This window comes from Paenibacillus psychroresistens (assembly GCF_009728935.1).
GTDB classification, from domain to species: Bacteria; Bacillota; Bacilli; order Paenibacillales; family NBRC-103111; genus Paenibacillus_AC; species Paenibacillus_AC psychroresistens.
Genome location: NZ_CP034235.1, coordinates 5,108,957 through 5,166,627, shown reverse-complemented (window position 1 = coordinate 5,166,627; position 57,671 = coordinate 5,108,957). Strand labels below are relative to the sequence as shown.

The following is a 57,671-nucleotide window of genomic DNA, read 5'->3' as shown; positions in this document are numbered from 1 at the left end:
TTGAATCTGCCAGCTTGAAGCTTCTGAAGACACTGGATCAACGAAACTTTCAGACTTTACAATTGACAGGCTATTATAATGCGGATGGGATTTGTGCGATGTCGGGATGGCGCCATGAGGAGCAGCTTATCAATCTGGCAGGCTATGAGATGCACAATGGAGAATTGGAAATCGCAGAAATTCCGTTTAATGTTGATAAGTGTGGGACTGAAGCGGAAAGTGTAAGGATGGTGCTGCTGGAGTATGCAAACTCACATCCATATACAGGAGTAACCATCCCGTCTGAAAAGTCCCATCAAGTTCGTATTGAATTGAATCAAAATGCTAAAGCGATCGCTTTGCTTTACGCAAGTGAATGCCAGAGCCGTCAAACCGGAATTGATGTCGGGAAAATTATAGTTCATTATATCCAGGGCGAAGTTGACACCTTGCTTTTGAATGTCGGCAAAAACATCGATACACTATTCTCTCATTTTGCAGCAGACACTTTGCCGATCGAAATACGAAGCGGGATTCAGGACCATCCGATACATCCAGGAACAGATTATTTAAATCTGCTTGTTATTCCATGTGATTCAGAACGAGTGATTAGCAGCGTGGAATTAATAATTGAACTGCCTGATGTTCAACTAGGATTGATTGGGATGAGCTACTTGAAAACATTTAAAGGAGAAAGTCTATGAGAGCGAATACGAAGCGTATTCTCGGTGCCAAACTGGGAGAAGCTGAGCTACATCCCAATGGGAAAGGGGATGTCTGGGATACGGCTTGGACAAAAGATGGGCAGCTATACGTCATATCTGATGATTCCTATGGCTTTGATAATGCCTGTTTCAGTAATTTGGCTTTTCACCAGCTGGCAGGTGATGACCCATACAGGTTGGAGGGCAGAACGATTAACCCTATGCAGGAGTATGGACCGTTGTTTGGCATTTCGGAGATTGACCGCTGTTGTTGGAAAGCCCTAAGTGTTGCAAGTATTGACGGCACTCTATATATGACTGTTGCCAGGCACCGCTATGGCATGGAGGGTGTCGATCCGATGAAACGTCAACAATCGCATCATGCATCCATCATAAAATCGGACGATAATGGTCAAACCTGGACGCGCACCGTAGAGGAGAACCTGAAACAACCAACATTTTACGCGTATCGTTTTGGCGCACCTTGCTTTGTGAAATATGGCATGGATGGAGCAGCTGTAGTCGACAATGCCGACAGATATGTTTATGCAGTTTCCAACAATGGATATTGGGATAACGGAGATCATTATGTTTTAGGCCGTGTCTTGCGCACCGATTTGCCCAAGCTTGTAGGGGGTGATTGGGAGTTCTACACAGGTGGTGACGGAATGGACACCAAGAACTGGTCCAAGATCGTATACGATGCATTCCCGATTCTCAATGTTCCTGGCAAATGCAGCATGACCGGGATCCAGTATATAGAGCAACTTGACCGGTATGTCCTGATCCAGTGGTATTATACGACTGGCTCAGGGGAGACTGGCCACCAAGAAACGATTTGGGAGTTCTATGAATCGCCGACACCGTGGGGGCCTTGGAACAAATTTGCAGCGTATCTTTTTTACCCGCATGGATATTACAACCCGTATGTCGTTCCCAAGTTTACTAGTTCAGATGGCAAGAAATTGATCATTTTTACAACAGGCGATTTCATTACGAACCAAAGAAGTGAAGCAGAGAACCTCTATCGCTTAACGATTATTCCTTGCGAATTGCGGACGGAATAATAGGTGGACAAGGCTTTGATAGTAAAAATTGAGAGGGGGATTATGATGAATTCATTTTCAGTAGTTTCGAAGCCATCTATGGTAATTAAGTCTGTGCTGGCCTTTGTTTTTGTTATTCTTGTTGTTTTGATAGCGCTTTACAAGCCTGTTTTTGCTAATAACACAACCTATTATGTTAATAATTTGTCGGGGTCTAGCTGCAGCAATGCGGGAGCAGGCACTTCGACAGCGACACCATGGTGTGACTTCACACCAGTTAACAGCAGCTCGTTTCTGCCGGGAGATCAGATCCTTTTAGCCAGAGGAGCAACGTGGAACCAGCAGCTGACGTTTAACAGCTCGGGCACAACGAGTAGCTGGATTTCGATCAGTGCTTACGGTACAGGAGCCAAACCGAAGATCAGCCGTAATAGCGCTGCAACGGATCGCGGCATTTGGTTAAACAATGCTTCTTTTGTAAGCGTTAGCAATCTGGAGGTTTCGCATGCAGGCGCAGGCATTATTTTCTGGTATTCCACCAATCTGCATGATGGAATAACAGTTGATAATGTTTATGTACATGATATAAAGGGTATATTCGGATACTCGCCTGTACAAACTGATTTGCCGGGAATGTATCATTCAGCAGGCATTCTTATTACTGGGAATGTCCCAGTAACGACCTCGGACTATGCGGTGCAGAACGTTACTGTTTCGAATGTTGAAGGATATAATAATAATGACAATTTTGATATTTCCGGATTCAACCCAGGAGGGTTTATTGGATTCTTGAGTGATATCTTAGGTTATCATAGCGTCCAGAACGTTATTCTCAAAAACTCGTATTTCCATGACGGCGATGGCGGAGATAATTATGATAATTTGAGGAATATGAAAATTATTGATCACCGCATTGAAAATATGGCATCCAGATACCAAACGGTTGGCACGACCTCGCTCTTTTTCTGGCATGCCCAGAATGTGACAATTGTGAACAGTATCATCAAGGGTATTCCAGATACAGGTTCATATGATCAAGTAGGCAGCGATTTAGAAAAAGGGAATGACGGCATTCGTTTCCGCTCGAATTATATCGGGAATAATGCAGGTCCAGGCATTGAAATCCTTCAGGATCCGCTACAACCGAATCTTGAATTTTCTTCCAATGTGTTTGTCGGCAACGGAACAGCAGGAAACAGCAGTTTTCTCAGCGGAATTCAGAAAAGCTGGGGTGTTATATCTCCCACAGGCTCGATAAACGATAATCTATACTATGAGCCTACTGGATTTACGAATGGCCCGCTAAGCGCGATGACTTTCACGAATAATCAGGATGCACCGTCTGCTGCTACTCTCTTTCATGCAGCGAATGGTTACAGCAGCATTCAAACAACGAACAACTGGTCATATCAACTATATAATGGGTCAAGCTACTCGAATTTGAGCTATGATTCAGCTAATAGCTGGTGGGGAAGCTCCACCGGATATGTTTCTCGTCATGGGGCCTTGCCGAACAGCACTTCAAGCAACTGGCTAGCCAGAGCATGGAAAGCCCCAACTGCAGGTTATATCAACATCCGGGGAAGAGTCCTGAAGAATGATAGTGGTGGTGGAGATGGCGTCAAGGTTAGGATCACAAAGAACGGCAGTGTGATTTGGCCAACCAGCGGCACACCTCAAACGATTTCCTATAATGATGATAATGGCGTGAATACTACATTGAATGCAATTACGGTTGCAGCTAACGATGTAATCCGTTTCGAGGTTAATAATGGAGGAAGCGGTAATTCCGCGAACGATTTAATCAGCTGGTCGCCTTCAGTCGGCTATGATAATTATACTACCAAGCCAGACGATAGTGATGGGGATATTATTTACACTGGAACTTGGGGGATTGTCTCAGAACCAGGATATTATGGAGGCAGCGCGCATTGGACCCTGACAACAGGCGCATCCGCTGAGTACACGTTTACGGGTACTTCCATTAAAGTAATTGGTGCAAAAAACAATAACCATGGGAAAGCAGATGTATATATTGATGGTGTTTTCAGCCAAACTATTGACACCTATTCGGCGAGTACTGTCTATCAAATTGAAATTTACAGCAACACTAGCTTAAGTTCTGGGACACATACGATAAAAGTCGTGCAACGAAGCGATAAAAATGCAAGCTCAAGCAACTATTACACGGATATTGATGCATTTGATTCTTCTGGAACCACACCAACACCAACGCCAACGCCAACACCAACACCGACACCGACACCGAACTATGCTTCCGGTGCTTCGGTCACAGCAACAAGCTCTTTTGTTAATTCGGATTGGGGATTAAGCAGAACGAATGATAGCCAGCGCAGTTCAGTCACTGGGTCGTGGGGGTGGGCAACGACCAACACTCCGACAATCAACCACACGGAATCGATTACAATGGATATGTTGTCCAATCAAACGATCAGCCGGGTGGATATATATCCGCGAAATGATGCTGGACATATTGGAGAAGGATTCCCGATTAATTTTACAATTCAAGTGGCGACGTCTTCATCAGGTCCTTGGACGACTGTAGTAACTCAAACATCGTATCCTTTGCCAGGAAATGCTGTGCAGAGCTTCTCGTTTACTTCGCAAACTGCTCGCTATGTCAAAATAGAGGGTACTAGCTTGAGAGTAGTAAGTGGAGGCCAATATCAAATCCAGCTTGCCGAGATCGAGATTTACGGGACGGCATCCAGTTCAAACATTGCCCCGACTTCCACAGTTACTGCATCTTCACAATACAGTGGTGCTTATGCCAAGACATTGGCGGTAGATGGCATAAGTGGAATAGCCAACAGCAATGAATGGGCAGCATTGGCGGAAGCCAATCCATGGATTCAGTTGACATGGGGAAGCTCCCAGACGATTAATAAAATCCGGCTTTATGACAGAGTTAATTCCTCTGAGAATATTAATGGCGGGACATTGACCTTTAGTGATGGATCTTCAATTAGTGTATCGAGTATTTCCACAACGGGCGCTATGAAAGAAATAACCTTTGCTAACAAAACAGTGACTTGGGTCAAATTCCAAGCTGTCGGCGGAGTCGGCACGAATAATGGCTTGTCTGAATTTGAAGTATATAATTAACTTGGCTATGATGGACCGCTCTTTTCCAGTGATGGATAAAGAGCGGTTTTTTATTGTTGTCAGAAGAAAACCAGCTAATAGCTTGTCAACATTACTAATGAAACTTGTTTAATACGTATGTTATAGTTAAAAGTAAGCACACCAAATAACCTTCTATCGGGAATTAGATTTGAAAGGTAGGACAATATTATGAATGATAATTTACAAGAAGATTTTGTAATTTCAAAAATAGCTGGAGAGCTCGTCACCGAAACCTTCGAGTACGACGGTGGACGGCAGGTCACGGTGTACGTGCCGCCGAATCCGACCGAGGCAATCGTGTTCGCCGGTGACGGTCAGCTGATCTCGCAGTGGGGCGGGTACCTAGAGGCAGCCGACGTACCGCCAACGATGATCGTCGGTGTCTACCGGGCGGCCGATGAGGATGAGATGGTGCGCATCCATGAGTACTCACCGCTGTTCGATCAGGAGCGGTTCGCGGCACACGAGAGGTTCTTCGTCGAGGACGTCCGCCGATGGGTGTCGTCGCGCTTCGGTGTCGCGCTGCCCGCCGAGCGAACTGCGGTGTGCGGCGTGTCGGCGAGTGGAGAGTTCTCACTCGCCATGGGGCTTCGGCATCCTGACATCTTCGGTGCAGTCTTCTCCGCGTCGCCAGGCGGGGGCTACCGGCCGCCTACCATAATGCCAAGCCCGCTACCGCGCACCTACCTCGTCGCCGGCACACTGGAGCCGTTCTTCCTCGAGAACGCGACCCGGTGGGCGTCCGCACTGCGCGATGCGAGCGCGGACGTAGTGATGACGGAGCGGGTTGGGAATCACGGCGACCCGTTTTGGGCAAGCGAGTTCCCGCTGATGGTTGCTTGGGCGTTTGGACGCTGAAACATCGCGGACTATGGCCTTGGCGTTCACCGGGCATCTCGGACGTCAGGTTGCTAAGCCATAAGTGTCTTCTGCATTAATGCGTCGCGGCGTTCGGTTATCGCCGCTGTATCGACTGGGCTACCGTCCTCAGAGAACCGGGAAAGCCACGTAACTCGGTAAGTGCGTTGTCCTCGGCGATGGCATCCCAATAGCAGACCGATCCTGACCAAAGCTTTTATTCACTTCTTGATTCCTTGACCGGTTCATTTTAGACAACCTAGCTGCTTCAGGGTAAATAAAGTGATCCTCGAAATGTGAAAAGAATTAAAGACAATGGACAAAGCCCCCAAACTTTCGAGGCCGATGAAAGAGTCTCCATTGCGAAAAAGGTACAGACTCTCATGATCTTTGAGAGGGCTGTACCTTTATTGTTTCAGAGTTTAGGCAAATGTTTAATAGGTTAGTATTAGCAATTCGTTTGGCATTATTGTCTAGAAAAAATATTTAATTATACACACGGTAATATTTTCAGACTGGCTGTTTTTTCATGTCCAGAATTAATAAGGTGCTAAAAGCCATTCAGAGTATTATCTCCATATGTTAAAATGGTGTGAGGAATGTTTCTAACTAGCCGTGTAATACTTACATTAATATTATAAGCGGAGGGCGTATTATGATTAATGAAAGACAGGAACTTGAGGAATTCTTTGAAGAAGCTTTTACCTATGCGACTTATGGAATAGGGAAAGTATCATTGGATGGATCTTTTATAGCTGTTAATCCAGCAACATGTAATATTTTTGAATATAAACAGGACGAGCTGAGCAGCTTCAAATTTTTTCAGCTTTTACACCCGGATGAAGAAGTACTGAAGATTGAGGATATTTATGATCAAATAAATGTAACAAACACTGTCGCTAAACACCAAAATCGGTATATGCAAAAAGGTGGTAAAGTAGCTTGGTGTGAGGTCACCTTTACTTTAATTCGAGATGAAGTCGGCACACCTCTTCATTACCTCATACAAATTGTTGATATTACAGAGCGGAAGGAATCTGAAAACAAGCTGCAAGAGACCATTGAACGGTATACTTCTTTGAAAAAATACAATCATGATGCCATCCTATCACTAGATTTACAAGGTCAAGTGATGAATGGAAATAAAATGGCCGAAAAACTAACTGGTTATAAGTTAGATACAGAGCTGATTGGGATGGATATTGCAAACCTTATTGGACATGAAAATGTAAAAAGGATTCTTGAGGACGCTTTGCATGATAATACAGTTGAACAGGGGATTGAATCGATTATAACGAAAGAAGGCGAGGAGGTTGAAGTATTAACTAGCATTGCCCCCATTTTTATAAACAGTCATAACATTGGATTTTATCTGATAGCTAAAGATATTTCGGAACAAAAAAAGCTCTTGCTTGCCAAAGAGAGTGCAGAGAGTACAAATCAAGCGAAAAGCGAATTTTTAGCGATGATGAGTCACGAGATCCGGACACCTATGAATGGTGTGATTGGAATGACAGAGCTCTTATTGGAAACAACAATGCTTAATTCGGAACAAAGGGAGTATGTTGAGATTATACGAAAGAGCGGGGATTCTCTTCTTGCGATTATCAATGACATTTTGGATCTCTCGAAGATCGAGGCTGGAAAGAGCGAATTACAGGAAGATATTTTGGATGTTCGAAATTCCATTTCAGATACCTTGTCCATATTTTCATCAAAGGCAGCAGAAAAACAGCTGGAGCTGAACTATTTGGTTGGTCATGATGTCCCCGAATATATAATTAGTGATGCGGATCGGTTAAGACAAGTACTATTGAATCTTGTGGGTAACGCGGTCAAATTTACAGAAGGCGGCGAAGTGATCGTAAGGGTAAAAAAAGTCATAGTGGAACCGGATACGTCACACTTGGAATTTACCGTAAATGATACGGGTATCGGAATCCCAACTACAAGGTTAACTGATATATTTGAGCCATTCTCACAAGTCGATTCTTTTATGAACCGCACACATGAAGGAACAGGTTTAGGATTAGCGATCAGTAAAAAGATTGTTGAACTGATGGGAGGAACGATTAGGGCTGAAAGCGACGGTCAACAGGGGTCTTCTTTCATCTTTACTATCCGTTATACACCAAAAATCAGCGTTGAACACAAGACAAAACAGTCATTGTATCTTCCATCTGAACGACCTGGCAAGATTTTAATTGCGGAAGACAACAAAATCAATCAAATAGTATTAGCAAAAATGCTTGAAAAATTAGGGCACTCGGTGACAATTGCAGATGATGGAGATGCTGTTGTTAAAGCAGCAATGAATGAAGTGTATGACATTATCTTTATGGATCTTCACATGCCAGTTATGAATGGTTTTGAAGCGACAAAACGGATAAAGGAAACATCACCTCCTGATACTTGTCCCATTATCATTGCTGTGACTGCGAATGCTTTAAAGGGAGATCGAGAAAAATGCTTAGCTGCAGGTATGGATGATTATATAAGTAAACCTATCAAAAGAGATGTTGTAACCAGGCTCATCGATCAATTTATGAATAGCAAGGTTGGGAAATGATAGTATCTGAAAATACAAGTTTAACCCAAAGAAAAGGCTATGATATCTATCACTAATATATCAACTCTTACATACTATGAAAGTATGAAAGATTATTAATCTTTCTATATGACTAAATAGGAGAAGAGGGATAAAAAATGGCTGGTGTAAAAACATTTGTCAACCTCAGTCAGGCTGTTTTACAGATTACGCTTTTCGTACGGCAAGGAGCTGATCCAGTCAATCAAGACGGGACAGCAACATTTACGTTAAATCCAGAAGAATCACTGCTTGTTCAATATGGCAGCGATCTAAACCCATTTCTTAATGGCTTTACATTGTTTGCTATTCTAAATGGTGATCTGTATAGTAAAGTCCAATTTGTAACTGTAAGAGATAGTGAGTTTGATAAACTTCTCAATTATCATGAATTTATTTTTTTCTCTAAAATAATAACAGACTATGTGGTATCTGCAGCAAATCCTCCTGTTCAATTATAATGAGGCAAATCGATGCTATCAGAAAAACCCGCGGGCATCGCATAGTTTTCAGGCTCATCAAACATAAAATTTTGAAAAGTGTGTTAACAGTGTTTATAATAAAAAATGCAGCGACCTTTTAAGAGGTCGCTGCATTTTGTCTATTCCGTTTTATTATTCGTTTGTTCTAATACTTGATTATATAAGGATCTAAATGATCGCAACCTGTGATTGCATAGAGTTGCAACTAAATCTATCTTTACTTTTAGCATCAGATTTGGCAACAATGGAGTATAGATTGTAGAAAGGTAGTTGGGAAAACGAACTTTGGAGAGATGTTAAAAAGTGAGCGAATAAAATTTGGTCATTATTAAAGAGAAGATTAAAGCATTCTATTTTTCCAGCGCGTGGACAACAATAAAGGAAGGGAGGCTGTCATTCAGGTGAAAAGCTTAATAATGACTCTAAAAAAACAAGGGTTATCATTTTTTCAAACAGATATGCCACTGGTACTACTGGTAGTTCTGGCGGCAATTGGAATTCCTCAAGTGGTCGTAAAAGATTTGCAGTTATTCTCGTTCGAGTCAATTCTATATAAGGCGCTTACTATAGGACCGTTTCTGGTATACCTTGCCATTGCTTTGTTTCGAAAGAACAAAAGGCCGTTTTATGATTTTATAGTTTTGGGTGCGTTGCTTGGCCTGTTCGTGGCCGTAACCCATCAGATTACTATGGACAAGAATGTTCCTGAGCTTAAGGGTTATTTAAAAGACTTCTTCAGTCCGGCAGTCGAAGAGATTTCCATTCGGATCGTAATCTTTGTAAGGATACTTGTGACACGCCTCATAGCAGGGGCAGTTTTTGGCTTGATCGCCAGTGCTGTATACCGGATTCGACAGAGAGAGACGAAGAATCCTGATGGGAATTCTTCCTTATCTTCAGCTCCGCTCCAACGCTTTGCTCCTGCGCTGGGCTTGCTTCTTCTTGCGCCATGGGTGGGTGAATTTTTACTGGGAGTCAGTCCACTCAGGAATATTCTTGGGTATCCGCTTATTGTGCCATTGTATGGTGGAGGCGCCTTGCTCATTCGAGAGCTGGTCCGTCGTACTGGTCGAAGTTGGCCATCACTATTCCTTTTGGCTGCGGCATATGGCGTCATTGAAGCAGGCTTAATAGACCAATCTCTTTTTAACCAAGCTTTCTTAGGCCTTGAATCACAGAAGGTTACACCTATTCCTATTCTAGATATCAGCGCCTACAACGCATTTTCTTTTGTGATGGGGCATGTCATATGGAGTATCGGTGTCCCGATTGCAATTGTAGAAATGCTGACTCCTTCTAGAATGACCACACCTTGGCTGAGTAAGTTTGGTCTATCCATGATCGGCGTTTTATATCTTATTGGCTGTGCCATCGTTTTTAGCTTTATCTACGCCGATGAAAAATTCTTAGCTTCGCAAGGCCAGTTAATGGGTGCTGCTGCTGTTGCAATCACGTTGATTGCAATCGCCTTCGCCATTAACAAGAAAAAGGATTCAACTGCTCCTGCTGTGTACCGGGTGCCCAAACCATGGCCTCTTGGTGTGGGCACGTTTGTAATAGCAAGTCTGTTTTTTGCGAAGCCTGAAAGCTGGGCTGGTGTTATTATGGGCATCTTCATCTTGAGTATCGCATCGTTGCTCATTGCCCGTTGGTCACAGCAACATGGTTGGAGTTTGCAGCATCAGTTTGCCTTAATTGCTGGTGCTTTACTGACCTATGCATGGGGGGGCTTTGCTATGACATTGCTATTATGGCCAGTTGATTCTATAGCATGGATAGGTAATGTGCTCTGGGCGTTGATCGCCGTCGTGTTACTAATTTTTACGTCAAAACGCATACACTAAACCACTGAGCAATAATTACACCAGTATGTGTATATACAGGCTTTTCGGTTATACAGTTGTAATGGTTGGCTAACTGTGTTGAGAAAAAGATCCTTCGGGTTCTTTTTTTTAATTTTTCCATCATGGTCGCAGAAGTAACGGGCAGATTCGTGTAACAAACTTATTTCTATATGTTAAAATAAGACAAACTAAAATAATAATAGGAGGATAACTAAATGGATATTGAAAGGTTTAGGTGCAATGGTATTGTCCGAATATGCCAATGAGAGTAATTTAGATATGTTAAAGGTACTTAAGATAATTTTGCTCCATGACATCGTTGAAATTGATGCTGGAGATACATATGCTTATGGTAATGCCAACTTGCTGGATAAAGTCGAAAAAGAAAAGAAAGCCGCAGATAGAATATTTGGATTATTACCACATGACCAAGCAAATCAATTTATGGACATCTGGAATGAATATGAGGATGGAGAAACAGCAGAGGCAAAATTTGCGCAAGCTATGGATAGTTTTATGCCAATCCTTCATAACTATAAAACCAATGGTTTACAATGGCAAAGGTTGGGGGCTACAAGAGAGAAAGTTTTATCAAGAAATAGAAGAATTGAGAGCGGCTCCAAATTCCTGTGGAATTATATTGAAGGTATTGTTAATGATGCGGTTGAAAAGGCTATTTGAAGCCTTAAGTTTGTATTAAATATAATTGGAGGATCTCAGTTGAAAATTAAATCTAAATTCATTATTCTTGTATGCTGTTTATTTCTCATTAGTCTCCTTAGTGCATGTGGGAAAAGTGAAAAAACACCGGATGTAGGAGGGGCTGTTTCACTGGTAAAATCATATGGGACGTTGGATGAGTTGGTTTCAAATGCCGTAGAAATCGTGGAAATTAATGTTCTTAACCAAGAAACTTTTACTTATAAGGATATTCCCTTTACAATCTCTTCTGTAACTGTATTATCTACTTTGAAAGGTTCCGTATTAAAAGGAGATACCATACGGATAGTTGAAACAGGCGGGGAATATAATCCGACTGATAAGGAAGGTAAAGCATTGCCGAAAACAACATTTAAATTAAATGGTATTCCTGTCCTGGAGAAGGGTGAGCATGATATTATCATGTTAAGCAAATTTATTGGACCACAAATAGAAGGAGAAGCATATACACCACTTGGTGTATATCAAGGGCGATTTAGATTTGATTCGTCAGGCCAACTTATTCAACAAGCCCCAGATAAAGAGAGATTAAAGGATTATAAAATATCAAAAATAGATGTGTTCACTGAAATAATAAATAGCAAAATAGACAATTAAATTATTCATTTTAAGATGCCAGAGCTGTCAAATTGGGCACAAAGCCGTATTGCATATTGTATGCAGTCTAGAGAAATATCTGGAAGAAACGACACGGAGCTTGGACCGAAGGACAATACGACTAGGGCTGAGGTAGCGGTTATAATACAGCGACTTCTTATAAAATTAGAGCTGATTTAATTGTACGTGTGAGATTACCCAATTTTTAAGAATATCTAATTCTATTAATCCATTTTTAGAGTCGATATCTACATGGAATATTCCCAAATATTTGAAAACTATTAACCGAATATTGCTTATGTTACGATCCTCCTCCTTAACACGGGGAGGATTTTTTTTATGATACAAGATGAGATTAAGCAAGTTTGGCAAGGTCATATTGCTGCATATCAGGCTAATAGGAAGGGGACATCCGATGGGCTTTCCCGGGTTAAAGGACCTTTGGGACCAGCGAACTATCGGTATTTTGCAAGACAATTTCATTTACAATATGTTCACGCTGAATTGACTGCCGCAAAACAAATGATAGATATAATTTGAAACTGAAAGCAACGAGCAGGCACATCAAACATCATAAGAGGAGGAAGCTGGGTAGGATTTGTAAAAAACAAAAGGAAAATATAGGAGGATAATATAATGAAAAATAAAGCTAAGGTACTTGTAACCACTTTTATGACTTTAACCATGTTGTTTAGTCTGGCTTACGGTGCATGGGCAGATTCTAATAGCTCGGCAGATTCTAATAGTTTTAATGAAGAGAAGGGGAAAGCTAAGGATATAACTTCTTTGGGATTTTCGTCTAATGTAAGAGCGTCAGACACATTCTCTTTTAAGACAGCTTCAGCAAAGGGAAAATTAAATATTTCAAGTGGTAGAGTTCCAGATAATATCTCAATAAATGATGGTGCGAGTAATATAAATTTATCTAATGCTAAAATCAGTTTACTAGAAGGCACAGATGGAATTGCCTATTCAATAACAAATTTACCTCAAGTGGATAAGGCTAAATCTTACACTTTGAAAATTAGCAATTCTAAAATTTCTTTAGATAATATTGCCTTTAAACCGGAAAATTCATCTAATACGGATCTTAGAATGCTAAATAACGCCATTCACATATCAAGCATCGACAATGCAAATAGCTCAATTTACATGGTGCCTCATTATAATGTTGAACAATTGCTTGCTGAAATTGACTCAACAGACCATTATATTCAAAATTATTCGGTTACAGATAGCTCGGGAGCAGAAAAAAGCCTGTCTGATGAAATAGTTAATAATGATATATTAACGGTTGCTGCTGAAGATGGAACGGTCAAAAAATTTACGATTCATCTATCAACCTTAAAAGCAAACCTGCAGCAATATACAATTGGACAAACTCAAGATATAACTTTGGAATATTCCATTAATAGAACCACTCCGGAAAGAAAATATTTATACGGAACGTTAACCTTTAATTTGCCGGATGGAATAACAGCTTCATCTAAAGATACTTTCGATTTAATTGGCCGCGGTTCCGTACAATTAAATAATGCTGCTATAGCTGCGGCAAAAGATTATAACCATTCAGGAAGAAACTGGGTTAGAGATATTAACTCTAATGAAGATTTACGAACAAAAGTGGAAATAACCAATGGTGGAAAAACGGTTTCTATCAAGAATACAGATTTTAGCGCCTACAATGGTGTTGACGTTATTCTTATTCTGAAAAACAAAACAATTCCCAGAAAAGGCGGAGCTTTCAGTGCAACCTTTAGCGGCAAGGCTTATTCAGGAACACCACGTGAAGTGGATTATACTGAAACAGGAACTTCAAAATTCAATGTTACCTCCAATGTAACAAATTTAGTTAGAAAAGCGGATGAGGTTTCTTATATTAAACCAACAACTGTTGTTCTGGAAGCTGATTCATTAAATAAACATGCTGCCGTTTATGCAAGCTTGGATAAAGGTTTAACCTGGGTTAATACTGGAGAGGTTTTAAAATCACAACAAGCCAAGCTTACTAACCTTTTACCAGATACAAACTATTATTTTAAGCTTGTAACATCGGATGGAAGCTCAAACATGGTAAGTTATTATTCAGGTATATACGACGTAACGAATTTTGGAGCTGTTGCTGACGCAACGGTAATAAGCAGCACTTATGACATTATTAAATATACCGGAACAGATAATTCTGTTTCTATTAATGCAGCTATTGCTGCAGCAAGCAAAAATGGCGGAGGTAAGGTTTACTTCAAAGGAAACTCGAATTTCGCCTCTAATAGCATACATTTAAGAAGCAATGTATATTTATATTTTGACAAAAACTCTCAACTAATCGCTTTAGATAATATTGACTCAAGAGAAAATAGTTTAAATTATCCTTTCGCATTGGGGCAGGATGACGGTCACGGCTATTGGGAAGACGCGCTGATGTGGGGCGTTCGTGTAGAAAATATTAAGATTGTGGGGAATTCCGCTAAATTTTATGGCAATATGAATTTATACACGGGCTATAGTACTCCTGCAGTTCCTGGTAGAGGAACTAAAACCATTTCGTTGAAGTTATCTAAAAATATAGTTATCGGCGGAATAGATGAGGATAATATTCTGACCTTTGAACAAGGTGGCTGGTTCTCCATATTAACTACTGGCTGTGATGACATTAGAGTTCAAAATATTCTATTGCCTAACTCATCTTCCGATCGGCAAAGAGATACCTTCAATTTTATGCAAGACAACAACGCCTCTGCTTACAATGTTACAACTTTAAAGTCCAGTAATGATGTAGCCAAATTAGGAAGTGATTTTTCTTTAGGCTTTATTAGACACGTTTCTAATAATGATATTGAAAAAATTGTTGCCGGTGACATAGATGGCGGAAATGTGTTCCAATTAGGCTCAGAAACAGTTGGAGATATTAAAGATATTAAAGTGAAAAATTTATCTCTAACAACCAATGCTAACAAAACGGGCGTTGCCATATGGGTGAACGACGGATCAAATATAAGTAACGTAACCTTTTCAGATTTAAAATTAGAAAACACCTCTGGTGGAATTGCTTTTGGTGTAACTCCGCGATTTGAAGGCGCCGGGTTGGATGAAGATGGAAGCCTGCAAACATCAAGACTGCCTCTTGGAATAAGAAGGCCTGGTTCTATTTCGGATGTAACGGTGGATGGGGCTGTTTTATCGAAGAACGCTGGTGGAGATGGAGCATTCCCAATTGTTATTCAAGGCTACAAACGGTTTCCAAGCACTGGTGCGGCAGGCACAATTGACGTTGGCTCTGTAGGAACTATTGTAGATGGAAAAACATATCCAGTTAGAAATATTACAATTAAAAACCTTAAGCTAATGGCTTCCTATAACCCTGCTAAAACGGCTTCCATGCCGGTTTTATCAAATGCTGCACAAGTGATAGCTGAAGCTAAAAATGGAGGCAACTATAGAACATCAACCTATGCAAATGCTAATTTGTTCCCTGCATATGGTATTCTTCTGAAATATGTAGACGACATAACTATCAAAGACAGTTCAATACAATATGAAGATATTTTAAGAAATGATAGATTTGCTATTGTAATTGATAATGGAACAGATGTTAACTTAAGCAACCTGAACATTTTACAAGGCGGGTTAATTGGCAGTGCTATCCAAGTTAGAGGTACCTCAAGTTATAATTTTAAAAATATAGCTGTTAAAACGTTCATTAAATCTTATAAAACACAGTCTGCAAAAGTCTATCCTAAAGCAAATGGCAATACCAAATTTGACAGCTCCGTACAGGCAAATTTATCACAATCCTATGTTTTCCCAAATATCGTCTCTGACACAGGTGTAGCTATTGCCTTTACAAGCACACATATTAACTCTGTTTCAGACCGTGCTATAGACATTAAAGCTGGAGCTACGGTTGGAAATGTTCTAGACGAGTTAATATCCCTATATGGTGTTCAAACCATCTCAGTTGTGGATGGCAGTGGAAATGCGGCTGCTTTAACGGCAGCTGTTACAACAGATAATAGTCTTAAAGTTATTTCAGCGGATGGAACAAAAACTAAGTTATTGGTATTTACAATCGATGGTGCTGTACAGGTAAATTCATTAATTGATGCAGCTTAAGCGTATTAACATCTCTAGTTTCTAAAGCTATCAACTGGAAAAGGGCTGTCCCAAAAGTCATTGAAAGATGACAGAGGGAAGCCCTTTTTTGTTTTTTAACATAATAACCATTCATTAAAAACGGGATAGTTTAGTTTTAATGATTCTGTCGAGAGGGGTTCTTGATGCAAGCTTGAGTTGTTTACTTTAATATTTAAGTTTTTTTGGCTCGAATAGTCTGGATATCTTTTAGGGGCGGCAGACCAAAAAGCCGTTTGTATTCGCGGTTAAATTGCGTCAAGCTTTCATAGCCGACCTGAAAGGCAGCTATGGTCACATCAACTCCACCGCCTAATAGGATTCTTCGTGCTTCTTGAAGTCTAAGCTGCTTTTGATATTGTATGGGAGTCAGTGTGGTTACTGCCTTGAATTTATGATGCAAAGTAGAAGTGCTCATGTTGCCGATACGGGCAATCTGATCCACCGTAATCGAGCGATCGAAATTGGCCTTAACATGATGGATTGCTTTACTGATTCCTGAAGTTTCATGATGTAAGAGCATGCTATTATAAAACACTCCTCCATCCTCTCCGATTAGGAGGCGATAGATAATCTCTCGTTTCATTGTTGGAGCGAGAAAGGCAGCTGTTTGAGAATCAGAAGAGAGATGAAGGAGCCTTTCAAACACCAAAAGCACCTCGAGTCCTATGTTCCCAACAAATGCACCTTCTCTTAGTTGATTCTCTTGTCTTGGTTTAATATTAGCTTCTAATACAACGGATGCGATTTCTTCTGAAGTAAATATAATCCTAATAGCCGTATAAGGCGCTTCAAGTGAAGCTTTCAAAACCTGCCCGCTAATCGGCATGTCAATGCTTGAAGAAATATAGTTTCCTGCACCATATTCAATCGATTTTTCGCCTATAATCAGTTTTTTATTACCCTGGATTACAATACATATGGAAGGATCAAGGATTCCGCTTTCCACAACAGATGGCTTAACCTCTCTTAACAAAGAAAGAAAGGGGATGTTAGTTTGAAATGTTCCATGGAAGAATGAAAACTGTGACATGAAGTCCAAAAGACGGCTCATCACGGATTCGAGTGTTTCAGAATTGGAGATCATCTTAGTTTTCCTTTCCTCGATATATCGATGGTTATTGTCATCTTTTATATGCAAATCATAGTTTTAGGCAATAAATAAATACAATCCAACTATCATCCTTATTATAATCAATTTAAAATGAGGTTAACAAGCCACGATATAAGGTTTGTTGTGGAGTGATTTTAATCTAGAAGATGATTACATGTCAAAAGTATGGTTAGTTACCGGCAGCGCCAACGGTTTGGGGCGGAATATCACAGAGGCTGCGCTCACTAAAGGCGATCGTGTTGTCGCAACAGCCCGAAAGCCTGAGCAGCTTGCCGATTTAGTTAATATATATGGCGATCAAATTCGTGTTGTTCCTCTGGATGTGACTGACGAAAATGCGGCAAAGTCAGCCGTTAATGCAGCAATCGACGCATTCGGACAACTTGATATTCTTGTAAACAACGCCGGATACGGAGATATTCGACCATTTGAAGAGACGAGTGCCGAGGACTACAAGAAGTTGATGGATACCAACTTTTACGGAGTCGTTTATCTGACACGGGCGGCTCTGCCCATTATGCGGAAGCAACGCAGCGGTCACATCATTCAAATCTCATCTGTCGGCGGTCGTTTTGCTACCGCAGGCGGTACCGCTTATAACGCTGCAAAGTGGGCAGTTGGAGGCTTCACTGAAGCATTGGTGTACTGCGGGGACTTTTAATTCTGGTGGTACCCAGCATTATTTATATGATGGTACCTGCAATACCGATTCTGTCCATGTATTTGCTGGTTTCATTCATTCTATTTGGCTGGCTCAGCCGTAAATGGCTACTAAGTTCGTCAATTGCTGCGGGGTTATTCTTAATCGGAATTGTTTATGCTTGGTCTACTCCTTTTCTTTGGAATAGATTAATGGCAGCAATAAATCCATTGAATGATCCTTCTGGTGCCGGATATTTGTATATACAGAGTGCTGCTAGTATCCGTTCTTCCGATTGGTGGGGAAAAGGCTTTGGAGCTTATGAAAATCATTTGCCTGCGTTCCAATCAGAAATGTTGGTTATCTACTTGATAAACTGCTTCGGATGGGGGGCTGGACTCGTACTACTTAGTACCGTGATTTGGTTTCTCACACGGTTAGTGTATTCTTTCAAAGCGGTACGAGAACCATACGGAAGAACCTTAATTCTTGCTTTGTCGATGCTGCTTGCGATCCAGCTTGTTTACGGGCTTGCTATGGCAAGCGGAAAATTGTTGATAATCGATCTTCCTATCCCATTCCTCAGTTATGGCGGCAGCCATTTGATGATCGAATATGCTGTTGTAGGATTATTGCTTGGGGTTTATCGAAGGAAGGACATGATTCCTTACAGAAGCTAGTTCAATTGACCGCTCTTATGGGCGGTTTTTTAAATATTCCGTATTTCCCTAAAGCCGAAGCATACGAGCAGGTGATAGATTTGGTGATACGGAACTCGGAATGTTTTGTACTTGGGGAGAAAATTACGACTGATGTGGTACAGTGCCATTATACAAGTGTATTAGAAGCACTGGAACCTTACCTAGTGTGTCACAGGATTCGTTATGGCAAACGATTGAATCAGAACAGTAGTTTAAATAACGGAAAAATTCATTAAGTCACGTATGATATGATTGCAAGATAGCATACCAATTAAAATAAAACATAAAGGAGATAGAGATATGACGGAATTCTGGGAAGCAAGTTTTATAGAAAAACAAACGATGTGGGGATTTGAACCTACAGACTCCGCAATCGTGACAAAGGACTTTTTCCTCGAAAGGGATGTAAAGGACATACTGGTACCAGGTATTGGATATGGCAGAAATGCAAAGGTTTTTATTGACAATGGAATAAAAGTAACAGGTATTGAAATTTCAAAAACAGCGATTAACTTGGCGAGACAGAACGGGATTGATATTCGAATTTTTCATGGTTCAGTAACGGATATGCCTTTTGATAACAAACTTTATGACGGTATATTTTGCTATGCACTTATTCATTTATTGAATAATCGTGAGAGAGAGAAGTTTATTAAAGATTGCTACAATCAGTTAAAGCCAAATGGATACATGATACTTACGACTGTTTCAAAAAAAGCCCCCATGTTTGGAAAGGGTGAACAATTAGATAAAGACTATTTCGAGGTAATGGAAGGCATAAAAATGTTTTTTTATGATTCTGAATCCATAAAACAAGAATTTGAAAAATATGGATTGGTAGAGTTTTCGGAAATTGACGAACCAAATAAGGAAATGAAAAATAAACCTCCAATAAATTTTATAATTGTAAAATGTAAGAAAGAACTATAATTACACAGTTAGAGTGCTAACGAATTAGTATAGTGGAATTGCTTGGAAGAGCAGTTCTTTTTATTATATTAAAGTAACTGCTGGTTTTGGAGTATATGAACATATAGATGAAAGTATGGAAAACATCCCAGAATTTCATACGCAAATGTAACCTACTCCCTTCGCAGCCGATTGATATCGCTGATCGGGGGGAGACCAAACAGGCGGGCATACTCGCGGCTGAATTGGGAGGGGCTTTCGTAGCCGACTTGAAAGGCGACGTCTGCAGCATCCGCAGATTCGGACAATAAAATACGACGTGCTTCCTGCAGCTGTAACTGTTTCTGATATTGGAGCGGGCTCATTGCTGTGACTTCTTTGAAATGCCGATGCAGAGTGGATGGCGCCATGTTGGCGATCGAGGCGAGCTCTTCGATACGCAATGGAATGGTGTAATTCTGCTTAATCCGCTGCACGACGTTGGCAATCCGGTTTGAGCTGCTTCCGCTCATGGCGATCTGTATTAGCGCATTACTCTGTCCTCCGCTTAAGAGCCGATATAAAATTTCTCGTATAATCAGCGGTGAGAGTACCGGTACATCCTCCGGATTATCTAATAACCGGACCAGCCGGATAACGGCATCCAAGAGGGGAAATCTCGCTTTGGCTACAAACAAAGCTCGTTGTGAATCTCCCTTGGCAGGGACTGGCTGATCCATACCGTTCATCAAGTCAAGGACATCTTTCGGGTCAAATTTGAGCTGGACGCATAAATAGGGAGAGTCTGGCGTCGCCTGAATTATTTGTGCGGAAACAGGTAAAACCAAGGACACGACCAAATAGCTGGAGGGACCATACGTATAGCTTTCGTCCCCCAGTATGACTACTTTGGTGCCTTGGGCGACGAAGCAGATGGTCGGTTCATGAACGGAAAACGAAGGAAATGTCGTAACCGAGTTGCGTATCATGGAAAGTGCCGGAATCACTGTCGGGTGAATCCCGTCCCCGTCCGTATTATTTTCTATAAGCTGGGCCAACTCTGTTTGATATGGAACCAGGGGATCTTGGTGAGTAGGTGAATTCGTCATGACTTTCCCTCCTTATTTCCTTATCGTTATTATACGCTCTTTGAGAGGTAGACAAAACGGAACGAGAGGATTAGGCAATGATTTGCAACCAATTGACTATCTCCTTGCATCTCAACTGAATCATAATCAAGTTGAAAGGAAGGAGGAATCTTCAACCACAGAGATTCCAAGTTCACAAAAAAGGAGGACAAACATATGAAATACAGAATTCTCGGGGCAACCGGCCTATCGGTTAGCGAGTTCGCTCTTGGGACGATGATGTTCGGAGCAATGGGTAACACCGACCATGACGAATCGGTCCGCATGATCCACACGGCTATGGATGCCGGTATCAACTTTATTGACACAGCTGACGTATACTCCAAGGGAGAGTCCGAGGAGATTGTCGGCAAGGCGCTTAAGGGAAAGCGCGATAAGGTGGTGCTTGCAACGAAGTTCGGCTTACCGATGGGACAGGATGCCAACCAGAGTGGGGGAAATCGGCGTTGGATCATCCGCGCGGTCGAGGATAGTTTGCGGCGGCTCGGCACCGACTACATTGACCTCTACCAAATGCATCGTCCTGATCCGAATACGGACATAGGTGAGACACTCTCAGCCCTCTCCGATCTAATTCGTTCAGGCAAGGTTCGTGCTATTGGTTCCTCCACTTTTCCGGCAGAGCAGATCGTCGAAGCACAATGGGCCGCAGATAAGCACGGACATCACCGCTTCCTCACGGAGCAGCCGAGGTACTCAATCCTCAATAGAACGAACGAATCGGCTGTGCTCCCCTCGACGCAACGCTATGGAATGGGTGTTCTATCCTACGGGCCTCTGAGTAGCGGTTGGTTGTCAGGAAAGGTGGATCCTACTACAGGCAACCGCGCATCGCTGCAAACACGTGCATTCGACCTCTCGATACCGGGAAATCAAGTGAAATTGGCGGCTGTCCAGCAGCTCACTCAACTTGCCGCAGAGACGGAAATGCCATTAGCACACCTGGCAATCGCGTTTGTCCTGTCACATCCGGCTATAACGTCCGTCCTTATTGGCCCACGGAAACCAGAGCAGCTCGAGGATCTTTTGGCTGGTGCGGACGCGGTACTAAACGAGGATATCCTTGATTGGATTGACGAAATCGTTCCTCCAGGTACAGATCTCAACGTAGCAGACAATACCTTCTTGATGAATCCTGCCATAGAAAACAAGCGTCTACGCCGCAGATAAACGAACCCCTATGTTCATTACGAGTAACGATTGTTCGAATTAACCGCTCATATCATGGGAAGGCATATTGTCAGCAGAACGTTTTTAAGACAATTCTAGCAGATTAGAAGGATATATCTCGCACCTTCAACTTATATACATATTGTATCGTATTTAAGTTTTATGATACAATATGTATATTAAAGCGAAGGAGGAATGTTGAATTGTACATTACAATCATTGATCCGGAGATTAAACGTTTGGATAAACTTGAAAGCTATTTCAATCATTTTGACATTGGAAATCGTTACGGAATTAGTTTTAAAGAGTTTGTTCGAAAAGTGGATGCAGGCACATGGGTAGCATATCTGGCATCATGACATACAATTTCAATCTTTTTTCAAGTTACGTATTCCGGTAACATCCTACGAGAAGGGCTGCCGCTTGGCAGCTCTTCTCTCCATTAACGGGACAAGCTAGTGTATGAAAAAAGAAATATAGATTAAAACCTCCCAGCTTAAGTAAAGCGAGACTTTAAAAAAATAATTTCTTCAACTAATATAGTTACTAAATACATAGATACAAAGAAAATCCTTATCCATTATAATAAGAATATGCAAAGTCGAGTGATATCGAGCAACACTCTGGAATCATCTGCGGGGTGGGAAGAGAGGTGAGATTTTGGCCAACATAGATAAACGAAACAAATTGGATGAAGAAGTCTTTACTTACGAAGTTACTAAAGATCTGAAAGTGTTTATTTACTGGAAAGGTAAAAGAATAACGATCCTCTCTGGTAAGTTGAGCGACAAGTTCATCAGCAAGATCCAGCTTGCCAGTCCTAAGGAAGCCCAATTAATCATGGCTAAGGCGACAGGCAACTTTAAGCACGGAAATGAAAAGGATAATAAATAATGAGGACTGCATTTTTATAGAGGCAGTCTTCTTTTTTGATTTAACTAACTGGCAGGATACCCAAATTATAACGCAGAATCACTTTATATCGGAAAACCCAACGTTATCCAAAATAAGGTTGAGTGTAAGGAGGTATTATGAATTCGAAGAATGATAATATAAAATTACGTGAGTTATTTGAACAAGTCGCGAATATTTATCAGCAGGCACGCCCGGATTACCCGGAAAAAATGTTCGATGATTTAATCCATACGACAAATTTGAATCCAGATGATCGTTTACTGGAAGTGGGTTGTGCTACAGGAAAGGCTACTCTCCCGTTAGCCAAGCGCGGATTAAAAATCACGTGCGTAGAACTTGGAGCTGAGCTCGCTACAATTGCCCGTCAAAACCTTGTCGGAATGGACGTTGACATAATCAACGGGAGCTTCGAAGACTGGCAACCAGAGGCAGAGAATGGGTTTGATCTGGTATTTGCTGCAACCGCTTGGAAATGGATTGATCCTGAAGTTCGGTACATTAAGGCATGGCAGGTCCTTCGTCCCGGCGGACACCTGGCATTTTGGAACGCAGATCACGTTTTTCCAGACGGTGGTGACCCATTCTTCCGTGAAATTCAAACCGTTTACTATGAGATCTGCGAAGGTAAATCGGTAGAGAACAACGATTGGCTGCGCCCGGGGGAACTTCACGAGCAAAAAGATGAGATTGAGAAAAGTGGCCTGTTTGAGGTTGTTCACATACGACATTTTGATTGGGAGTGCATTTATCAAGTTGACGAGTACATTAAACTCCTCGGAACCTTCTCAGGGCACATACTTATGGAGGAATGGAAACGCGACAAACTCTTTAACGAAATCCGAGTTCGCCTCAATAGTCGTCCAGAAAAGTCGGTTCGCCGCCACTGGGGTGCTGTTCTCCATGTAGCCCGTCGAAAAGATTGACATTGGAGATAATGGCTTTTCATCGATTCGATCAATCTCCGGCAAATGCCCGTGGTGAATGGAAGGGGCTGCTCCATCAAGGTTCTCAATCACCGTGCTCATTTCTTCCCCGTCTTTAAACGCATGTCCATCCGGTTTAAGCTTCTCGTCAGCCGTAAAAAGCGGTGCTAATCCAGACCAATTTTTCTCATCCACAGAGCGCAAATAACGTGCTTTCAATTTTTTTATCTCTTCTTTATGAGATAGATGAAGATACCCACTTGTAACCGTACTTGAAGAACACCTCTAACGCCATCGCAACAATAGGGTTTTATTTATCGTCAATATTTCCTTTTTATACTAATTGACACTATGTGTCTATTTGTCTATTATATACATATAGACGATTTAAGTAAATCGTCTAATAAATTAAAGAGGAAATATCATGTCACAGCCAACCACACAACAGTTCGCTGGAAGGACTGCTCTCATCACTGGTGGAGGTACCGGTATCGCTCGGGCTGCTGCAATTGCGCTGGCTGCCGAAGGATGCGCCATAACCGTCGCAGGTCGCACTGCTTTGACTCTGGAAGATGTTGGAAAGTATATCTCGCAGTATGGACATCCCGTAAAGTAACGCAGAAGGAAAGAATAATGAATCAGGCTGCAGGCAAGAACGGTGTTTCGAAAAAAATACAACATGAGATTTAAGGAGAATGACAACATGAGTAAACCAGTTGTTAACTACGCTAAGGATCTCGTATGGTTCGACACAATGCCAGGTGAGCAAATGACCGTGCGCCTTCATAGCAATCAAGTTGGTGGAGCAATATCTATCGTTGAAGCGCGTGTACCGTCTCTGATGGGACCGCCGAAGCATATCCATAACGAACGCGAAGAAACATTTTAAGTTCTGGAGGGTACTTTCCGTTTCCAAGTTGGCGACGAGGAATTTGATGCCACTCCTGGAACTAGTGTCTTGGTTCCTCGTGGCACACCGCATACGTGGGCTAACGTAGGTCCTAATACGGGGAGGATGTTGTTCATCTTCACGCCGGGTGGAATCGAGGATTTCTTCCCTGAAATCAGTCGTCATTCTCTCGAGGAAATTGTTCAAATCGCCGCTGACAATGACACAGTAATTATTGGACCTCCAATGGTCGTGGAATAATCAATTTTGTAAATAGTGAATTTGACAAGGAGAGATTATTGATGAGTACTCTCGTTCTTGTTCATGGATCATGGCACGGAGCTTGGTGCTGGAATAAAATTGTCCCGCTTATGGAAAACGCAGGACACAAGGTGGCAACCTTTGATTACCTGGTCATGGCTTAGATAAAACGCCAGTGCATGAAATTAAGTTGCAATATTATACGGAAAGTTTAACCCGTATTTTGGATAACGAATCGGAGCAAGTTGTTTTAGCTGGACACGGACGAACCATAGTTGGAGGCTATGCTTAATGATACTTAAAGAAGGACACCTGAAATCAGGTGCCCAAGCTGTTGAGAAATTCTACAATCAGTCGCTTTGTGCACCGTACTAGGCCAAAAAATACACCTGGAAAAACTCCCGCTAATATTGTATTAAATGACCATTTCGAGAAAATAACTGGAAAAGGTACTTGTAAAAAAGCGCATTTTGCGTGTTTCAAGGCTTTTCAGCTGAACTAGCAGGATAAATTCCATGTAAAATATAAAACTAAACTGGAATCCATTTATTAGAGGGAGAAATTCCATGAAGAATACTTATATGGGACAGAAGTCATTCATAGTCTCTTTAAAATGACTTTTTCAACAGCCTAGGGCACCTGAAATCAGGTGCATTTTATTTTCGCCGTTAAAGTGATACGGAGAATCGTACTGGTGCACAAAGAGGGATTAAACAGGTTAGTTCTGGAACTCCTGTTTTAAGGTGTTTTTTTCTAAGAGAACAAAAATCGCTAAAGCTAAAATACGAGTGAGTGTTAAGTAAAAAAAGCTCCACCCATCTTGGAAAATCAAAATTTTCATATTTAGAAGTAAACTATCACTCAACAAAAAGAAAAGGATTGGAGATATTTTCCAATACCACTTTTTGAGAATACAAACAAAAAATATAAAGACGAGAGCAATACCAGCGTGATAAAGAAAAGAAAACACAGTACTATCGCGGTACATATTTTCATACCAATCCACTCTATAATGCTGTTTTCCGAGAAGCAAGAGAATGTATGTGTCAATCGCTATGAAAAAAAATGCAACCAAAAGCAACGTTATATTTCGCAGAAATTCATACCTGTGTTCTTTCAATTTTAAAAACCATTTTTTAATAATTATTAGAAAGATAATTACTGTAATGCCAGTCATATTAGTTCTCCACCAATGGTGTTCATAGGCTCCAACCTTGATAAACAAAATATCAAATGACATGTAAACAGCGGATATCAAGAAAAACCAATGATATCGTAAGGAGAATGCACCAACTAGAACTGCTGTTGAACCCCAAAAAAACGTGTTTGTTATAAGATGCCCTAAAGTACTTTCGGCGAAAGGGTCAGTAAAAACACTGGGTTTATATATGTAGGCATCAAATAAATAGAGTACAAAATATTCACCTATCCAAGAGAAGACGGAAGCAGCTAAAAAGAATAAAAACAAATCAGTAAATTGTTTCTTCTTATACACCGTATAGGAGAAAATTCCTACACCGAAGAGAGCCAGCCAAATGTAGTATGATAAATTTGACAATTTAACCCTCCCAAATGTGGCCTATTATTTTATTATGTTCTTAGAATAATAAAATAATTCATGAGAAGGTAAGGGATGACCAGGAGTAGATACAAATGAATTTTTTTAATGTTGACAGATTAAAGTAATAACATTATATTAAATAAAGTTAGGATAAATAATAGTAGTATAAATCACAAACCAGGAGGAAACTATGGGAATACTTGATAATAAAATTGTTTTGATCACAGGCACCGGAGGAGGTCTAGGCCGTGTCGCAGCACTGACCTTTGCGCGAGAAGGTGCAAAGGTCGTCGGGTGTGACATCAATGTTGATGCCAATAACGAGACGGTTGAACTCGTACGTCAATCCGGCGGTGAGATGACTGGCATTGCTCCGATCAATCTCACTGACCCCGAACAGGTGCGGAAGATGGTTGAGGATGCCGCGACAGCCTACGGAGGGCTTGACGTAGTATACAACAACGCGGCCATTCAACGCTTCGGTCCGATGCCTGATTTCTCAATTGATGACTGGCGGTTCACAATAGCCGGTGAACTCGATATTCCTTTCTTTGTGTCGAAGTTTGCATGGCCACACTTGGTCCAGCGCGGTGGCGGGGTAATCATCAACGTCGCGTCCATGGCAGGCATGATTGCCGGAGAGAACCCCCCGATGGTCGCGCACTCCGCAGCGAAAGCTGGCGTCATCGCTATGACGCGGCAATTCGCGCTTGAAGGCGCGCGCCATGGGATCCGTGCTGTGGCAATCAGTCCCGGGCCTTTCCTGACCCCGGCCAGCGACCGCGACCTCGGTGACAACCAGGCTGCTCGGGACGCGGTAACTAGCAAGACACTTCTCAAGCGCTTCGGTCAACCAGAGGAACTCGTGGAGCTCGCGGTATTCATCGCTTCTGACCGGGCGTCTTACATCACAGGCGCTAACTACGCAGTCGACGGCGGCGCGACCGCTTGGTAAAGCTATAAATTAATAATAATTTTATACTTAGGGGGATTTGAAATTGGAAATAGGTGTAGATTCTTTTGTAGAAACAACTCCGGATGTTAAAACGGGCAAGACGATAAGTCATGCAGAGCGGTTGCGCCAGGTAGTTGAAGAAATTGTCCTTGCCGATCAAGTTGGGTTGGACATATTTGGGGTAGGCGAGCACCATCGTAAGGAATTTGGAGATTCCGCTACTGTCGTTGTGCTGGCGGCAGCGGCGGCCATGACCAAAAGGATACGCTTAACCAGTTCAGTTACCGTGCTATCTGCTGTTGATCCAGTACGTTTGTTTCAGCAGTTTGCCACACTCGATGGTATTTCAAATGGACGTGCGGAGATTATCGCGGGTCGAGGCTCGATGGTCGATGCGTTCCCATTGTTTGGTTATGATTTAAAAGACTATGATGAGCTTTACGCCGAAAAATTGGAACTACTATTAAAATTAAGGGACTCGGAGAAGATATCCTGGAAAGGAAAGCATAGACCTGCCCTTACAAATCTGGGGGTGTATCCGCGTCCAGTTCAGAACCCTATACCCGTGTGGCTTGGTAGTGGGGGGAATACGCAATCGGTAATACGAGCAGGGGAACTGGGACTGCCTCTTGTTTTGGCGATCATTGGCGGGAGCCCTTTGCAATTTGCTCCGCTCGTGCCGCTCTATAAGAATGCTGCTACTCGTGCAGGACATGATGCATCGAAATTACCGATAGCTGTACATTCACTTGGTTTCGTTGCGGAGAGTAACTCGATAGCGGCCGAAAAGTATTTCCCTCCCACTCAGGCAGTGTTTAATTCAATGAGTAAAGAGCGTGGTTGGGGACAATATAGCCGTTCTCAATTCGATGCCTCATGCAGCCCAGAAGGCGCATTCTACGTAGGCGATCCCGAAACGGTGGCCAATAAAATTATTTATATGCAAAAAAAATTAGGCTTCTCACGATTCTTCCTACATTTACCTGCCGGCACCATGCCACATGAGGATGTTATGAAATCCATTGAATTATTGGGTAAGGAAGTCGCACCGCGAGTTCGGGAAGAGGTCGCAAGGTGGGAAGCTGAGGAAGGAATTTCGAGATGATTACGAAAGTCGTCTAAATTCTATTTGGTCGAAACTGAGTTAAAATCTAAATAAAACTGCTTATTATTCAATTATCCCCTTTAAGTAAACGGTGCTAAGAAAGCACACTACTTTACTTAAGGGGGATTTTTTATACATATATAGATTTCTATAAATATTTAACTTGAAAACAAACTTAAAGCTCATCTCGAACTCTGTCTTTAAACCGAGCAATATTACTTTCATCTCTCCGATAATATGTCCATTGACCGTAACGTTTAGTCTCCAGCAAACCGGCTTTTTGCATCTTGACCAGATAGCCAGAAATGACAGACTGCGCCAGACCCGTCTTGTCTGAAATCGCTCCAACACAAATACCACCTTCAAAACCACTATTCTTAGGAAGAGGATGTTGAGGTCCAAAATGCTCCTCTGAATTTTTAAGCCACTCTAGAATTTTAAACCGGGTCTCGTTGGACAATACTTTCATAATCGATATAGTTTCCATATTCCTATTATATCTATATTTAAGAAATTTAATAATAAGTCTTATCTATAGTAATAATAGAAACAACGATATTGACCACCTTTCGGAGCAAGGTTAAGATAATAAAGCCCTTGGAGGAGGGTGCAAAAGTTAGGTGTTCTTTAATTTGAATGCTTATTGGTAAGGGTGATTCTGAACAATGTACTTCACTAACCTTCTTAAATGTGTGGTTACTTTGATAATAAAATATAAAGAGAAAGTAGTGAAGCTTTTATGGAGACTATAGCTGCCGTACAGAAACAAAGAAGTATCGGTTCAGTGCAATTCTTGCCAGTTAATTTATTCGCATCAGTTATGGGTGTTTCGGGTTTGTCTTTGGCTTGGCGACAAGCGAGCAAGCTATTTGGTACTTCTCTCGTCATAGCTGATATTATTGGAATCGTTGCGGTTCTTATGTTTATCGCGTTAAGCATAGGTTATATTTCAAAATGGGTGCTCTACCCTCAGAAAGTTGTAGACGAATTTATGCACCCTATCATAGGGAACTTTTTCGGTACAATCACGATTGCTATTCTATTGCTTTCTACCGTGCTAGGTACCTATAGTCAAGAGTTAGGCCAAATTATTTGGATCATTGGTACGGCAACTACTTTATTGCTTAGCTTTGTTTTCGTTTCACGATTGTTAAATGGGGATCAAGAACCAGTAAATGCGGTTCCTGCATGGATTATTCCTGGGGTTGCTACACTCGATGTAGGCGTCGCCGGAGGAACGATGCCGTTTGCTTGGGCGCATGAAGTCAATCTGTTCTGCTTAGCGATCGGTGGAATTGTTGCTCTAGTTTTATTCATCATTATCGTATTCAGATTGATCCATCATGCTCCTATGCCGGCTGGATTAACACCTTCCATACTCATCATGATTGCACCGTTTGAGGTAGGTTTTCTTAGCTATACGAACTTCATGCAAAAAATTGATCCGTTCGCATCTATCTTGTTTTACTTTGGCTTGTTTTTATTCATCATCCTGTTCTTTAAAGTCTTTAAAAGGTCTGTACCGTACGGCGCTTCTTGGTGGGGGGTAAGCTTTCCGATTGCTGCACTTAGCAATGCTGCTTTGAAGTATGCGGATTTCGTGCATTCGTGGCTGTTAATCGCCATCGCCGTGGTCATTCTGGCATTGCTTAGTATCGTTCTGATCGTTTTGTTTATTCGAACATTGAAGACTCTGTTCAATGGCACATTGCTTAGAGGATAATTCAACTTCCAAATAAAGGCGTAGGTAATCGTGCACAGATTACCTACGCCTTTTGGAAATGTCGAAAAGAGAGTTTTAAGGCTCTCTATACGTGTCATAGGTAAAGATCGGAGAGACTAGGATGATCATCTGGACGACGACCGAGCGGCCAGTGAAACTTTCGTTCGGAAGCGCTAATTGGCATATCATTGATTGAAGCAAAACGCCGCTGCATCAATCCATTTGGGTCAAATTCCCAATTTTCATTCCCATAGGACCGGTACCAGTGCCCACTATCATCGAGCCACTCGTAGGCAAAACGTACTGCAATGCGGTTATCAGTGAATGACCAAAGTTCTTTGATAAGTCGATACTCCAATTCTTTCGCCCATTTTCGAGTGAGGAAAGCTATAATTTCTGTTCGACCTTGTGGAAACTCAGCACGATTGCGCCAACGGCAGTCTTCTGTATAGACTTGCGAAACACGATAAGGGTCCCGACTGTTCCATCCATCCTCAGCCATTCGAACTTTTGCAATTGCTGTTTCTAACGTGAAAGGCGGCACAAGAGATGCCATAGGATCACTCCTTCATTAAACTATTTGTTTTAGACTCGAAAAATATTCTAATATATGAGATTTGAACAAGGTAGCTGGCAGACTTAATTCTCTGTCTTTATTAACGACAAGCCCGTGAGACGAAAAGATCCCTGGACGAAGAGGCAACGCTTTGATTTCTCCGTTTTCAAGCTCTTTTTTTGCTGCAATCACAGGAATTAAAGCAAAACCCATTCCACATTTTACAGCTTGTTTTAACATTTCAATGCTTGGAATTTGGATTGCGCTATTACCTTCTATACCAGCTTCTTTTAAAACTTGGTGAGCATGAGTATGGTATAAGCAAGAATTTCCAAAGCTGAGTACGGTTTCCTCATTTAATATACTCAATCCTTTAGATTCAAATTTTTCAGTTAATGCATTTGAGCCAATAAATACCAGCTCTTCTTCAATAAGCGGATGAAAATGGAAGTCATCCCGTTGCGGATTACGCGGAAGAAAACCAAAGTCAACCGCATGCTGCAATACTTGATCAATAATAAAATGATCAAACCCTGGTTCCACTCGGAATTTTACTTTTGGAAAGTTATTCTTAAACTGTTGTACTGGCGGAGACATCCGAGTAACAAAAAAAGACTCATGCATGCTAAGGCGTACCATTCCTTGCGGTTGGTTTGATTCGTTCATAGCTTCTTCTACGGATAACCCCAATTGAACAAATTGATAAGCAAATTTGGAGAGCTTCAAGCCAGCCTCAGTTGGTTTACGCCTCTAGACAATCGATGAAATAGTTTTTGGCCACATGCTTGCTCTAACAACTTGATATGACTGGTTACAGTTGATTGAACATAACCTAATTTATCAGCAGCTCGACTAAAGCTTCTTTCCTCCACTACTGCGATAAATGTTTTGAAGAATCGTCCTTCCAGTAACTCAATCATAATACCTACCCCCTGTGATATTTCAAATCGAAATAGCAAGCATCGAATACTTTCATAACTCGAATCCATAATTCATGATAACATAATATTTGTAACGAGCAATAATCATTTTAAAAGTTCGTAATTATAAATATGTATGTTGTGATGAAGAGAATAAAATGCAAGGTTCTTATGTCCAGAGAGCAGGGGGTACGGTGTGACCTTTGCCATAAGCCCTTGTTATTGTCATCTCGGAGCATTTTGGCTGAGCACTCGATTTAGGCACCTGAATCGAGAAGTAGGATCAAACGGTTTTGCACACGTTAAAGTGCTGAGATCAAGATGAATCTTGACCTCATGAGACTGGATTCGTAAGATATCCAGTGTATCCGGGTGGTACCACGAAATACCCCTTTCGTCCCGACATCGCAGTGAAAGTTTTACTGCGGAGTGAAGGGGATTTTTTTATAGGGGGAAGAACAAAATGGAAAAGAATCAACGAGCACCTATATTGACAAGCGATTTGCGAGCAAAACTTTTGAAGTCAGACATGGTAACCGGCTCGGAAATACTTTTAAGAAGTCTGCTGCTTGAACAAGTTGAGTGTGTATTTGGGATCCCCGGCGGAAGTATACTCAATATTTATGACGCTTTACTTGAAATGCCTGATTTTATACATCTCATGACTCGACACGAGCAAGGGGCAATTCATGCTGCAGATGGCTATGCCCGTGCTTCCGGTAAGGTTGGTGTTTGCTTCGCAACATCAGGTCCAGGTGCTACGAATTTAGTTACAGGTATTGCTACTGCATATATGGATTCGGTGCCGTTGGTGGTGATAACAGGTAACGTACCCACTGCCTTGATTGGTACTGATGCCTTTCAGGAAGCAGATATTACCTCAATTACAATGCCAATAACCAAACACAATTATTTAGTGCGAAATGTGGAAGAGTTGTCCAAAATAATACATGAAGCTTTTCACATAGCATCGACAGGTAGGAAAGGGCCCGTTTTGATCGATATACCCAAGGATATCTCAAGTCAACAGACCCTATTTTATTACCCTGAAGCTGCGCCTATCATCAGAGGATACCATTCTGAAATCCAACCGAACCTTTCACAAATTGAAAAAATATTATTGGCAATTGAGAGTGCAGAAAGACCAGTCATATTGGCAGGCGCTGGAATTATCCATTCAGAGGGCTCACAGGAATTGATAGAATTTGTGGAAAAGACCCGCATCCCTGTAACCACGACTCTGCTTGGATTAGGTGGATTCCCAAGTGGAAATGAATATTGGATGGGGATGCCAGGAATGCATGGAACGTATGCAGCCAATATGGCCTTACAAAATTGTGATCTCCTTATTAGCATTGGTGCTCGCTTTGACGACAGAGTTACCATGAAAACCAGTGGATTTGCCCCAAAAGCGAAAGTTATCGCCCATATCGATATAGATCCAGCAGAGATTGGCAAAATTCTTGAAACAGCAATACCCTGTGTCGGGGATATCAAAACTGTCCTTCATCTTGCCAACATGCAAGCTAAGCCAGCGAAATCGGAAGCTTGGTTAAAAGAAATTCAAGAAAACAAAAAAAATTACCCCTTGCGGTATACAGATTCAGAAGCCGCTTTGAAACCCCAATTCGTTATAGAAATGATGAGTGAGACAACCAGAGGTGAGGCAATTGTAACTACGGACGTAGGTCAGCATCAAATGTGGGTCGCTCAATTTTACAAATTTAAACATCCACGCTCAAATATCACATCAGGCGGCCTTGGGACAATGGGGTTTGGGTTGCCCTCTGCAATTGGTGCTCAAGTCGCATTCCCGGAGCAGCTGGTTATATCTATCAACGGTGACGGTGGTATTCAAATGTGTATTCAGGAGCTAGCAATTTGTTCAATTTATAATATTCCTGTGAAGGTTGTTATTATAAACAATCAAGTTCTCGGCATGATTCGGCAGTGGCAAGAACTCATTTATGATAATCGTTTCAGTCACATGGATCTAAATGGAAGCCCTGATTTCGTGAAGTTAGCAGAGGCATATGGGATCAAAGGGTTGAGGGCAACCAATAAAGAAGAAGCACGGAATGTTTGGAAAGAAGCAATGGAGACAAACGGCCCTGTTTTAATAGATTTCGTTGTTAGAAAAGAAGAAAATGTATATCCAATGGTATCTCCAGGTTCTGCAATAGATCAAATGATAATGGGGGATGCAGAATGAAACTCCATACCATTTCTCTACTTGTAAACAATCATCCTGGAGTATTGCATAGAGTGGCGGGGCTTTTTGGTCGCCGCGGCTTCAATATTGAGAGTATTACAGTTGGACAATCAGAAGAACTAGGCTTGTCACGCATGACTATTGAGACATCAGGGGATAACAAAACTCTTGATCAAGTAAAAAAGCAATTGAACAAATTGATTGATGTTGTTACAGTTGTTGACTTAAGTGCTAACACTATGGTAGCCCGAGAACTTGTTTTGATCAAAGTAAGGGTACTGCCACATACACGTCCTGAAATCTTTAGCATTATAAATATTTTCCGTGCATTCATTATTGATGTTAGTTTAGAAAACCTGATTGTACAGGCAACAGGCGATAGAATCAAAATAGCGAAAATGATTGAATTATTAGTTCCTTATGGAATTTTAGAAATCAGTCGAACCGGTGTGACAGCTATGGCATGTTTTGATTAACGATACAGGTAAAATATCTACTAGCGATAGATATTTTCAATGCTTTATATTCATCTAATAAAATCAACCTAACCCTCCTCTATGAACAACGATTATTGGTTAAGTGTATGAAATTCATTCGTCAAGAAACAATAAAGGTAAAAAAATAAAGGCTAGAAATGAATTGGTCTCAAAAAGGAGCCGTGTTGAAATGATTTGGAAAATCCTAAAATCCAGAGGCTTTATTTCAGCTTATATTTTAGTTATTCTCATGTTAGTCGGTGCTGTAGCACTAAACCAAATGGATATTCTCTTCCCGGAAATTGCTGGTATGGCAATGGGGGTTTTGGTGTTTCCAGTGCCGCATTGGATAAAGAAGCCAGTTCACCTCTGGGTTTCCCCAACATTAGGGGCATTCCTTGGTACTTCTTTGAACGACTTATCTCTATCGCCTCTGGTGAAAATATGGCTTGGTCTTGTGATTGTTGTCATTCTAATGCATGTATTTCGGATCAATTTTGGACCAACGATTCCTGCTACATTGCTGCCGATCTTTTTAGGTCTACATGACTATATTTTTGCAATCTCAACTGCTGTCTTTACATTTGTGATTATGTTGGCTGCTTTTAGATTAAGAAATCCAGAAAAGTTGTCTGTTGGTCCGCTGAATTTTCGAAAGAAACGGGATACGGTTATCATAACCATTGTTTTAAGCCTGTGGATTTGGCTGGCATTCGCAACAAAGCTAGAAGTTTTAGTGGTTCCACCTGTATTTGCCCTCATTTTCGAACTCTTTCATACTGAAAAATTTAATTGGAGCTTGATTCCATCACGATTAGCGGTATTGACGACAACGGCTATTTTTTCAGTAGCAGTCTTTCACTTGTTCGGAGGTTCTATCATTTGGGTTGGTGTCGTAAATATTTTGATTACAACCATTCTTTGTAATTTGTTTAAAGCTCCTGTTCCTGTTGCATTTGGTGTCTCGTTGATGCCACTTATATTCACAGAATGGGGGAGCTGGGGTTTTCCAGTGGGTGTCTTTGTCACAACAGGAGTTTTAATGTGTATTTCTGCAGCATACCGTCAGTTCAAAAACAAACAAGCGGTTCGAGACGTAGTTATGTAAACAGAATTAGACAGGAAAGAGTAACAGAATAATGGCAGTCTAAAACTTTATTTTTAAGTTTTAGACTGCTTTTTTTTGAAATGCCACCAGTAATTTTGTTCTTGACTTGGAGTGTACTCCAAGTTGTAACATGATCTTCAGCAAGTAAATTCTATCTCTAGGAGGCGTAATTATGAACACATCGAAGACTGTTTTGATAACGGGTGGGAATAAAGGCATAGGGTTCGAGAGTGCCAGACAATTGGGCAAGCTGGGCTTCATAATTTTGATCGGTTCAAGAGATCAATCTAAAGGGCATGAAGCCGCAGCTTCGCTGAAGAATGAGAACATAAATGCTGAGGCAATAACGCTTGATGTTACAGATTTGGATACAATCCAATCTGCCACGAAACGAATTGAAGCTCAGTATGGTGCGCTTGATGTTCTGATTAATAACGCTGGTGTTAACTTGGACAGAGGCCTTCCTCCGAGTCAACTGGAATTGACCGTTCTTAGGAATACTTATGAGACCAATGTTTTCGGCATGTTTTCTGTCACTAAGGCAATGCTCCCTTTGATTAAAAAATCGCCTGCTGGCAGAATTGTAAATCTTTCAAGTGGCTTGGCTTCCTTGACCTTGAATATTGACCCCGAATCCGATTCAGAAAAATACGGAGTAAATTTGCTAGCCTACATGAGTTCGAAAACGGCTGTCAATGCACTGACTGTCTTGTTTGCCAAAGAATTAAGAGAGACGCCGATCAAGATAAACTCAGCTGATCCAGGGTTCACAGCTACGGATTTGAATGGGCATACGGGTTATCGTACCGTTGAGCAGGGCGCTTCTATTGTCGTGAAACTTGCCACCCTTCTGGGCGATGGTCCGAACGGCGGTTTCTTTGATGAAAATGGAGTGATACAATGGTAATACATTAGGAGGTGTGGTAAAGTGATCGACATTGCTGAAACCATAAGCTCAATTAAACAGGCGGCTGAATTCACAGGTCTGTCAGAAGATACGATCCGCTATTACGAGAAAATTGGTTTGCTTCCCTATGCCGACCGCAAAGCAAGCGGACACAGAACATACAGTAAACATCAATTGGAAGGGATGGTCTTTTTAACGAGACTTAAAGCAACCGGGATGACACTGGAAGAAATGAAGCATTTCCGTAAGCTTTATGAAAGGGGAGAAGCCTCACTCCCTCAGAGAGTCTCCATTCTAATCGAACACAAGAATAGAATTCAGAACGAGATTGACCGCTTGCTAGAAACACAAAGGATTATTGATTATAAAATTGACAATTATTACGAGGTCCTTGTAAATCCAGACTTAACCACTTCAGGCTGTGAGCCCGTAGAATAGTAATGAACAATAAAGGCTAATAAGATAGAATCCCAATAATGAGCTTTCTCATTATTGGGATTTTTTATTTTTGAAAAATTGGTGCTAAGGTAAACGCTGCTTTTATTTCGGAGGGTTCGTATTTTATGTAATTAATTTATTCTTGCATTTAATATATATATGCGATATATTGCATACAACGTAGTTGATGATAAGGAGGTTATTATCCATGCCCGTACCAAAGAATTTTTCGACACCGATTAGGATGTCTGCCAAGGAGCAAGCGTTATCCCAAATCCAGAGATGGATTATTGAAGGTACCCTGCAACCAGGCGAAAAATTAATTGATGCTGAACTAGCTGAGTCTCTTTCTCTTAGTAGAACGCCAATAAGGGAGGCTTTTCAGCTTTTGGAGATGCAAGGCTTGGTTTCCATGTATCCCGGCAAAGAAACGAAGGTTACGAGCATCGAGAAGGACGATATTCTGAAAATGTATCCTACGCTTGCAGCGCTCCATGCATTAGCAGCAGAATATGCAGCCAAGGTTATTTTGCCTGCACAGATTGAAACTTTAAAGGAGCTAAATGCTCAGTTTGCTAAAGCTATCGAAAATGGCCAGCCCTATCAAGCGATGGAGCTGGATGAGCAATTCCATAATCTTATTGTTGAGGTATCGGATAACGCGTACGTTGCATCATTCAGCGCTTCGCTGCAAATTCACATTAGAAGGTTTAAATATGTTTTTTTAAAGCAGCCAGTTTCAGGAACACTAGTCTCGGTGGAAGAGCATGCATCCATAATTATAGCCTTGGAAAAGCAAGATGCAGAAGCAGCATCGGCCACGATGAAACAAAACTTAATAAGACCTATGCATGAATTATACTCGTTGATCTAATTTCGAAAGGATGATAAGAATGAAAATGAGAAGTGATATGATTAAAAAAGGTTTTGACCGTGCCCCGCATCGCAGCTTGCTGCGTGCAGCAGGTGTTAAGGAAGAGGATTTCGGCAAACCGTTTATTGCCGTATGTAACTCGTATGTTGATATTGTTCCAGGTCATGTTCATTTGCAGGAGTTCGGTAAAATTGTTAAAGAAGCCATTCGTGAAGCGGGTGGCGTGCCATTCGAGTTCAATACAATAGGTGTCGATGATGGAATTGCGATGGGGCATATCGGGATGCGTTATTCACTGCCAAGCCGTGAAATTATTGCAGATTCTGTTGAGACAATGATTGCAGCGCATTGGTTTGACGGGATGGTCTGTATCCCAAACTGTGATAAAATCACGCCAGGTATGATGATGGGTGCACTTCGTGTCAACATACCAACCGTTTTTGTGAGCGGAGGACCGATGAAAGCAGGTAAAGACAAGAACGGTAAATCGATCTCATTATCTTCGGTATTTGAAGGTGTTGGCGCGCATCAGGCGGGTAAAATTACAGATGAAGCTCTCGAAGAGCTTGAACAATATGGTTGTCCTACCTGCGGATCTTGCTCGGGCATGTTTACAGCTAACTCGATGAATTGCTTGGCTGAAGGCTTGGGTCTTGCACTGCCGGGTAACGGAACTATTCTTGCGGTTGCAGAAGAGCGTAAAGAATTCGTTAAACGCTCCGCAACACAATTAATGGAATTAATTAAGTTGGATATTAAACCGCGTGACATTGTTACAATAGAAGCAATCGACAACGCGTTTGCCTTAGATATGGCAATGGGCGGTTCGACTAATACAGTATTGCATACACTTGCGTTAGCGCATGAAGCAGGCTTTGAGTACCCGATCGAACGCATCAACGAAGTCGCCACGCGTGTTCCACATCTAGCCAAAATCGCACCAGCGTCTGATTATCACATTGAAGATGTGCATAATGCTGGTGGCGTAAGCGCAATTATCAATGAATTATTGAAAAAACCAGGCGCACTGAATGGCGATTGTATTACTGTAACAGGCAAATCCTTGCGTGAAAATGTAGCAGGCTGTGAAATAATAAATACGAATGTCATCCGATCTCTGGATAACCCTCATAGTCAGCAGGGCGGACTTGCTGTATTATTCGGCAACTTAGCACCACAAGGCAGTATTATTAAAGTTGGCGCGGTAGATAAAGAAGTAGGCGGTTTCTTTAGTGGTCCGGCTATCGTCTTCGAATCCCAAGAGGAATCATTGATTGGTATTGCCAATGGTAAAGTAAAAGAAGGCCATGTCGTTGTCATCCGTTATGAAGGGCCAAAAGGTGGACCGGGTATGCCGGAAATGCTGTCACCAACTTCATTAATCGTAGGAATGGGTTTAGGCGCTAAAGTCGGATTAATCACGGATGGCCGTTTCTCGGGCGCATCTCGCGGCATTAGCATTGGCCACATTTCACCTGAAGCAGCGGAAGGCGGACCGATTGCATTCGTCGAAAACGGCGATATAATCGAGCTTGATCTTATCAACCGCACGATTGAATTGAAAATCAGCGAAGCGGAAATGATCAAGCGTAAAGCGAATTGGAAGGGCTTCGAGTCCAAGATCAAAACAGGTTATTTGGCCCGTTACTCTAAGCTTGTCACATCAGCCAGCACAGGCGGCGTTTTGAAGGTTTAATTGAGTCAAGTAAGAAAATAACAGTCTCCCAAGTCTGAACTAGACCTGGGGGACTGTTTTATTATGCAGCAGAAATCGTCAAGAAGATGAGCTTCGTAAATGATAAACTAATAGGGAAACTAGCTGATATGGAGGTATACGATGAAATACATTGAAAGTGTTGCGGATAAGTCTGCAATGGAAATGGATATATATATATTCCAATCAAATTTTGATTACTTCATCCTTGATTCCATGTTTGGTTATGGATGTTTACTTGCTCAAATTCTTAAGCTTCCCGCAATTTTCATGCTATCCCAAATCTTCATTTAATCTTGATCTCCACTCCATCTCTTCTTGATCTGCTTACATTAAGCTAACTATGTAATCCAGAGAAACTAGAGAGGAAGAGAGCAAATGAAAAAAATCATTTTGTTGATCATTTTCTGTACACTTATGATGTCTGTCGCCGCTTGCACCAGTGAAAGCAGCGGCACGGCATCGAGCCCAATGACAAGCGGAGAGAACACGTCCGATTCTACGCCAACTACTGAATCTTCTTCAGCCCCGCAGTCAACAGCTGCATTGCCCCCAATGGCGACACCAGATCCCAACAAAAAAAGCACGCTTGTTTTTGCAATGTATGCCTATGATCCCTACTTGGAGGATGCTACGAAAGCTTATGAACAGAAACACCCAAACATTAAAATTGATTTTCAATATGTGGCCAAAGAATTTGACCCGGCGGGCACATTGGTGGAGAAATTCAATACGAAAACGAATGCGGATTTCTTGAGGGGCAAGGGTCCAGATCTGGTCGTCATGGACGACTTGCCTGAAACTAAATATGTAGGCAACAAGCTGCTCGTGAATCTGGGAGAAATGATGGACAGCGATCCAAGCTTCCAGAAAGAGCAATATTACCAGAATATCATTTCCAACATAAAGGAGAAAGACGGCGGCGTCTACACCATGCCTTTATCTTTTTATTTGTCAGGTTTGATAGGTGACGAAGAGGCATTGGACAAGTCGGGAGTGGCATTCGACGACAAAAGCTGGACCTGGGATCAATTCAGCAAGACTATGAAAAACCTGCCTCCAACTGACAAGTACAATTTCCCTTACTTCGCTAAAACGGAGCAGAATCTTCTATACGAAATGGTGAATGCAAACTTCTCTCAATTAGTGGATAAGGTTAACAAGAAAGCTTATTTCGATACGGATCGCTTTATCAAATTGATGGAGCAAATAAAAACCATGGAAGCGGACAAAACATTAACCTTGGACCCTAAAAATTACGAGAAAGTGTATTTTCAGCAGGGTGACTTATATTCACTTAGCAATTTTTTAGACTATTTAGAGAACAGCAAGATCAGCAAGCTGAAGCTGTATGAATTACCAAAGGCCGAAGGACAACAACCTGGAGGATACTTCTCGACGTTTTTAAATATCGGCATCAATGCCAACACCTCTTTAAAACCGGAAGCATGGGATTTCCTGAAATTCCTGATGTCAGGCGAAGGGAGTTTAACGGACAAGGAGCTGGAAGGGAACCTGGGCTGGTACAATTCGTTACCCATTTCCAAAACCGTTTTTGAAGCGCGTGCGGCAGAAACAATGAAAGATGGCAAGCTCAAACAGGAGGATCTCCAACAGATAGAAGCTTTTATTTCAAATGCAAAAACGCCGAAAACAAGAATGCCTGGCGAAATTGAGATCATTTTCTTTAAGGAGGTTCCAGCCTTCTTCAGCGGGCAAAAGTCCGCCCAGGTCGTGGCAGATACCATTCAGAACAAAGCAATGACGTATCTCAATGAATAGGCTTCGTTTATCCGCTTGGCTGCGAAAAGACGGAGCGGCGGCCATGATGTTTCTGGCCCCCAGCCTGCTTGGCTTTGCCCTTTTCTATGCTGTCCCGTTTGCAATAAGCATTTATTACTCGTTTACCGATCGTGTAATAGGCGGAAAGTTTGTTGGTTTCGCCAATTACAAGGAGCTGCTGTTGAGCAGTTCCTTTCGGAAGGCGGCAGCCAACACGCTGCTCTTCACCGGGATCAGTGTTCCGATTCTGATGGTGCTTTCCTTGGTTTTGGCACTGCTGCTCAATCAGCGTCTTTGGCTGCGGAATTGGCTGCAAACCTCCTTTGTGCTGCCGCTTGTTGTTCCGGTCGCCTCAATCGTGACGATCTGGCAAATTTTCGTTGACTGGAACGGCAGCTTGAACGCCATTCTGCATACTATCGGTTTGCTGCGAATCGATTGGATGAACTCGAATTGGTCTATGGCGGTTCTCGTATTGATCTATATCTGGAAAAATATCGGCTATAACATGATTCTCTTTCTGGCGGGACTTCAGACGATCCCGCAAAGCTATTACGAAACGGCACGAATTGAAGGGGCAAGCCGCCTTCGCCAGCTGTTCGGCATTACACTCGTTTACTTGATACCAACGATGTTTTTCGTCATCCTGATTTCGATTATTAATTCGTTTAAAGTGTTCCGTGAAACGTATATGCTTGCGGGCGACTATCCGTATGACCGCATCTATATGATGCAGCACTATATGAACAATATGTTTTTCTCACTGGATATTCAGAAGCTATCTGCCGCAGCCTCGCTCATGGTCGGCTGTATTGTCATACTGGTATCCGTCCTATTGCGGTTTGAGCGCAGATTTCAAGACAATTTAGAATAATTGGGGGGAGGAGCTTATGAATAAAATACGGCCGCTTCCCAGGATTGCTCTTTCATTGCTTGTCGCTGCTTTGGCTGTGATTATAGTGATTCCGCTTGTACTTACGATTACGAACTCGCTCATGACCCCAAACGAAATGAGCATGAACTATGGATTGATCGGCAAGATGACAGACGCCGCGTCGAACAACAAAGACGCCTTCGTCAACCTGAAGGTGATCCCCGACTGGGTGACCTTCGCCCAATACAAGAAGCTGTTGATCACAACCCCAAGATTCCTCAAGATGTTCTGGAACTCGGTAGGCTTGGTCTTCCCGATCATCGCCGGACAGACGCTGATCGCTTCACTGGCCGCTTACGCCTTTGCCAAGCTTCGATTCAAGGGACGGGAATTAATGTTCCTGATCTATTTGATGACAATGCTTATGCCCTTTCAGGTCACATTGGTTCCCAACTATATAATCATTGATGGATTGGGACTCCTCAACACGTCAGCAGCCATTATTCTTCCGGGTGTTTTCGGTGCCTTTGGTGTATTTATGCTTCGCCAATTCATGACGCAAATTCCGAGTGCCTATATGGAAGCAGCGAAAATGGACGGCGCGGGACATGCCGTTATTTTCATCCGGGTCATCTTGCCTTTGGTCAAGCCCGGCTTGGCCGCGTTGACGGTTCTGCTGTTCGTCGACTATTGGAATATGGTCGAGCAGCCGCTCATTTTCCTAGAGGATGAGTTCAAACAGCCGTTGTCGCTTTATTTGCTGCAGATCAACCAACAAGAGCCCGACGTTGTCTTTGCTGCTTCTGTCCTGTATATGTCCCCGATGGTATTACTGTTTCTGCACGCCGAAACTTATTTGATCGAAGGTATTCAGCATTCGGGAATTAAGGGGTAGTTTAATAGCAGGAGTGATGAAATGGAAGCTTCAGAAAACAACATTAACCGGGAAACACGGAAGCGAAATATTCGCCTGATTGCAGGCTTGTTTTTTGGCTTGCTCATCCTTTGTACGTTGTTCAGTAACACACTGCTTGGGCTTACACTGCCGAAGGTGACGACGGAAACTCCGAGCTCCGGCACTCTTGACCGGGAGTTTAAAGGCACCGCGATGCTTGAGCCCGTGATGGAAGTAGATTTGTCCAATCCGGCTGGAACAAACATAACTAAAGTGTTGGTGAAGGAGGGGGAGCTGGTCAAGAAAGGACAAATTCTTGTCCAGTACGATATTAGCGAGGCAGAGCAGCAGGTTGAGGCAGAACGGGACATGCTGAAAAGACTAAAGCTTCCGCTGAAAAGCCTGCAATATGCCTACATTGAAGCATCGCATAATGCAGACCCACATGCACAGAATGCTGCCCAAATGGCGTTGGAAAGCGCGAATATGGATGTTTCCGCGCAAGAGAAACGAGTTCAAACGCTGCAGAGCCAGATAGCGGGCAAACAAGAGCTTAAAGCGCCGTTTGCTGGCATTGTCAAGGAAGTTAACGCTGTAGAAGGCCTAGCCTCAAATACCGGAGCCGCGGATATCCGGCTCGCGAATGCCGAAAAAGGGCTTCAATTCGAACTGCAAGTCCCGGTCGACATAGCCGCAACGCTGGCTATAGGGGATCCTTTAGAAGTGACGATTTTCAACAAGGAAAGCCGTTCCATTCAAGGCAGGATTATTAAAATAGAAGAGTCCGACGCGCCTGATCAGAGCGCCAAGTCCGGTGATGACGTTCAGGAAGGAGACCCGTTGCAGACGACAAACCGTTTGCTTGTTAACCTTCATGACGAGTTGCTCCAAGGCGGCGAATGGGTACAGGTCAATCTAATAGGCGCAGGGAACGACAAAACGATTATCATTTCGACCAAAGCGGTCCATATTGAAAAGGATGGAGCTTACGTGTTTGTTGTGGCCGATAAACATGGGCCACTAGGCAATGTCAGCTATGCATCCAAGGTATCCGTCACCATTACGGCTGCCAACGCTATGAAAACCGCGGTTGCCGAAAGTTTTTTCGACGATCAGCAAATCATTGTGGAAAGCAGCGAGCCGCTGCAGGACGGCACCCAGATTAGAATGCTTCATCCTTAATAACGTGCTTGGCAAGCTTCTCTTTTTAAACCGATATCTGCTATGATTGAAGAAGTGATGAAATGAAGTGGAGGTTGTAGTATGGATGTCAGGACAATTCTAGTTGTTGAGGATGAGCCGATTCTAAGGGAAATTGTCAAAGATTATTTTCTGAACGAGGGGTTCGAGGTTCTCGAAGCGGACGACGGCGATCAAGCCATAAATCTGTTTCAGAGCAACAAGGTGGATCTGATTATTCTTGACATCATGCTGCCGAAGCTGGACGGATGGAGTGTTTGCCGGCGCATTCGCAAGACCTCCGATGTTCCTATTATTATGCTAACTGCCCGTGTGGATGAAGACGACACGCTGCTTGGATTCGAAATGGGAGCTGACGATTATGTCACGAAACCATATAGCCCCCCTGTCCTATTGGCCAGAGCGAAGCGGCTGCTCGACAGCCGTTCACGCCAAAGCAAAACGTCTGATTCAGGCGATTCGATCATGCAGCATGGCATCCGCATTCATTTTCCCTCGCGAACGGTCGAAAGCGATGGAGGCAGAATAAGCTTAACGCATACGGAATTCGAGATCCTGCTTACTTGATGTATAACCAAGGCATCGTGGTATCCCGGGAACAAATTATCAGCAAAATTTGGGGGTACGAATACGTTGGCGACGATCGTACAGTCAATACCCATATTCGCAATATTAGATTCAAATTAGGCGACAAGGCGAAGCTAATCACAACCATTGTTAGGACCGGTTATAAATTTGAGGCCAATCTATGAAAAGCCGGATCGTATTGAAGCTGTTTTTGCTGACAACGGTGCTGTGCTCGCTCATATTGGCGTCTATTTATGTCGGCCAAACGGTATTTTTCAAGGATTATTATGTGAAGCAAAAAGTGGCTGAGATTAAGGACAGCCTCGAAACCTATCAGGCACAATACGAAGCCGGCAATGGCGACGTTCAGACAGTTCAGAGGCTAGAGCAAGATTTCTATCGGGATCATAGCTCGTTGCTGACGGTTCTGGATCAGTATGGCAGCTTAAAGCAAGCGAACGACTTTTACTTGGAAGTTAACGTCTTGGACGATAATACTAATACAACTATGCCCTATAAAGTGCCCCTGTACAATGCCGTGGGGGCAGAAGAGGCAGCAGATGCCGAAAATTACCTCACCGTGAAAACATCTGTTCGGATTTATGGTATTCGCAAAGGGACGGCATTATTTCCGGCAATAATCATTGCAGGAGCCCCGGATGAGGATGGCAAAACATTCAACAATGAACTCTTGAAAAAGAATTATGATGAAATGGAAGGAGAGGCCATACGCAAGCTAAAACAAGACAAAAACATCACCGATAAGAGGCCGCTTTATCTTCCTTACGAATATTTCTATGGTGAAATTACCAAGGTTCGCTTACAAGCCTTAAACGATGCATCGAGTCTGGTCCAAACAAATCCTCTGCTTCTTGACAGAATTAACGTTTTTCAGATGGATTTATTATTGAACGAAAAGAAAAATAATAGCGGTTTTCTTCAAGTGCAGGATTACGAGCAGTCAAACGTCAAATACAAGCTGTTCATTCAACCGATGCGCGATCCCAACGGTGCCAATTCTTATCTATTCGCGATGGCCTCGCTGCAGCCTGTCGATGAAGCTGTACAAATGGTTCAGAATTATTATGTTTATATCGTAGTGTTCGTAATGGTTCTTGTTTTGCTTGCTTCCTTTTATTATTCGATCACAATCGCAAGGCCGCTGCTGCGAGTCAACCAAATGACGAAGAAGCTTGCCGGACTGGACTTCTCAGCTGCGATTCCGTTTAAATCCAAGGACGAGATTGGCGACCTTTCGCGGAATGTCATCTCCCTTTCGGATTCATTGCATTCTCATATCAAAAAGCTTCAGGATGATATTGAGAAGGAGAAGCAGCTGGAGAACATCCGCAAGGAATTTATCTCCGACGTTTCGCATGAGCTGAAAACCCCGCTTAGCGTTATGAAGAGCTGCATTTCCATACTGAAGGATGGTGTGGCTGTCCATAAGAAGGATCACTATTTCGCAGCAATGGATAAAGAAGTCGATAAAATGAACCTGCTGATCGTCGATATGCTTGATCTGGCCAAGTACGAATCGGGCACGTATCGGATGAAGATGGATGAGTTTTATATTGACAGCTTAATCGAATCGATCTGTGAACAGTTCACTGAAGAGATCAGCGAAAAAAAGCTGGTCTTGCAAATTCAGCTGGCACCTGTGCAGGTCGTTGCCAATCAGCTTCGCATCGAGCAAGTCATTACTAATTTTATTACGAATGCAATTCGTTATACGACTAGCGGTCAGAACATAATCGTGACCGCTCTTGAAGAAGTGGACCAAGTGATCGTCTGTGTGGAAAATAAGGGAGCCCGAATCCCGCAGGAGCAACTGGATAAAGTATGGGACCGTTTCTATCGGGGTGATTCCTCCCGTCAGCGTTCCGCAGGAGGTACTGGGCTTGGTCTGGCAATCGCGAAGAATATTCTCGAGCTTCATGGAGTTGAGTATGGGGCGGCTAATACTCATAACGGGGTGATCTTTTATTTTTACCTCAAGAAAAAAGCTTAAATCAATTCAATAAACTATTCTAGAGTCTAGCCAAGCTAGGCTCTATTTTTATGCAACAAATGCCTTCTTTGATTAATTTGGCGCATAGATTTGTCCATGCCGGACATAATACTGTTAAAAAATCAAGTAATATAGAAGGAAATTCGGGATATGTTCAATAATAATATTTTTCAACAGGCGCTTAAATCCGTTGATTTTCTTCAATTTTCTCCAGTTGAGCATGGCCAACATATTCAAATTAGCTATTATCAATCCTTGGTAGACGCGGAGAAAATCAGTCGGTATCTCATTCCAGGGATACAAGAAAATATCGAGCAGTTGAACCAATTGAGTGATATAAAAGGGATCATTTCCTTTGATGATGTGACTGTAATTGATGATACCCGGGAAGTTGTAAAAAAGCTGATGAAGGGTTATGTCATCATTCAGTTTGAGGATGATGACCTGAATTTTCTCGTGGTTAATATTAATCATGCTGCTTTGGGCCATCGCAAGAACAATGACACAGAGAATGAATTTAGCGTGATTGGACCAAAAATAGGCTTAGTAGAGAACATTGAGGTCAATATTCATTTATTGCGACAGCAAATTAACACTCCTGCATTAATCCTTGAAGAAATAACGCTGGGCACTTTATCCAACACGAAGGTTGTTATTGCCTATTTAGATGGAACTACTAATCCCCGGCATATCGAAACGATGCAGCAGCGACTTAAATCTATTGATTTCGATGTGGTTTTTGACAGCTCGCAGCTGGCTCAGATTATTACTGATCATTCTAACACGCCTTTCCCACTTTTATTAACTACGGAAAGAGTAGATCGTGTAATATTTTCCATCTTGTCAGGGCAAGTGGCTGTTATCTCAGATGGTTCACCCTATGCTATTACAGCACCATCGACTCTGTTGGATTTTTTTATTTCCGCTGAGGATTATTATCTTCCCTGGATATTGGGATCTTTTTTTCGTGTTATCCGGATTATGAGTGTGTTATTCTCTATCTTTGCGTCTCCCATTTATGTTGCGGTACTCACCTATCATTTTGAAGTCATACCTGAGAGTTTGCTTCAACCACTCATTAATTCGCGCATTCATGTCCCGTTTCCTCCTGTAATCGAAGTCATCATTTTGGAAATTACGATTGAGCTTTTACGGGAAGCAGGCGCTCGATTACCTGCAAAAATTGGACAAACATTAGGAATCGTAGGTGGGATTGTAATCGGTCAAGCATCGGTTCAAGCAGCGTTCACCAGCTCAATTTTACTAATCATTGTTGCCTTGTCGGCACTCTCCTCTTTCACAACTCCCATCTATAATATGGCGAACACCATCCGTCTCCTGCGATTCCCTTTTATCCTACTTGCGGCTTTTTGGGGTGGTTTTGGAATTGCTGTTGGCTTCTTTTTGCTCTTAGGGCATTTATTGAGGTTGAAATCGCTAGGTACTCCCTATATGGTTCCTATATTCCCTTTTCGAACCGGTCATTTTGCAGATAGCTTAGTTCGGTTATCTTACCTCTACACAGCAAATCGAAATAAGTTTCTAAAACCTCTTTCACAAAAACGTTACAAACCAGACAAGGAGGATATTAATAATGACTAGCAGCGATAAGCGAAAACGCTGGATTCCTTGTGTATTGATGATTGCTCTGGCTCTGACGAGCTGCAGCAGCGAAAGGATCGTAGATCATATTAATATTGTTACGATACTGGGATTGGACAAGAATGACGCCGGGTTCAAAGAAACAGGTCTTTATTCTGATTTTAACCATGCAGGGAGAACAGCTCTCCTGCAGGGCAATGCTAAGAAGCCCTCGCTGCTGCTGGATGAGATGAACAATCAATCCTCACAGCCCGTTGCGATCTCCAAGCTGAAGTTACTTATTATTAATAAACAGTTAGCGGAAGAAGGTATAACTCTCTTTATTGAATCTATTTGCAAAGATCCCCTGATAAGCCACTACATGATTGTTGCTATTTCTGATGGAGCAGCTTCATCTATGCTGGAAAGCTTAGTGGATTTAAAAAGCGAAAACCTGCCGAATTATACGATAGAACATAATATTCGATCAGGAGCAATCCCCGAATCCAATTTGCACACTTTATTGTTTGACTATTATGGAGAAGGGAGAGATCCGTCGGTTCCCTATTTAAAATTAAATCAAAAAGGGAAAATTGTCATAACAGGGCAAGCCATTTTTAAGGATGATCGTTTGAAATTAATTATTAATCAGGAAGAAGTAGCGATGTATAAAATGCTTCAAGGTCATCTTTTACGAGGGAATGTGCCATTTACAATCATGTTAGGGCAGAACGAAGGGACGGCTGTATTCAACAGTCTAGGCGGAAAGAAATCCCAAGCGCTGTCAAAATCCGCACGGGCACCTAAGGTAATCTACAACATTACAATGAATGGGATGATTAAGGATTATCCGAAATGGGCAAATTTAAGAAAAACAGGAAATGATCGTCTTTTGATTATGCAATTGGAAAAGCAAGTGCGAAATAAGCTCTTAGCGCTTCTAAATAAATTTGTAAAGAACAACGTAGACCCTCTGGGAGTAGGAGATTTGGTTAGAGCACATAGCAAGGTTTGGAACGAGAAGGAATTTTACGAAGTCGAATATCCAAATATCAAATTTGAAGTTCATGTGAACGTTAATTTAATGAAATCCGGTATAGTGGAATAAAGGGCATTGGAGGTATTCGTGGATAAACAACTTGGTGAAAACCTGACCGTATCTTCATTCTATCTGTGGTTCCTCCTTCATGGAACCCAAACGGGAATCGCAATGCTAACTTTTCCAAGCAAAATAATCCTCGGAGCCGAAGGGGAGGCATGGGTTTCTATATTAATCACAGGTTTAAGTATTCATTTGATTATTTGGATGATTTTTTTTGTGTTAAAACATTCAAATCATGGGGATATCATTTCACTGCACCAACAGTTGTTTGGAAAATGGTTCGGAAATGTCCTGACTTTGGGGTTCTACGGGTATACACTCATGTTCATTTCGACGCAAATTCGTTCTTACGTAGAAGTTTTACATGTCTGGATTTTTCAATTGTCACCTCCCTGGGAAATGACGCTCATTATTCTGTTGACATCCATCTATATCGTTTCCGGAGGCTTCAGAGTCATAACCGGTATTTGCTTCTGGTGCGTGATTATCCCTTCCTTGTTACTGGTCACGCTTTATTTCCCACTGAAATATGCCCATTGGAATAATTTTCTGCCTCTTTTAAATCATAACATTGCCGAATATACCGAATCTGCTCAGCGATCTTTACCGTTATTTCTGGGAGTTGAATTTTTGCTGCTCTATTATCCATATATTAAGAATAATGAAAAATCTCAGAAATGGGCTCATATTGCGGTAGCACACACAACACTTTTATATATGTTTTTTGCCTGTGTGATTTTTGCTTACTTCAACGTTGAGGAGTTGAAGCATACGATTTGGCCTACGCTAATCTTATCGAAAATCATTCGATTTCCTTTCTTTGAAAGGTTTGATTACATATATGTTTTTAACTGGTTTCTCATTATTTTGCCTACAATCTGTATCGGACTATGGGGGGGGACGCGAATACTGCGGAAAACGGTCGGCTTTACAGCGAGACCGGCGTTATGGATAACAAGCATTATTGTATTTATAATCATCGTTTGTTTGAAAGGGTCAACGACTATCGACAGGCTGGACTCTCTGATGTCCATGGCAGGATTGATCTTCCTGTATGGGTATATCCCCTTGCTGGTTTTATGGATAAGTATTATCCGTTTTTTCAAAAGAGGCAGCCTATCAGCAAGAATCAAAAGCGAATGAGGGATTCTATTTAAATGAAAAAAATACGAATTAACTTAATCACCGTTATGCTCATTGTATAGGGGTGCAGATGTCATATAATTCTACTAAACTTTTGATCGTGTATGTGCTTTGGATTTCTGCAGAGCTTTTTTGTAACTCTCTGTTAATCCAGCAGGTATCGATTCCTGATAGAAGGCCACCTTTTATATCCGTATTTAATGAATCCCCGATAATAAGTGCTTCCTTTTTATCAAAATCTTTAATATGACTCATCACGTAATTGAAAAATTCTTTTGAAGGCTTTTGAAATCCAATGCTTTGAGAATCAAAAATGTCTTCAAAAAATTCATTTAAGCCTGACAGCTTCATTCGTTTTATCTGAGTTTGGGTTATACCATTAGTGATAACAAACAGTCTATGGGATACAGATAAGCTCTGACACACTTCTAAAGCTCCTTCCATATGCTGACTCCCATTGCCCAAAAGTTCTCTATACAGATTTTCCCACTCAATGCCATCCACAACTTTCCCCAGTCTTAACATAGTATCTGAGAATCTTGAGTTTAGCACATCATCTAATCCAATATTTCCATTTTCATATTCACTCCATAGCTGTTTGTTGACGGAATTATATATTCCAAATAACTCATCCGAAAAAGTATGTCCTTGTTGCTGAAACAATTTGTTTAACGAATCCGTTTCATTAGCGCCGAAATCTAACAATGTATCATCTAAATCAAATAGAAGTATTTTATAACTCATATTTCCTCCTCCTAAAATATAAATAATCTTTGTCTAAGCATTGTTGCTATCAGCAAAATATTCACGAGTTTCTTTGCGTGATTCAGGGGTTAAAACGCGATCAAGCTTTTCATTCAACCAAGTAAGTGTCTTGTTACGCAGAACATTGCGCATACTGTCTTCGGCTTCAAGCATAACTATGTTAATCTCACAGGAAGAAGCTCTAGAGCAAGCTGCATAGTCTTCATCACGGCAGAGATAGCTATTATCTTTGATGTTTTTACATTGAAAAATGGGGGTAGAGCCTTCAACAGCTTCAACTACATCCCAAAATGAAATTTCTGCAGGAGACTTGGCTAATTTATAGCCTCCTTTTGCACCAGGGACAGAGCTTACGATACCAGCTTTTGTTAATTTACTAAAAATCTTCGAAAGATAGGTCTCCGAAACACCTTGAAAAGCGGAAAGCTCTTTAATTCCAATAGTAGCATCAGGAGGAATATCAATTAAATATACCAAGCAATGCAGTCCATATTCAACGCCAATACTATACTGCATACAAAACACCCGCTTTCCAGATATAAAGATTGTTATTAATCATCTTAGGTGGATTTAAAATCCTTGTCAAATATGGGTATTTGGCATTTTCAGCTAAATGACCCATGTTTTTTGGTTGACAGCCGTAAATTAAAGAGTTATATTATAGACAAGTTAGATCGTCGATACACATTGTCGACGTTATGCTTCATAAGGCAAAATAAAAAAAATGTTCACGGAGGAGATTACTATGAAGGTTAGATTAAATCATGTAAGTGCAAGTCCAGGTGCTTTGCAAGTAATGATGAAGCTGGAAGGGTTTATCAAGACAAGTGGGTTGGATGCTAACCTATATGAACTCATTAAAATCAGATCATCACAAATTAACGGGTGTGCTTATTGTCTGGACATGCATACACGGGATTCGCGGAAAATGGGCGAGACCGAGCAGCGGATTTATTTACTAAGTGCGTGGCGCGAAGCTCCTTTTTATTCAGACAAAGAAAGAGCAGTACTTGAGCTTACGGAAGCTGTAACACGTATTTCCGAGCAAGGCGTACCGCAGGATTTGTATGAAAGAGTTCGGGCTCATGTGGATGAAGAAGAATATGTGGCAATCATTATGGCGATCAATACGATTAATGCATGGAATCGAATCGCTATCTCCACGGGGATGTTTCCTGAAAAGGAGTAAAGAGAAGCTTACTGAAAATAGTAAAATTCAACTCAAGGGAGAGCTATCATGTCAACCGTTTTATACGTAACCGCACATCCACTTGAGAAGAGTGCGTCCCATAGTTTATCTGTAGGCTACGAGTTTATCCAAGCCTACCGTGAAGCAAACCCTAACGATGAAGTTATTCATCTAGATCTATATAAATTGGATATTCCACAACTTGACGCTGAAGTGTTGAGTGGGTGGGGGCAATTAAAAAGCGGCAGTTCTTTTGAGCAATTGAGCTCGGGTACTCAGGTCAAGGTGGCACGTTTGAGTGAATTGGTTGATCAATTTGTGGCTGCAAATAAAATAGTCATCGTCAATCCAGTTTGGAATTTCTTATTTCCACCCGTATTGAAAGCTTACATTGATGCCATATGCATAGCCGGAAAAACAGTTAAATATACTCCAGAAGGTATTATTGGCTTAGCTACTGACAAAAAATTGCTGCATATCCAGGCTTCCGGCAGCGTGCTCTCTGAAGGACCAGCGGCAGGCTTCGAATTTAGTCACCGATACTTGACAGCTGTATCGAAATTCATAGGTATCCCTTCAATTGAGGTTATTTATATTGAGGGCACGGGAGCTGCACCAGATCAAGCACCTGTTATTAAAGAAAAAGCCATCCAACAAGCACTCGAACTAGCCAAAAGCTTCTAAAGTTAGTAAATTAAATTCTAATAAGAAGAGGCATCATGAAATACATTTTATTTGTTTTAGGTGGGGCATGCAGCTTTGGTTTATTATCTACTTTTGTAAAGAAGGCTTATGAGTCTGGTTTCAATGTCGGCGAGGTCGTCGGCAGCCAACAGCTGTTCGGTGTGATTATGCTGTGGATATTAGTATTCGTGACTGCGAAGTCCGCCAAGCAACGCGCAGTGACGCTTACATTTAAAGTAACAAGGCGTCAAGCGCTCTCGCTCATGTCTGTAGGAACAACAACAGGAATAACAGGAATGCTTTTTTATACAGCTCTCCAGTATATCTCGGCTTCATTTGCGATTATCTTATTGTTTCAATTTACGTGGATGGGCATCTTGTTGGAAGCAGTAGTTGAACGCAAACGTCCTGGTAAAGATAAGATTTTATCACTCATCATCTTGTTTGTTGGGATTATTATGGCAAGTGGCTATTTAGGCGGGGACAAGGAAGCAGTTTCCTGGATAGGTATTACTCTTGGCTTATTGGCTGCTGTTACTTATGCGCTCTTCATTTGGTTTACCGGTAAAACAGCTAAACAAGTCGCTCCGATCACACGAAGTGCGATTATGCTGTCTGGCTCTTTTATTATCGTCATGCTGGTGTTTCCACCGCATTTTCTTATAAATGGATCTTTACACGAAGCGCTTTTGCCTTGGGCGTTGCTGCTAGCTCTCTTTGGTGCCGTCATTCCGCCGTTGTTCTATGCCATTGGTGTACCGCGTATTGGCGGCGGACTAGCTACAATTTTGAGTGCAGCTGAACTGCCGGCGGCCGTCATTATGTCATACGTCGTATTGAATGAGTCCGTCAACTGGCTGCAATGGCTTGGTGTGGGGATCACGATGTTAGGCATTGCCCTGCCTGAGCTTATGAAGCGCAAGAAGAGTCAATCCGAAATTGTCGGCGCAATGGTAAATTCTTAATCATTTATTTGCGGATTCTCCGAATCATGCAAAGTTCAACAGGGGATACTTTGTTAAATGGCCACAAAAAAATAAGGGGTGTAATTATACATGGAAATCAGACTGGATTATACGAAGGTTCAACCCGAAGCTTTACAAACACTTTTAAAATTGGAAGGTTATGTGAAGAAGAGCGATATTGACCACAAACTATGGGAGTTGATTAAAATTCGCGCATCGCAAATTAATGGCTGCGCCTATTGCCTTGATATGCATACGAAAGATGCACGTGCGATAGGGGAGACAGAGCAGCGATTGTATATGCTTAGCGCATGGCGTGAAGCTCCGTTCTATACCGATGCAGAGCGTGCAGCAATAGCATTAACGGAGGCTGTGACCAAAATTTCGGATGCTGGCGTGCCGCAAGAATTGTATGAGCAAGTCCGCAAACATTTCGATGAGGGCCAGTTTGTTAATTTAATTATGGCGATTAATGCGATTAATTGTTGGAATCGCATAGCGATATCAACGGGGATGATACCTAGATAATATCAGCCAACTACACGAAAATTTCTTATATGGAATAAAATACAAACCTCCATCTCATACTAACTATGAAGTGTGGAGGTGAATTCTATGCCCAAAAATGACGCAGATCCCAAGTATGACCGCGAAGATAACAAAGCGGATAAAAAGAACAACGCTACTTTTATTGAAGAAGAACCAACGCTAACCAGCGAAAAGGACTCTGATTATGTACCAAGTTTAAACGGTATCCCCAAAAATCAAATATGAGTAACTAGTTCGCGTTAAACGGGTCGCTCAATTGAGCGACTTTTCTTTTTGAAAGCTCAGTTGTCACAAAATGAATCGCTGTGTCGTTATATGTCCGAAGTGCGAATAACAGATGGAGACAAAATACAGAAATGAGAGGTACACAATTATGACACAACGTATAAATTACATGCAGCAATCACCGGAATTTTTCAAAAATTAATGGATTTAAGCAGCGTCGAGCAGGAGAGTTCAATTGAACAGAATATCCGCGATCTAGTTCACATTCGGGCTTCGCAAATCAATGGGTGCGGATTCTGCCTGGATATGCACGTCAAAGAGGCTAAGATCCATGGCGAGAGCGAGCTTCGTCTCTACCACATCTCGATTTGGCGGGAATCAACTCTGTTTATTCCACGCGAACGGGCAGCGTTGGCTTGGACTGAGATCTTGACTAAACTGCCTGAGCAAGGCGTTCCTGACGAAATTTATAACCGTGTTCGCGAACAATTGTCTGAACAAGAAATTTCCGACCTGACCTTCTCGATCATGACGATCAATGCTTGGAACCGCATAAACATTGCCTTCAAGACTGTACCAGGTTCGGCTGACGCGGCGTTTGGTTTGAATAAAGCAGGTCTGATCTAAACAATTTTAAAAAACTAGGAGGATTAATATGAAAATTGTAGTTATTGGCGGCACTGGACTTATTGGAACAAAACTTGTGGACAACCTTCGTCAGGCTGGCCATGACGTAGTGGCAGCATCACCTTCTAAGGGCGTAAACGCCGTTACTGGTGAAGGACTGGCTGAAGCGCTTAAGGGCGCTGAAGTTGTCGTAGACGTGGCAAACTCTCCTTCATTTGAGGATAAAGCAGTATTGGAGTTCTTTGAAAAATCAAGTCAAAACCTGCTTGCCGCTGAAGCGGCCGCTGGAGTGAAGCATCACGTCGCGCTATCGGTTGTTGGCACAGAACGCATGCTCGAAAGTGGTTATTTCCGAGCGAAGTTGGCTCAAGAAGTCCTGATCAAGGCTTCTAAGATTCCTTATACAATTGTACGTGCAACTCAATTCTTCGAATTCATCAATAGTATCGCCTATGTAGCGACAGATGGGCAAACAGTTCGTTTGCCATCTGCCCACGTGCAGCCCATCGCTTCTGCTGACGTTTCTGAAGCATTGGTCGACTTCACCCTCGGGGCACCAGTGAATGGTACTGTCGAGCTAGCTGGTCCAGACCGACTAGCTCTTGACGAGTTCGTTCGTCGATATTTAACTCTACAAAAAGACCCGCGTGAGGTTATCGCAGACGACAATGCCTTTTACTTCGGCAACATACCTGTGAACAATCAATCGCTTGTCCCGGGAGATAACCCGCGCATCGCTTCGACGCGTTTCGAAGATTGGCTTAGCCGGTCCACACATCAGGGGTAATTACGCAACCTAGAATCAACACATAAAGCATCGCCACAAAGAACCCTGCGAAGGGTTCTTTGTTAGTTTGCGGGATGAGCCGAACTTATCCAAAATCTGTATAGGCTATACGTACCCTGCATTGGACATAATACCCAAGTGTGATATAGCCACAGGGGTGATTATCGATGAGTTGCATAAGCAAAAGTATTGAGGTTAATGAAGCCTATCTCAGAGAACAATTCATTAATTGCTCGGACGTTGTAATTCGCACTTTCAAGTTAAAGGATGAATCCATACTTTTACTCATTTATCTAGATGGAATGATTAGATTACATAGCGTAGAGGATAACATTCTGAAGCCGCTTATTTTCAGCGGTTTGCCGCAAGGAATAGATCGAATACATTCGCTCTCCGAGATGTTCAGACGCGAGTGGCTTCCCTTAACGGATGTAAAAACAGACGAATCCCTGGAGGAGCTAGTTAATCATATCCTTCAAGGCTGCTTGGGAATAATAGTGGATGGAGAAGCGTTAGCGCTTATTGCACTCGTCCAAGGCTACGAGACAAGAGGCATCCAAGAGCCGCAGAAGGAATCGACTTTACGTGGCTCGAAGGAAGGTTTTGTTGAAAATATCCGTACAAACACTTCGTTAATTAGACGAAGGATTATTCACCCGCACCTAAAAATGGAATCTTGCATCATAGGAAAATACACGCAAACCGAAGTTGTGCTTACGTACATGCAAGGAATTGCGGATGAGAATGTATTAGCTGAAGTAAGAGGAAAGCTCGCTAATATCGAGATTGACGGCATAATCGATTCTGCCTATATCGAAGAATGGTTAGAGAATAGTTCCTTCTCTATCTTCTCACAAATCCAGAATACCGAGCGCCCAGATATCGTCACCGCATGTTTATTAGAGGGAAAGGTAGCACTTATCACTAACGGGACTCCTTTTGCCCTAATACTTCCCATTACCTTTTGGTCTGGGCTTCAATCGGCGGACGACTATTTCGAGAGGTTCGTATTTGTCATTCTAACGCGGATGATTCGATACATCATGGTATTCATTTCATTTTCTCTTCCCGCTATCTACGTCGCACTTTCGACGTTCCATCAAGAAATGATGCCAACCTATCTCATGATCGGGATCGCAACCGCGAGGGAAAATTCACCATTTCCGTCTGTGGTTGAGGTTTTGCTTATGATGATCATCTTTGACGGATTGCAAGAAGCTGGGGTTCATCTTCCCAATCGACTGGGCCCTGTCATTAGTATTATTGGAGCGCTAGTCATTGGGCAAGCCGCTGTTGAAGCAGGCATCATTTCCACGCCGATCATCATCGTCATCTCCTTAACAGGTGTTGCAGCCTACACGATTCCGAGATATAGCGCCGCTCTTCCCTTTCGCTTAATCCGGTACCTCCTGCTGTTTATTTCCGGATGGCT

58 protein-coding genes and 2 pseudogenes (2 of these 60 running past the window's edge) are annotated in these 57,671 nt (G+C 42.1%); 50 read left to right on the top strand and 10 right to left on the bottom strand.

Translation table 11 applies throughout. The features are described from left to right. The 11 genes from EHS13_RS23705 to EHS13_RS23655 all read left to right on the top strand — a co-directional run. Positions 1-683, top strand: the end of a protein-coding gene (locus EHS13_RS23705) for a glucosidase family protein (protein ID WP_155702764.1). It extends 2,293 nt beyond the left edge of the window; the window shows 683 of its 2,976 coding nt (coding positions 2,294-2,976); its start codon lies off the left edge, out of view; its stop codon occupies positions 681-683. Continuing rightward, positions 680-1,750, top strand: coding sequence for a DUF4185 domain-containing protein (locus EHS13_RS23700; RefSeq protein ID WP_155702763.1), 1,071 nt, complete (start codon positions 680-682; stop codon positions 1,748-1,750). Before EHS13_RS23705 ends, EHS13_RS23700 begins: the two co-directional genes overlap by 4 nt. Before the next feature lie 15 nt (positions 1,751-1,765). After that, a complete protein-coding gene (locus tag EHS13_RS23695; protein ID WP_155702762.1) occupies positions 1,766-4,855 on the top strand; it encodes a DUF7402 domain-containing protein in 3,090 nt (1,029 codons plus the stop codon). Between the two features lie 189 nt (positions 4,856-5,044). Then, on the top strand, positions 5,045-5,734 hold the full coding sequence (locus tag EHS13_RS23690) for an alpha/beta hydrolase (protein ID WP_155702761.1): 690 nt from the start codon (positions 5,045-5,047) through the stop codon (positions 5,732-5,734). Between the two features lie 655 nt (positions 5,735-6,389). Beyond that, a complete protein-coding gene (locus EHS13_RS23685; RefSeq protein ID WP_155702760.1) occupies positions 6,390-8,303 on the top strand; it encodes a PAS domain S-box protein in 1,914 nt (637 codons plus the stop codon). 137 nt (positions 8,304-8,440) lie between these two features. Further along, on the top strand, positions 8,441-8,782 hold the full coding sequence (locus tag EHS13_RS23680) for a hypothetical protein (RefSeq protein WP_155702759.1): 342 nt from the start codon (positions 8,441-8,443) through the stop codon (positions 8,780-8,782). Between the two features lie 422 nt (positions 8,783-9,204). Then, positions 9,205-10,647, top strand: a complete 1,443-nt coding sequence (locus tag EHS13_RS23675; protein WP_162463223.1) for a hypothetical protein — start codon at positions 9,205-9,207, stop codon at positions 10,645-10,647. 222 nt (positions 10,648-10,869) lie between these two features. Further along, positions 10,870-11,328 carry an HD domain-containing protein gene (locus tag EHS13_RS23670; protein WP_227013496.1) on the top strand — a complete coding sequence of 153 codons (459 nt, stop codon included), beginning with the start codon at positions 10,870-10,872 and terminating at the stop codon, positions 11,326-11,328. Between the two features lie 39 nt (positions 11,329-11,367). Then, complete coding sequence (locus EHS13_RS23665; protein WP_155702757.1) at positions 11,368-11,964, top strand: hypothetical protein; 597 nt, start codon at positions 11,368-11,370, stop codon at positions 11,962-11,964. A 339-nt stretch (positions 11,965-12,303) separates the two neighbouring features. Further along, complete coding sequence (locus tag EHS13_RS23660; protein ID WP_155702756.1) at positions 12,304-12,504, top strand: hypothetical protein; 201 nt, start codon at positions 12,304-12,306, stop codon at positions 12,502-12,504. 96 nt (positions 12,505-12,600) lie between these two features. Further along, positions 12,601-16,077 (top strand): hypothetical protein, encoded by a 3,477-nt coding sequence (locus tag EHS13_RS23655; protein ID WP_155702755.1) that lies wholly within the window; start codon positions 12,601-12,603, stop codon positions 16,075-16,077. Positions 16,078-16,270: 193 nt separating this feature from the next. On the opposite strand, the gene EHS13_RS23650 is transcribed toward EHS13_RS23655, so the two are convergent. Then, positions 16,271-17,182, bottom strand: coding sequence for an AraC family transcriptional regulator (locus tag EHS13_RS23650; RefSeq protein ID WP_155702754.1), 912 nt, complete (start codon positions 17,180-17,182; stop codon positions 16,271-16,273). Between the two features lie 181 nt (positions 17,183-17,363). On the opposite strand from EHS13_RS23650, the gene EHS13_RS23645 reads away from it, so the two are divergent. From EHS13_RS23645 to EHS13_RS23635, 3 genes are all read left to right on the top strand, one after another. Beyond that, positions 17,364-17,870: an SDR family NAD(P)-dependent oxidoreductase gene (locus EHS13_RS23645; RefSeq protein ID WP_155702753.1), complete on the top strand. Its 507-nt coding sequence runs from the start codon at positions 17,364-17,366 to the stop codon at positions 17,868-17,870. 5 nt (positions 17,871-17,875) lie between these two features. Further along, positions 17,876-18,529, top strand: a complete 654-nt coding sequence (locus tag EHS13_RS23640) for an FtsW/RodA/SpoVE family cell cycle protein (RefSeq protein ID WP_162463222.1) — start codon at positions 17,876-17,878, stop codon at positions 18,527-18,529. 321 nt (positions 18,530-18,850) lie between these two features. Further along, positions 18,851-19,480, top strand: a complete 630-nt coding sequence (locus tag EHS13_RS23635; RefSeq protein ID WP_155702751.1) for a class I SAM-dependent methyltransferase — start codon at positions 18,851-18,853, stop codon at positions 19,478-19,480. A 152-nt stretch (positions 19,481-19,632) separates the two neighbouring features. Here EHS13_RS23635 and EHS13_RS23630 read toward each other — a convergent pair whose 3' ends face one another. Further along, entirely contained in the window at positions 19,633-20,547 is a 915-nt protein-coding gene (locus EHS13_RS23630; protein ID WP_155702750.1) for an AraC family transcriptional regulator, read from the bottom strand. Positions 20,548-20,742: 195 nt separating this feature from the next. On the opposite strand from EHS13_RS23630, the gene EHS13_RS23625 reads away from it, so the two are divergent. The 4 genes from EHS13_RS23625 to EHS13_RS23610 all read left to right on the top strand — a co-directional run bounded on the left by EHS13_RS23625 (position 20,743) and on the right by EHS13_RS23610 (position 23,594). Beyond that, positions 20,743-21,756: an aldo/keto reductase gene (locus tag EHS13_RS23625; protein WP_155702749.1), complete on the top strand. Its 1,014-nt coding sequence runs from the start codon at positions 20,743-20,745 to the stop codon at positions 21,754-21,756. 203 nt (positions 21,757-21,959) lie between these two features. Then, the gene (locus EHS13_RS23620; protein WP_155702748.1) at positions 21,960-22,115 is read left to right on the top strand and encodes a hypothetical protein; all 156 of its coding nucleotides are present in this window, start codon (positions 21,960-21,962) and stop codon (positions 22,113-22,115) included. 301 nt (positions 22,116-22,416) lie between these two features. Further along, positions 22,417-22,650 carry a hypothetical protein gene (locus EHS13_RS23615; RefSeq protein WP_155702747.1) on the top strand — a complete coding sequence of 78 codons (234 nt, stop codon included), beginning with the start codon at positions 22,417-22,419 and terminating at the stop codon, positions 22,648-22,650. Between the two features lie 137 nt (positions 22,651-22,787). After that, a complete protein-coding gene (locus tag EHS13_RS23610) occupies positions 22,788-23,594 on the top strand; it encodes a class I SAM-dependent methyltransferase (RefSeq protein WP_155702746.1) in 807 nt (268 codons plus the stop codon). A 33-nt stretch (positions 23,595-23,627) separates the two neighbouring features. Here EHS13_RS23610 and EHS13_RS37590 read toward each other — a convergent pair. After that, a pseudogene (locus EHS13_RS37590) lies at positions 23,628-23,828 on the bottom strand (nuclear transport factor 2 family protein); the annotation flags it as partial. A gap of 190 nt (positions 23,829-24,018) precedes the next feature. Between EHS13_RS37590 and EHS13_RS23600 the strand changes: the two are divergent. The 4 genes from EHS13_RS23600 to EHS13_RS37265 all read left to right on the top strand — a co-directional run bounded on the left by EHS13_RS23600 (position 24,019) and on the right by EHS13_RS37265 (position 24,908). Next, positions 24,019-24,210, top strand: coding sequence for an SDR family NAD(P)-dependent oxidoreductase (locus EHS13_RS23600; RefSeq protein WP_155702745.1), 192 nt, complete (start codon positions 24,019-24,021; stop codon positions 24,208-24,210). Positions 24,211-24,273: 63 nt separating this feature from the next. Beyond that, positions 24,274-24,483 (top strand): cupin domain-containing protein, encoded by a 210-nt coding sequence (locus EHS13_RS23595; RefSeq protein WP_155702744.1) that lies wholly within the window; start codon positions 24,274-24,276, stop codon positions 24,481-24,483. A 3-nt stretch (positions 24,484-24,486) separates the two neighbouring features. Further along, a complete protein-coding gene (locus tag EHS13_RS23590; RefSeq protein WP_155702743.1) occupies positions 24,487-24,744 on the top strand; it encodes a cupin domain-containing protein in 258 nt (85 codons plus the stop codon). Between the two features lie 41 nt (positions 24,745-24,785). After that, the gene (locus tag EHS13_RS37265) at positions 24,786-24,908 is read left to right on the top strand and encodes a hypothetical protein (RefSeq protein ID WP_264373548.1); all 123 of its coding nucleotides are present in this window, start codon (positions 24,786-24,788) and stop codon (positions 24,906-24,908) included. A gap of 554 nt (positions 24,909-25,462) precedes the next feature. On the opposite strand, the gene EHS13_RS23585 is transcribed toward EHS13_RS37265, so the two are convergent. Continuing rightward, positions 25,463-26,302: a hypothetical protein gene (locus EHS13_RS23585; RefSeq protein WP_155702742.1), complete on the bottom strand. Its 840-nt coding sequence runs from the start codon at positions 26,300-26,302 to the stop codon at positions 25,463-25,465. 193 nt (positions 26,303-26,495) lie between these two features. On the opposite strand from EHS13_RS23585, the gene EHS13_RS23580 reads away from it, so the two are divergent. Both EHS13_RS23580 and EHS13_RS23575 read left to right on the top strand, forming a co-directional pair. Then, complete coding sequence (locus EHS13_RS23580; RefSeq protein WP_155702741.1) at positions 26,496-27,260, top strand: SDR family NAD(P)-dependent oxidoreductase; 765 nt, start codon at positions 26,496-26,498, stop codon at positions 27,258-27,260. Between the two features lie 43 nt (positions 27,261-27,303). Further along, positions 27,304-28,365, top strand: coding sequence for an LLM class flavin-dependent oxidoreductase (locus tag EHS13_RS23575; protein ID WP_155702740.1), 1,062 nt, complete (start codon positions 27,304-27,306; stop codon positions 28,363-28,365). Between the two features lie 175 nt (positions 28,366-28,540). Here the strand turns inward: EHS13_RS23575 and EHS13_RS23570 are convergent, their stop codons facing one another. Beyond that, positions 28,541-28,852: an ArsR/SmtB family transcription factor gene (locus EHS13_RS23570; RefSeq protein WP_155702739.1), complete on the bottom strand. Its 312-nt coding sequence runs from the start codon at positions 28,850-28,852 to the stop codon at positions 28,541-28,543. A gap of 252 nt (positions 28,853-29,104) precedes the next feature. Between EHS13_RS23570 and EHS13_RS23565 the strand changes: the two genes are divergently transcribed. Then, entirely contained in the window at positions 29,105-30,088 is a 984-nt protein-coding gene (locus EHS13_RS23565; protein WP_155702738.1) for an SLAC1 anion channel family protein, read from the top strand. Between the two features lie 94 nt (positions 30,089-30,182). Here the strand turns inward: EHS13_RS23565 and EHS13_RS23560 are convergent, their stop codons facing one another. Genes EHS13_RS23560 through EHS13_RS37400 form a run of 3 tightly spaced genes read right to left on the bottom strand, consistent with a single transcriptional unit; the run spans position 30,183 to position 31,564 of the window. Further along, positions 30,183-30,644: a nuclear transport factor 2 family protein gene (locus EHS13_RS23560; protein ID WP_155702737.1), complete on the bottom strand. Its 462-nt coding sequence runs from the start codon at positions 30,642-30,644 to the stop codon at positions 30,183-30,185. A 15-nt stretch (positions 30,645-30,659) separates the two neighbouring features. Then, complete coding sequence (locus EHS13_RS23555) at positions 30,660-31,370, bottom strand: substrate-binding domain-containing protein (RefSeq protein ID WP_155702736.1); 711 nt, start codon at positions 31,368-31,370, stop codon at positions 30,660-30,662. Next, entirely contained in the window at positions 31,367-31,564 is a 198-nt protein-coding gene (locus EHS13_RS37400; protein ID WP_155702735.1) for a LysR family transcriptional regulator, read from the bottom strand. Before EHS13_RS37400 ends, EHS13_RS23555 begins: the two co-directional genes overlap by 4 nt. Positions 31,565-32,027: 463 nt before the next feature. On the opposite strand from EHS13_RS37400, the gene ilvB reads away from it, so the two are divergent. The 17 genes and pseudogenes from ilvB (at position 32,028) to EHS13_RS23470 (ending at position 50,448) form a co-directional block, all read left to right on the top strand. Beyond that, on the top strand, positions 32,028-33,776 hold the full coding sequence (gene ilvB / locus EHS13_RS23545) for a biosynthetic-type acetolactate synthase large subunit (protein WP_155702734.1): 1,749 nt from the start codon (positions 32,028-32,030) through the stop codon (positions 33,774-33,776). Next, positions 33,773-34,252, top strand: a complete 480-nt coding sequence (ilvN, locus tag EHS13_RS23540) for an acetolactate synthase small subunit (protein ID WP_155702733.1) — start codon at positions 33,773-33,775, stop codon at positions 34,250-34,252. Before ilvB ends, ilvN begins: the two co-directional genes overlap by 4 nt. Before the next feature lie 190 nt (positions 34,253-34,442). Beyond that, a complete protein-coding gene (locus EHS13_RS23535; RefSeq protein ID WP_155702732.1) occupies positions 34,443-35,360 on the top strand; it encodes a hypothetical protein in 918 nt (305 codons plus the stop codon). 172 nt (positions 35,361-35,532) lie between these two features. Next, positions 35,533-36,267: an SDR family oxidoreductase gene (locus EHS13_RS23530; RefSeq protein WP_155702731.1), complete on the top strand. Its 735-nt coding sequence runs from the start codon at positions 35,533-35,535 to the stop codon at positions 36,265-36,267. 21 nt (positions 36,268-36,288) lie between these two features. Beyond that, positions 36,289-36,705, top strand: coding sequence for a MerR family transcriptional regulator (locus EHS13_RS23525; protein WP_155702730.1), 417 nt, complete (start codon positions 36,289-36,291; stop codon positions 36,703-36,705). A gap of 208 nt (positions 36,706-36,913) precedes the next feature. After that, entirely contained in the window at positions 36,914-37,579 is a 666-nt protein-coding gene (locus EHS13_RS23520) for a GntR family transcriptional regulator (protein ID WP_155702729.1), read from the top strand. A 10-nt stretch (positions 37,580-37,589) separates the two neighbouring features. After that, the gene (ilvD, locus tag EHS13_RS23515; protein WP_155702728.1) at positions 37,590-39,275 is read left to right on the top strand and encodes a dihydroxy-acid dehydratase; all 1,686 of its coding nucleotides are present in this window, start codon (positions 37,590-37,592) and stop codon (positions 39,273-39,275) included. Between the two features lie 141 nt (positions 39,276-39,416). Continuing rightward, positions 39,417-39,587 carry a hypothetical protein gene (locus EHS13_RS36275; protein WP_162462903.1) on the top strand — a complete coding sequence of 57 codons (171 nt, stop codon included), beginning with the start codon at positions 39,417-39,419 and terminating at the stop codon, positions 39,585-39,587. A gap of 84 nt (positions 39,588-39,671) precedes the next feature. Then, entirely contained in the window at positions 39,672-41,075 is a 1,404-nt protein-coding gene (locus EHS13_RS23510) for an ABC transporter substrate-binding protein (protein ID WP_155702727.1), read from the top strand. Further along, the gene (locus tag EHS13_RS23505) at positions 41,068-41,949 is read left to right on the top strand and encodes a carbohydrate ABC transporter permease (RefSeq protein ID WP_155702726.1); all 882 of its coding nucleotides are present in this window, start codon (positions 41,068-41,070) and stop codon (positions 41,947-41,949) included. Before EHS13_RS23510 ends, EHS13_RS23505 begins: the two co-directional genes overlap by 8 nt. A 16-nt stretch (positions 41,950-41,965) precedes the next feature. Further along, positions 41,966-42,844 (top strand): carbohydrate ABC transporter permease, encoded by an 879-nt coding sequence (locus EHS13_RS23500; RefSeq protein WP_155702725.1) that lies wholly within the window; start codon positions 41,966-41,968, stop codon positions 42,842-42,844. Between the two features lie 21 nt (positions 42,845-42,865). Beyond that, positions 42,866-44,026: an efflux RND transporter periplasmic adaptor subunit gene (locus tag EHS13_RS23495; RefSeq protein WP_155702724.1), complete on the top strand. Its 1,161-nt coding sequence runs from the start codon at positions 42,866-42,868 to the stop codon at positions 44,024-44,026. 81 nt (positions 44,027-44,107) lie between these two features. Next, positions 44,108-44,796 (top strand): annotated as a pseudogene (locus EHS13_RS23490) (response regulator transcription factor). Beyond that, on the top strand, positions 44,793-46,622 hold the full coding sequence (locus tag EHS13_RS23485) for a sensor histidine kinase (RefSeq protein ID WP_155702723.1): 1,830 nt from the start codon (positions 44,793-44,795) through the stop codon (positions 46,620-46,622). Before EHS13_RS23490 ends, EHS13_RS23485 begins: the two are co-directional and overlap by 4 nt. Positions 46,623-46,772: 150 nt before the next feature. Then, positions 46,773-48,224, top strand: coding sequence for a spore germination protein (locus EHS13_RS23480; protein WP_155702722.1), 1,452 nt, complete (start codon positions 46,773-46,775; stop codon positions 48,222-48,224). Then, positions 48,217-49,311, top strand: a complete 1,095-nt coding sequence (locus tag EHS13_RS23475) for a Ger(x)C family spore germination protein (protein ID WP_155702721.1) — start codon at positions 48,217-48,219, stop codon at positions 49,309-49,311. Before EHS13_RS23480 ends, EHS13_RS23475 begins: the two co-directional genes overlap by 8 nt. An 18-nt stretch (positions 49,312-49,329) precedes the next feature. Further along, entirely contained in the window at positions 49,330-50,448 is a 1,119-nt protein-coding gene (locus EHS13_RS23470; protein ID WP_162463219.1) for a GerAB/ArcD/ProY family transporter, read from the top strand. A 51-nt stretch (positions 50,449-50,499) separates the two neighbouring features. Here the strand turns inward: EHS13_RS23470 and EHS13_RS23465 are convergent, their stop codons facing one another. Together EHS13_RS23465 and EHS13_RS23460 are read right to left on the bottom strand one after the other, a co-directional pair. Further along, positions 50,500-51,192: a YjjG family noncanonical pyrimidine nucleotidase gene (locus EHS13_RS23465; protein WP_155702719.1), complete on the bottom strand. Its 693-nt coding sequence runs from the start codon at positions 51,190-51,192 to the stop codon at positions 50,500-50,502. A gap of 33 nt (positions 51,193-51,225) precedes the next feature. Next, entirely contained in the window at positions 51,226-51,729 is a 504-nt protein-coding gene (locus EHS13_RS23460) for an RrF2 family transcriptional regulator (protein WP_155702718.1), read from the bottom strand. 229 nt (positions 51,730-51,958) lie between these two features. Here EHS13_RS23460 and EHS13_RS23455 point away from each other — a divergent pair, with 229 nt between their 5' ends. The 8 genes from EHS13_RS23455 to EHS13_RS23425 form a co-directional block, all read left to right on the top strand. Continuing rightward, on the top strand, positions 51,959-52,402 hold the full coding sequence (locus EHS13_RS23455) for a carboxymuconolactone decarboxylase family protein (RefSeq protein ID WP_155702717.1): 444 nt from the start codon (positions 51,959-51,961) through the stop codon (positions 52,400-52,402). Positions 52,403-52,450: 48 nt separating this feature from the next. Further along, complete coding sequence (locus EHS13_RS23450; RefSeq protein ID WP_155702716.1) at positions 52,451-53,086, top strand: FMN-dependent NADH-azoreductase; 636 nt, start codon at positions 52,451-52,453, stop codon at positions 53,084-53,086. 35 nt (positions 53,087-53,121) lie between these two features. Beyond that, positions 53,122-54,051, top strand: a complete 930-nt coding sequence (locus EHS13_RS23445) for an EamA family transporter (protein ID WP_155702715.1) — start codon at positions 53,122-53,124, stop codon at positions 54,049-54,051. A gap of 90 nt (positions 54,052-54,141) precedes the next feature. Then, complete coding sequence (locus EHS13_RS23440; protein WP_155702714.1) at positions 54,142-54,579, top strand: carboxymuconolactone decarboxylase family protein; 438 nt, start codon at positions 54,142-54,144, stop codon at positions 54,577-54,579. A gap of 87 nt (positions 54,580-54,666) precedes the next feature. Continuing rightward, positions 54,667-54,825, top strand: a complete 159-nt coding sequence (locus EHS13_RS36455; protein ID WP_193571571.1) for a hypothetical protein — start codon at positions 54,667-54,669, stop codon at positions 54,823-54,825. A gap of 201 nt (positions 54,826-55,026) precedes the next feature. Beyond that, entirely contained in the window at positions 55,027-55,452 is a 426-nt protein-coding gene (locus EHS13_RS23435) for a carboxymuconolactone decarboxylase family protein (RefSeq protein WP_227013495.1), read from the top strand. Positions 55,453-55,480: 28 nt separating this feature from the next. Then, positions 55,481-56,239: an SDR family oxidoreductase gene (locus EHS13_RS23430; protein ID WP_155702713.1), complete on the top strand. Its 759-nt coding sequence runs from the start codon at positions 55,481-55,483 to the stop codon at positions 56,237-56,239. A 167-nt stretch (positions 56,240-56,406) separates the two neighbouring features. Continuing rightward, a protein-coding gene (locus EHS13_RS23425) for a spore germination protein (protein WP_155702712.1) crosses the window boundary here: on the top strand, positions 56,407-57,671 show its 5' portion. It continues 184 nt past the right edge of the window; 1,265 of the gene's 1,449 nt are visible here — the first part of the coding sequence; its start codon is at positions 56,407-56,409; the stop codon falls past the right edge of the window.

Coding starts and splice junctions, on each gene's coding strand:
- EHS13_RS23700 (WP_155702763.1), top strand. CDS start 680: ATGAGAGCGAATACGAAGCGTATTCTCGGTGCCAAACTGGGAGAAGCT.
- EHS13_RS23690 (WP_155702761.1), top strand. CDS start 5,045: ATGAATGATAATTTACAAGAAGATTTTGTAATTTCAAAAATAGCTGGA.
- EHS13_RS23685 (WP_155702760.1), top strand. CDS start 6,390: ATGATTAATGAAAGACAGGAACTTGAGGAATTCTTTGAAGAAGCTTTT.
- EHS13_RS23680 (WP_155702759.1), top strand. CDS start 8,441: ATGGCTGGTGTAAAAACATTTGTCAACCTCAGTCAGGCTGTTTTACAG.
- EHS13_RS23660 (WP_155702756.1), top strand. CDS start 12,304: ATGATACAAGATGAGATTAAGCAAGTTTGGCAAGGTCATATTGCTGCA.
- EHS13_RS23655 (WP_155702755.1), top strand. CDS start 12,601: ATGAAAAATAAAGCTAAGGTACTTGTAACCACTTTTATGACTTTAACC.
- EHS13_RS23650 (WP_155702754.1), bottom strand. CDS start 17,182: ATGATCTCCAATTCTGAAACACTCGAATCCGTGATGAGCCGTCTTTTG.
- EHS13_RS23645 (WP_155702753.1), top strand. CDS start 17,364: ATGTCAAAAGTATGGTTAGTTACCGGCAGCGCCAACGGTTTGGGGCGG.
- EHS13_RS23635 (WP_155702751.1), top strand. CDS start 18,851: ATGACGGAATTCTGGGAAGCAAGTTTTATAGAAAAACAAACGATGTGG.
- EHS13_RS23630 (WP_155702750.1), bottom strand. CDS start 20,547: ATGACGAATTCACCTACTCACCAAGATCCCCTGGTTCCATATCAAACA.
- EHS13_RS23625 (WP_155702749.1), top strand. CDS start 20,743: ATGAAATACAGAATTCTCGGGGCAACCGGCCTATCGGTTAGCGAGTTC.
- EHS13_RS23610 (WP_155702746.1), top strand. CDS start 22,788: ATGAATTCGAAGAATGATAATATAAAATTACGTGAGTTATTTGAACAA.
- EHS13_RS23600 (WP_155702745.1), top strand. CDS start 24,019: ATGTCACAGCCAACCACACAACAGTTCGCTGGAAGGACTGCTCTCATC.
- EHS13_RS23595 (WP_155702744.1), top strand. CDS start 24,274: ATGAGATTTAAGGAGAATGACAACATGAGTAAACCAGTTGTTAACTAC.
- EHS13_RS37265 (WP_264373548.1), top strand. CDS start 24,786: ATGAGTACTCTCGTTCTTGTTCATGGATCATGGCACGGAGCTTGGTGC.
- EHS13_RS23580 (WP_155702741.1), top strand. CDS start 26,496: ATGGGAATACTTGATAATAAAATTGTTTTGATCACAGGCACCGGAGGA.
- EHS13_RS23570 (WP_155702739.1), bottom strand. CDS start 28,852: ATGGAAACTATATCGATTATGAAAGTATTGTCCAACGAGACCCGGTTT.
- EHS13_RS23565 (WP_155702738.1), top strand. CDS start 29,105: ATGGAGACTATAGCTGCCGTACAGAAACAAAGAAGTATCGGTTCAGTG.
- EHS13_RS23560 (WP_155702737.1), bottom strand. CDS start 30,644: ATGGCATCTCTTGTGCCGCCTTTCACGTTAGAAACAGCAATTGCAAAA.
- EHS13_RS37400 (WP_155702735.1), bottom strand. CDS start 31,564: ATGATTGAGTTACTGGAAGGACGATTCTTCAAAACATTTATCGCAGTA.
- ilvB (WP_155702734.1), top strand. CDS start 32,028: ATGGAAAAGAATCAACGAGCACCTATATTGACAAGCGATTTGCGAGCA.
- ilvN (WP_155702733.1), top strand. CDS start 33,773: ATGAAACTCCATACCATTTCTCTACTTGTAAACAATCATCCTGGAGTA.
- EHS13_RS23535 (WP_155702732.1), top strand. CDS start 34,443: ATGATTTGGAAAATCCTAAAATCCAGAGGCTTTATTTCAGCTTATATT.
- EHS13_RS23530 (WP_155702731.1), top strand. CDS start 35,533: ATGAACACATCGAAGACTGTTTTGATAACGGGTGGGAATAAAGGCATA.
- EHS13_RS23520 (WP_155702729.1), top strand. CDS start 36,914: ATGCCCGTACCAAAGAATTTTTCGACACCGATTAGGATGTCTGCCAAG.
- ilvD (WP_155702728.1), top strand. CDS start 37,590: ATGATAAGAATGAAAATGAGAAGTGATATGATTAAAAAAGGTTTTGAC.
- EHS13_RS36275 (WP_162462903.1), top strand. CDS start 39,417: ATGAAATACATTGAAAGTGTTGCGGATAAGTCTGCAATGGAAATGGAT.
- EHS13_RS23510 (WP_155702727.1), top strand. CDS start 39,672: ATGAAAAAAATCATTTTGTTGATCATTTTCTGTACACTTATGATGTCT.
- EHS13_RS23505 (WP_155702726.1), top strand. CDS start 41,068: ATGAATAGGCTTCGTTTATCCGCTTGGCTGCGAAAAGACGGAGCGGCG.
- EHS13_RS23500 (WP_155702725.1), top strand. CDS start 41,966: ATGAATAAAATACGGCCGCTTCCCAGGATTGCTCTTTCATTGCTTGTC.
- EHS13_RS23495 (WP_155702724.1), top strand. CDS start 42,866: ATGGAAGCTTCAGAAAACAACATTAACCGGGAAACACGGAAGCGAAAT.
- EHS13_RS23485 (WP_155702723.1), top strand. CDS start 44,793: ATGAAAAGCCGGATCGTATTGAAGCTGTTTTTGCTGACAACGGTGCTG.
- EHS13_RS23480 (WP_155702722.1), top strand. CDS start 46,773: ATGTTCAATAATAATATTTTTCAACAGGCGCTTAAATCCGTTGATTTT.
- EHS13_RS23475 (WP_155702721.1), top strand. CDS start 48,217: ATGACTAGCAGCGATAAGCGAAAACGCTGGATTCCTTGTGTATTGATG.
- EHS13_RS23465 (WP_155702719.1), bottom strand. CDS start 51,192: ATGAGTTATAAAATACTTCTATTTGATTTAGATGATACATTGTTAGAT.
- EHS13_RS23460 (WP_155702718.1), bottom strand. CDS start 51,729: ATGCAGTATAGTATTGGCGTTGAATATGGACTGCATTGCTTGGTATAT.
- EHS13_RS23455 (WP_155702717.1), top strand. CDS start 51,959: ATGAAGGTTAGATTAAATCATGTAAGTGCAAGTCCAGGTGCTTTGCAA.
- EHS13_RS23450 (WP_155702716.1), top strand. CDS start 52,451: ATGTCAACCGTTTTATACGTAACCGCACATCCACTTGAGAAGAGTGCG.
- EHS13_RS23445 (WP_155702715.1), top strand. CDS start 53,122: ATGAAATACATTTTATTTGTTTTAGGTGGGGCATGCAGCTTTGGTTTA.
- EHS13_RS23440 (WP_155702714.1), top strand. CDS start 54,142: ATGGAAATCAGACTGGATTATACGAAGGTTCAACCCGAAGCTTTACAA.
- EHS13_RS36455 (WP_193571571.1), top strand. CDS start 54,667: ATGCCCAAAAATGACGCAGATCCCAAGTATGACCGCGAAGATAACAAA.
- EHS13_RS23435 (WP_227013495.1), top strand. CDS start 55,027: ATGGATTTAAGCAGCGTCGAGCAGGAGAGTTCAATTGAACAGAATATC.
- EHS13_RS23430 (WP_155702713.1), top strand. CDS start 55,481: ATGAAAATTGTAGTTATTGGCGGCACTGGACTTATTGGAACAAAACTT.